The sequence below is a fragment of the Pseudoalteromonas sp. T1lg24 genome (assembly GCF_002964745.1).
In the GTDB taxonomy this organism is placed as follows: Bacteria; Pseudomonadota; Gammaproteobacteria; order Enterobacterales; family Alteromonadaceae; genus Pseudoalteromonas; species Pseudoalteromonas spongiae.
Window position 1 is genome coordinate 230,424 of the sequence record NZ_PQCB01000006.1, and the last position, 57,671, is coordinate 288,094.

Genomic DNA, 57,671 nt, shown 5'->3' on the forward strand with positions numbered 1-57,671 from the left:
CTCTCTGACGCACATAGTCGCCATAGAATTTGAGCTAGCATGAAAGTCACTTAAACTCCTAAAATCAACATTAGTCAGTAAATCACCATTCATTACAAAAAACGGTTTATCTATTTTCTCTTTTGGTAATAAACCCAGCGCCCCTGCTGTGCCAAGAGGTTCCGCTTCATGCACATAATCAATTGTAACGCCCCAATGTCTACCGTCTTGGAAGTATTCTTTAATTTGTTCAGCAAGATAATGTGTTGAAACTATAAACTTATGAAACCCTGCCTCAATAAAACTCTGCAAAATTATTTCTAGCATTGGTTTGCCGCCCACCTTAAGCATAGGTTTAGGGCACTCATCGGTAAGTGGTCGTAATCGAGTACCAAATCCACCTGCCATTAAGAAAACATAATTATCGTAGCGTTCAGAGGTGTAAAACTCTGAAACAGTGTGCAAACCAACTATCTCATGATCGCTATTCACAACAGGAACATGAATAACACTCCGCTCTTCCATTACTGTAAGTACTTCTTTTCGTGAGGTTCCCTGAGGAACTATCACCGGGTCAGAACACATAACAAGTGTGACTGGGCTTGCGAAATCAACATGACGTAACAGTCCACGACGGACATCGCCATCAGTCACTGTACCTATCAACTTCTCAGTATCGTCAGTGATTAAAACAATTCTTTTGCCTGTCGAGTCCAAAACTTTAATTGCGTTCTCAAAACTCGCAGATGATTTAATTATTACACTTTGCCATTCTGTCATGCTGCCACCCTTAAATTGGATTAATGCTTGGCTTTGCCCCCATAAGAACAACATTCTCAGGGATATCTTTAGCCACAACACTACTTGCCGCAATTACACTTCCTGTTCCGACACTAAATGTCTGTAATACAATTGCACCAGCGCCTATATAACAGCACTCAGCAAGTTTCGCGCCACCACATAAAATAGCCCCTGGGGACACTGTCACATGATTACTAACTTGAACATCATGCTCAATAGTTGCACGAGTATTGATAATTACATTATCGGCAATATTTGCATCCGCTTGAATTATTGCGCCAGCTAAGACCTGGCATCCTTCTCCTAAACTCACTGAGTCAGCAATAATCGCACTAGGGTGTACCACTGTTATAAATCGAAACCCTAAACTTTTTCCAATATTAAACATTCGCTTACGAATATTTTTCTGATTTGGCAAATGACCAATTCCATTTGCAAGTAGTACCTCCTGCGAATCAAGTTGAGTCAAAAAACTGTCATTACCAACTAACGGGACTCCTGCACACGATCGTGTTGTTTGATTACTATACTCTCGCGCAATAACACCATCGATGGAAATCTCCATTTTTCTAAGTGCATCGATCACTACTTTTGCATGACCTCCGGCCCCAAGAACAAAAACCTTCTTAGTCAATCGGATCTCCTGCTTGATATGTTTTTAGCGCAGGAGTATTAAGTAAGTCCCATATTTTTGTTGGACTGGCTGCATCAATTCCCGTTCGCTGTGTAGTTAAATTGGCAAGAGAAAACAGCTCCCCTTGTTTAATCACCATACTTGCAACCAGCGTTTGTCGCGCAATTAATTTTGTTTGTAACTCGCACGACTGAGCAGATTTAACTCCCGAACCAAGTATCAATTCAGTGCGTCGAATTTGCTTTACAAAGTCATAAAATTCATGTGGTTCTAATGAGGCTTTGTGGTCAGGCCCTGGTAAGTCATGGCTAAGTGTTATGTGCTTTTCGATTATTGTCGCACCTTTGGCCACCGCTAAAGATGAAACGAGTAAGTCTTGGCTATGATCAGAATAACCAACAGCTAACTTAAATGCGTTAGCTATGGTCTCTAGCGCATTTAAACAGATCGCCTTATCAGGCGCTGGATATTGTGAAGTACAATGTAAAATTGTCACGCGTTCAGACAACGCAGCTTGACCTGCTACAGAGTGATACGCAATAAAAACCTCATCCGTGTTCACAGGTTGGCTTTGGTGTAAAAAGCTGTGTGCCAAATTCGCTAACGCAAGTTCAATATCGGCTAAATTACTCATTCCCGTAGATAGGATGATATTTTTAGCAAATTGTCCGGTCTGCCACAAAAGCGGCAAATTCGTAATTTCTCCCGAAGCGACTTTATACGTCTTTACTTTATGTTTATTAAGTAGTTGCAAGCTCTGTTGGTCAAATGCTGTAGATAAAAAATCAATCCCTTGTTCTTTGCAATAACCTATAATCGGAGAATACCATTGCTCAGGCATTGCCATATTTTGTAGCATACTTAATTGATCAGGTGCACTATCGCCGTGATGTTGATAATCCGCTTTTTTCAAGTTTCTAGCTGCAAGCTTCTCGGGCACAAACGATTGAAATTTAACCGCGTTAGCACCAGCTTTCACGGCAACGTCAATAAGTGAAATCGCTTTATCATAATCACCATTATGATTTACGCCAATTTCCGCAATCACATATACAGGTTGTTTCATCTATTATCTATCCACAAAAGGTCTTTTAGCCAAACGAGCCCAATCTAACGAAATAAGTATTTGATATATTTTTTCAGATACATCGCAACCTGAATAGGCAATATAACCTGTTTGATCTTTCGTACCAAAATCACCTGAACAAATATCTATCAGCGCATTTGCGATATTATGTTCACACAAAGGTACATCAATAACCGAGTCTGAACGAGGGCGACCATCTTGCCGTGAACCGACATTAATCGTTTGAACACCGCTTGCTGGCGCTTCAATTATCCCACTTGAAGAATTACCAATAACACAAAGCGTATGGGGCAACAGAGACGTATATCTTTGCATACCTAAACTTGGGATCATCTTCACGTGTTTCAAACCGGCAATTGATTGCCACTGTTCAATTATTTTGATGCCCTCTTTATCACCATTAGGGAATGTGACAACAAACTGCAAGTCATCAAAACGTTTAATCACGTTTAAAAGCTCAGTAAGGTTATTCTCATGCCTATAGTCTGGATGAGTCACAGGATGGTACGTGACGAGGCATACCGGTTTATCCAATACTAAACTTAATTCCGAGAATAAAGACTCTATTTCTTGTTTTTCGCCAGTGAGTACGTTTTCAACCCCCATAGCTCCGACATTGAAGATCGTTTTATCATCCTCTCCTAGTTGCCGTAAGCGATTAGCAAATGCGTCAGTACAAGGGAAATGAATTGTTGCTAATTTACTCACTGCATGCCGTATACTGTCATCTATCGCTCCTTGAGTAACCTCTCCACCATGAATGTGAACGATGGGAATATCAAGCAACAACGCAACCTGTGCAACAACTAATATCTCATACCTGTCACCCAATAGAATTAAGGCATCAGGCCTGTGCATTATTATTTGATTGGTAAATAAACGCATTAATTCTGAAGATGCTAAGCACAAGTCTTCTGCTTTACTTTCACCTAAGTCTATTGGCAACAAATAAATTTTTTCATAGCTATCAGATTGAATTTCTTCTACTGTGTATCCATGCGCTTTTGATAAGTGCGTGCCTGTCACATATAGTGACAAATTAACTTCACAGGAATTTTCAAGCTTACTTAATAACGGCCTTAATATGCCATAATCAGCGCGTGTTCCAGTCAATACCGCAAAATTTTTCATATAACTTTTAATTTGTAATTATAAGAACTTGGGATGTTTACAATTCGAGATTGATAAAACACTGATGTACTCAAATCCCCGCGAATACATTCAGAATACATGGGTAAAGTATGCATCAATCGCCACGCTGGTCGTGTCATAACCTGTTTACTATTGGTGAATTCAAGTAACTCGTTTCGATGCTTTTCCGATTGGCAAACTAACGCATTTAACCAATAATTTGATTGTGCATATTTAGGCTCACAAACAAATTGATATTCACTATCACTAAAAAATCGATGGTAAAACTTGGCCAGCGCTCGTTTTTGTTCAACAATTTGTGAGAGCTTTTCCAACTGAGCACAACCAAGCGCTGCATTTAGATTAGGCATGCGGTAATTAAACGCGAGCTGGTCATGTTCAAATTCCCAAGAATGCGGTTTTTTTGCGGTAGTCGTAAGATGTTTTATTGCATTCGCTGCAGCTAAATGCTTTGATAGGATTATTCCACCTGCACCACATGTAATAATCTTATTCCCATTAAAGCTAATTATTCCATGATCACCTAGCGTGCCTGTATGTTTTCCATTATAAAGAGAACCCAAACTTTCGGCTGCATCTTCAACAACCTTTATTCCCCACTTTTGGCTTATGATTTGGATCTCATCCATTTTTGCAGGGTGCCCAAATGTATGCATTGGTACCATTGCTTTAATCGCCTTACCAGACGCTCTATGAACACAAACTCCTTGTTCTGACAGTTGACACTGTTCCTCTAAAAAATTAGCCAAAGCCTGAGGGCACAAACTTAAGCTTTCATGGTTAATATCAACAAAAACAGGCTCCGCGCCAAGTTGTTTAATCGCATTACATGTAGCTACAAACGTAAACGCTTGAGTAATTACTAAGTCACCAAAGCCAACCCCTATATAATGCAAAGCGGCGTGCAGTGCAGCGGTACCATTAACTACAGCAACTGCGTTATTATGCTTTACATAGTCAGCTACACCTTGTTCAAACTGTTCAACATATTGCCCTACACTTGACACAAAAGTAGAACGTACAGTGTTTAAAACATACTCTTCTTCGGTACTACCAAAAGTAGGCTCGTGAAGCGATATAAAGTCATTACTTTCATATATATCTCTTACACAATTTACAACGTCATTAGGTATCATAGTTTCACATTTTATTATTAAGACTTTTACCGGTCTCAAGGTGGTCAAAATCTGGCAGCAATGTTTGAAACAGCTTAACTAACTCTAATTTAGTCCACCGACCCAGACTTATATAGCTCTGTATCTCTATCAAAAATAGTTTGAGCATATCTTCATCGAAAAAACCTTCAGACACTAGTTCTTTTACAATGCCTAGTCCATTAAACTTTTCTAGATTAACTTGCTCTTGGTCTGTGAAAAACTCTTCGATACCTTTTTCACCAGTCGTATCACTTTTAGTTAACAATAAAGGCCATTTGCCAGGATTTTCTGTGAAGTTAAAATCTCTCGCTTGCTGCTCGTCTTTGAATACGACAGGGCTAAAACCTTTTTCTTCTAAGAATTTTATAGCTATGTCAGAAAATGTATTTAAGTGTTTATGCTCTTCAAGCTTTGGGAAAAATACTTGCCCATTATCGGCGAGCAAGCAAGAAAGTAAGCATATCTCACCAGCCTCCTTTTCACTCACAAAATAACGTTGTACATCAGTTGGTGCAGCCAAAGGTTGGGTAAGACTGAGACGTTGATTAAAACTATGCAACAAAGAGCCATCTGAGAACGCAACATTGGCGAATCGCGCTGTTGATATACTAATCTCATTTGAATATTTAGCTAAAAACAGTTCCATTATTCGCTTCGATGCACCCATCATATTAGCTGGATTTGCAGCTTTATCTGTTGAAACACAAAAGTACTTTTTAGCTCCCTTAGCCTTTGCAAGCTCAATTGATTTAATTGTATTTAATATATTGACTCGGATCATTCTCATTAATGTAAATGGATCTTTTTCACTGCGCACATGCTTTAGTGCTGATAAATTTAATACGTAATCAAAGCCCGTTTGAGCATTACAGTAAGCGTCAAATTCATCACTACCAATATCTAAACAAAACGTATCAAATTCACCTGATATATACCCTTGATTAGAGCGTAAATCTCTTACTAGCTCAGCCAGGTTATTTTCACTTATATCAATAACATGAAGCTTTTTTGGCTGTCGTTCAAACAACTCTTTAACAACAGCTTTTCCTATCGTCCCTGCACCACCTAATACTAAAAATGAACTTGCCGCCACTTGATCAGACAAAGTTGATCTGTGCTTTGCTATATCAGCCGTAAGTAAATCGAGCTCTCGCCCTAATATATGCTCTAAACGCACAGTCACTCTCCCCGTTTATATTCGTCTTTGGTATAGTCGCACTTTTCTAAATAATTCAACCTAAAGTCGAATTTAACTTTATTCAGGAATTCCTGCCAAATATTCATACATTCAGAAAACTTAGCCAATGTATATTGCTCATCTTGGTAGTAATACAATAAAGTAACCAACGGACAATGGAAGTAAAGCAACGTACCTTTTAACATATGGAACAAATGACGATGCTTTGACTTTTTATATGCATATACAAGGCGCTGTTGTGCTTTTAACACTTCATGTGCCTCTTCACGATTAGTGTATGGACGTTCACCTATTTCAATAAGATAGTCACACAATGACTCATATTCATCAAAATCTATTTTTTCTTCTAAATTATTAAGTTCTAGAGTCCGAAAATGACCAACTTTGATCTCATCAATTACGCTTTCTTTATCTAGTTCTCGAGATTCCAAATAAACATTTTCTTCTGTTAAGGGAATTGCTCCATTAATCTTCGCGCCTTCACCAACATTATAAAAGTTAGTATTTGGCAATGCTCTTACTAGCTTATCAAACATGCTTTTTGACATCGCCATTAAAGATGTAGCCTTTACTTTTTGGGTAAGGTTGGCTTCAAACTCAATATTTGCACCCTGTAGAGTTTTAAAACGCGCTTTAAAATTATCATCATTATAAATGCTCAGTTTTGAGTGAGTCTCTCCAGATTCTAAATATCCGTTATCAACACCAAATAAATAAATATCTTTGAATCCTAAACATGCGGCGAAAGAACTTGCAGTATTAGAAACCATTGGTCCACAGCATGGTAAATTCACAATTGAGCGACCATACTTTAATGTACTTTCGCGTTGTAGAAGCGCCGATGAAGCTTCAGGCCCTTTTAATCCTAGCCCAACCCATTTATAGAGCGGTAATAGATCAGGGTATATAACATCTACAGCTAGTAAGTTTACGTCTGAATATCCGTCTTCGGGAGCAATGTCGAGCTGGATATCGTATGTTATTTTCGGACGCTCAACCAACACATGAAAATCAGCTTTAATTCCCGCTTTGCACAAACTTTGAAAAGCTGTACCCGCAGCTAAAATAATCGCTTGGTTTTGATACTTTTTAAGAACTGGAATTGCTTTGTCTAACGAGGGGCCATTACCAACCACAAATACAGGTACATCTTGAATTGCATCACGTGTAATAGCCGAAGACATTAAAAAGTTAGCTTTTTGATTAACATTATGCAGAGCATGAGATAATCCTGTAATAGCGTCATTATAGAAGCCAAACCCTTGATGTACTTGATAATAATTATCAAAAAATGACTTTATCATTTTGTTTACATCATCAGATGGATAATGCTGATAACAAAAACTATTTATTATAGAAAAAGCACCGATATCTTCACCTATGGCAAAGACCTGACTAAAAAAGTCCTCGTAACTAACTCCAAGATGCAAAAACAAGCAACCATTTTGCTTATCAATTTGTTCAATTATGCTAAACCAATTAATGCAAAATAAACTTGCATAAAATAGTTCTAAGTCGGGTTCACAAATAAATAAATAGTCAAATTGATGCTTTTCTAAAAGCAGTGGAATATGGTAACCAAGACCAATGCCAAAAATTAAACACGTAGGAAAGTTTTCGGGTAACTCTGTTAAACAAGGTAACTTATTGTCTTCTTGGAAGTGCAAAGAACGAACTAACTTGTGCATGTAGCGCACATGAATTCGCTCATCGTTACTTTCCCACTCTTGTGTATCGAAATAATTTGTTCTGCTAAAATTGGCACTCTTTGTGTATTTATCAACTTGAGCTTTTACTTGCTCGATTGGGTTGTTTCCGTATAAAGGCACATCCTTACCTTGCATAAAGAAATTACCATGCCCTGACTCAGTAACATGAATACAAAAATCATCTCGAAGCTTGATTTGGGTAATTTCTTTATAGATTTGAGGATAATACTTTTTGAATGCTGTTAGGTTGTTTTCAAACCTTTGATTTGCTTCTAAAGCGAATTTTTGCTCTCTAAGTTGGTGAGCACGAGCAGTATCTAATTGTTTTTCTGCTTCTTCTAGTAATTGCTCAAGATTATCCATAATTCTAACCTTTTTCTGCTTTAACTATTTTAGCCTTTAAATATTAGCACAGTAAAAGCAAATATCGCACCAGAATTACGACTTATATAAATTGATTACCTTTTTCTTTTTATCAAGTGCAAGTACATCACTACGCACTTGCTTTTGTTGCTTTTCAAGTTCACGAAGTATGGCGCTGAAGCGACTAGCAATTTCGGCAAAGGCTGCACTATTGTCTTCTGACAAGTTAATTTCTCTAACTAACAAATCAAATTGCTTCACCAACAACGTTAACGCTTCGACATTATCACTAGAACACGCTTCCAATTCTGATAATAGTTGCTCAGCTTTGGCTATATTATCCGACACTTGCCTGGCTCTGTTGGTTGGAAGCTAATGTTTTCTCACGCACAGAAACAGGTATTTCATCCCATGCAGACTTTATTTCTTTTAGAAGCGCCATGACTTCATCAATTGGTGCCACATCATTATTAACACTTGCATCTAACAAACGGTCTAACATGTATGAATACAATGCATACAGGTTTTCACATACTTCACCGCCCACTTCAAAGTCTAGACAACTTCTCAATGAGTCAACAATCGCAGAAGCCTTAGAGATGTGTTCAGCTTTAGCAGATAACGCCTTTTTATCTATTGCAACTTTCGCGTGCACCATTTTTTCCAATGCTCCAGCCATTAGCATCTGAATTATTTGATAGCGGTCAGCACCTGCAACTTGAGCTTTGATTGCGCCTTTCTGATAATTTTGAATTTTAGCGTTATACATACGACACCTTTTGCTTAAAAATTATGATTTAGGTTTAGTAAAGCCTGGTAGGCTTGCTAACTGAGCTGACAAATAACTTTGTGTTGACTGCATTTCTGCAAGCAAAATATCTAGAGACGAGTACTGCTTACGCAATCTCGCTTCCAATTGCTCCATACGATACTGATGGTTTTCGACATCTGTCTCTAACTTATCAGTCTGTGCGTTCAGATCATCTTCTCGTTGTTTTATAATGCCATCAGAATCCAAATAATTCGCTAACATCTCTTCAAACTTTTTTGCCACGCCATTTGGACCAGCAAACGCCATGCCAACATCGTCAAAATTTTCGTCTAACGCTTCATTAACGCTTCTCACTAACGTAGATTTCTCTAAATATCCCTTTTTATCAACACCTAAACCAATATCAAAGATGCTGCCAAAAGGGCCTGCATCAGTCAACTCTGTCGAAAGCGTATTGATTAACTGCGATTGAAGTGAGCGCATAGTACCATCACCAGCTAAACCTTGCTCTGGCCTGGTTTGAAACCCAATAGTCCCTACAAGATTGTTGTAGTCTGCAACAAACTTATCAATCAACTCGTTCACCGCTGTTTTATCATAGTCGATTGTTAACTTTGCGGACTCTCCTGCTTCAGTCAAAGCCAATGCTTTAATTGTCATGTCTTGAACTGCGTCTTTAAAAGTGTTGCTGCTATTTGTAATTTCTAAACCATCAACTTTAATAATGGCATCTGTTGCTTTATCTTCCGTAGCAATGGCCATGCCACCGGTACCACCGCCATTCGCAACTGTCGATACTTTATCTAATTCGGCTGTATTATTAGTTATAGCTAGGTCGTTTCCTGCGCCAGTTTCGTTAGAAGTGAGAACAAGCTTAGATTCACTGCCTGTGTTTACAATATTTGCCGTAACGCCAAAATTTGTACTTGCATCATTGATTGCGGTGCGTAAATCTTCAAGTGTCGCTCCTGCATCCAACGTTACATCGAAACTTTTAGAACCAGCAGTAAAAGTCAATTGACCACCACTTGCAGTAACTACATCAGTTGACGATGAGTAAGACGACCCTGCATCAGAAACAGCTCTCGAACCTTGCGCCAACTGCGTTACTTCAACATTAAAGTTACCTGCCGTAGAGCCTGACGTAGTGGTAACGGATATTGCATCTCCAGAAGCTGGCTGTTTGATACTAGCTGTCCGATTATTAAAATTATCGATATCAGCCAATTTCTCTAGCGTTTCTTGAAACTGTTTAAGCGCCGACTTAATAGCCCCTACACCAGACAGCTCTACTTGAATAGCTTCATCTCTGGCAATAAACGCTTCCATTTTTGGAACATTTTCAGCGTTAATCGATGCATTGACAATTGCCTCAAGATCGAGCCCTGATGCAACACCTAATGATGTAATAGACGCCATGTAAAACCTCCAAAATATAACTTCTTACTATACAACTGAATCAAAAATCAGAGCACTACTGTTTAACTTATCGGCAAATTCATCTAAAGCTTTAGCCATTTCGCTAAACTCTCTGGGCGGTATCTCCCGGATAATTTCACTGCTATCTTTATCGACAACCTTGATAATGGGTGGATCACCCAATTCATCAAACTCAAAAACTAAATTCGTTGACTGAATTGGAATGAATTGATTTATTTTCTCTAAGTTTTTTCGTATGTCTTCAAAAAAAGATGCGCGCTCAGCTTCAGTGCTCGGTCTTGGTTCAACTACTTCCTCAACTTGTTGCGTTTTAGATACAGTTTCCGTGCCAACATCTTCTTTTACATTACTATTTGGTACTAACTCCGAAATCACAGAGTTTTCAGCCATTGAGCTAATATTCTGCATATCCCCCTCCGATTCATATGTACCTAATTCAATTATACACTAACCAGCGGAAGTAGCCTCTCGATGCTACTTCCGCCAATCATTTTGCATTACCCTAATAGCGACAATGCTACTTGAGGACGCTGATTTGCTTGACTTAGAATTGAAGTACTTGCTTGTTGTAAGATTTGATTACGTGTCAATGCTGCAGTTTCTGTTGCAAAGTCAGTATCACGAATACGTGAACGAGCTGCACTTAAGTTTTCTGAAACATTTGATTGGTTACGAATTGATGATTGGAATCGGTTTTGTACCGCACCAAGCTCTGAACGCTTTTTATCAACTACTGCAATTAGCGCATCCATACCAGCCATAACTTGCTGCGCATTCGCTTGTGTTGATACTGAAATACCTGTTTCAGTAAATACTGTCGCAAATGTACCTGACGCATCGTAATCAGAGTCGATTGATGACAATACTGATTGTTGAGATGTACCAATTAAAGCACCATCCGACGACGCACCGTGTAGAGTTTTACCTGTTACAGTTGACGCAGCTCCTGCGATACCTGAAAGTGTGAAACCGCCGTTTGCCGTTAAGCTATTACCCGCAGCTGTTCCGCCTACACTCTTCATACTAAAGCCGATAGTTTGTACAGCATCTGCACCCACCTGGAAACTCGCTTCATATGAACCGTCAAGTAAGTTAGTACCACCAAACGTTGTATCAGACGCAACACGATTTACTTCATCCATCAATTGACGGATTTCTTCTTGCAGCGCTAGACGGTCTTCATCAGTATTTGAACCGTTTGATGCTTGTTGCGAAAGTGTACGTACACGCTGGAACATCGACGTAATTTCTTCCATCGCACCTTCGGCAGTTTGCGATAGTGAAATACCATCGTTTGCATTTCGAATACCTTGACCCAAACCATTAATTTGACCAGTTAAACGGTTTGAAATTTGTAGACCAGCCGCATCATCTTTCGCACCATTAATACGCAAACCAGACGATAATCGCTGGAAAGATGTATCTAGACCAGATTCAGACTTACTTAACTGTCTTTGAGCATTTAATGAGCTCACATTTGTATTTACATATAAAGCCATAATTGCCTCCGCTTTATTAACTTAAGCGTTCAATAATTAAGTACCCCTACTCAATAATTGAACCCAATTTAGAATCCTAATTTAGGTGTTCTAACTGGAGTATCGACTTCTGAACAAAAAGCTTTAGCTTTTTTTAAAATATTTTTTCAGGCATAAAAAAACCTCCATAAAGGAGGTTTTTTTATATGGCTTATTATTAGCCTTGTAATAAGCTCAATGCAGCCTGCGGACGCTGATTCGCCTGACCTAAAATAGTCTGGCTTGCCTGTTGAAGGATTTGCGCACGAGTCAATGATGCCGTTTCTTTCGCAAAATCTGCATCTTTAATACGTGATTTAGCGGCACTTAGGTTTTCAGCAATATTTGATTGGTTTCGAATTGTCGATTGGAAACGGTTTTGCACCGCACCAAGCTCAGAGCGCTTTTTGTCGACAACAGCGATCAGCGAATCCATGCCCGCCATTACCATTTGTGCGCCAACCTGAGTCGATACAGAGATACCTGTCTCGGTATAAACGCTGGCGAATGTATCTGTCGCTGTGTAATCAGAGTCAAGCGATGAAGGTACTGCTTGTTGAACTGAATCAATTAATGCGCCATCGGAAGCTGCGCCATGTAACGGTTTACCTGTAACAGCAGATGCAATACTTGCAATACCTGATAGCGTAAAGCCCCCATTCGCCGTCAGAGAATTGGCACCATTATCGGTTGTACCAACCTCTTTCATACTAAAACCAATTACCTGCACTGCATCAGCGCCTACTTGGAAACTAGCTTCATATGAACCGTCAAGCAAATTCTGACCACCAAACGTTGTATCTGAAGCTACACGGTTAACCTCATCCATTAATTGACGAATTTCTTCTTGCAGAGCAAGACGATCTTCATCTGTATTTGAGCCATTAGCCGCCTGTTGAGAAAGTGTCCTTACTCGCTGAAACATAGTGGTAAGTTCTTCCATCGCGCCTTCAGCGGTTTGAGCTAGTGAAATGCCATCATTTGCATTTCGATTACCTTGCTCTAAACCCATTATTTGTGATTGTAATCGATCTGAAATCTGTAGACCTGCCGCATCGTCTGCAGCACTGTTAATACGTAGGCCTGAAGACAAACGTTTAAATGCGGTGTCCAAATCCCCCCCAGAGCGTTCTAGTTGTCTCTGGGCATTTAGTGAGCTTACATTTGTATTTACATATAAAGCCATAACCTTACTCTCTCTATCTCTTTTTATATTGGTTAGATATAAATAACCCGATAAACACAGTGCAACGCACTTCTTGCAACATTGCCTCTAGGGTTTAGGAAAATATTTGCCTTTAGGTATGCTAAGCGGCAAAAGTATTCCGAATTTTCCTACATATCTTGTTCGAATAAATTTAATTCAATATCTATGCCATAAAAGATAAAAACAAAAAAAGGTTCCATTGTTGGAACCTTTTAAAAAGAGAATACGAAAGTAAGGGTGAAATATAGCGACGTCAAAAAACTTGTTTTATAATTGGTACTATATTTGCTTAATCAATTTAGTACGAGAGACCTTAGGGTTTCTTATACTTACTTGTTTGGATGTTTTATAGCAGTTGCCTCCGCTTTAAATATCCGTTTCTAATGCCCTTATCTACTACCCCATTTGATAAGGGCATTTCTCTTAAATTACCCTAGTAGACTCAATGCCGCCTGTGGACGCTGGTTAGCTTGGCTCAAGATTGTTTGACTTGCTTGCTGTAAAATCTGGTTACGCGTTAATGCCGCTGTTTCTTGCGCAAAGTCTGCATCTTTAATACGAGATTTAGCTGCACTTAAATTTTCACCAATATTCGACTGGTTACGAATAGTTGATTGGAATCGGTTTTGTACCGCACCAAGCTCTGAACGCTTTTTATCAACTACTGCTATTAGCGCATCCATACCAGCCATAACTTGCTGCGCATTCGCTTGTGTTGATACTGAAATACCTGTTTCAGTAAATACTGTCGCAAATGTACCTGACGCATCGTAATCAGAGTCGATTGATGACAATACTGATTGTTGAGATGTACCAATTAAAGCACCATCCGACGACGCACCGTGTAGAGTTTTACCTGTTACAGTTGACGCAGCTCCTGCGATACCTGAAAGTGTGAAACCGCCGTTTGCCGTTAAGCTATTACCCGCAGCTGTTCCGCCTACACTCTTCATACTAAAGCCGATAGTTTGTACAGCATCTGCACCCACCTGGAAACTCGCTTCATATGAACCGTCAAGTAAGTTAGTACCACCAAACGTTGTATCAGACGCAACACGATTTACTTCATCCATCAATTGACGGATTTCTTCTTGCAGCGCTAGACGGTCTTCATCAGTATTTGAACCGTTTGATGCTTGTTGTGAAAGTGTACGTACACGCTGGAACATAGTTGTAATTTCTTCCATCGCACCTTCAGCAGTTTGCGCCAAAGAGATACCGTCATTTGCATTTCGGTTACCTTGGCTTAAACCTTGAATTTGTGACTCTAAACGGTCTGAAATTTGTAAACCTGCTGCATCGTCAGCTGCGCTGTTGATACGAAGGCCTGATGATAAACGCTGAAAAGATGTGTCTAGTGCGTTACCAGAGTTACTTAACTGACGTTGTGCATTTAATGAACTAACATTTGTATTTACATAAAGTGCCATGACTCATTCTCCCGAAGTAAAATTTACTTACTTTCAATTTCTCTTTTAAAGAGAGTTACTTTTTAATTTGTATCTCTCTAAGTTACTTTCGTTATCGGGAGGAATAAAAATTCCTTTAGTTTATTTTTTAATTTTTTTAAATTAAAACAAATACTTGAAGTGAATTTAAAAAGCGGGTTATTAACTATATCGACTGTGACTTAATAAACTTTAGCGGTATACGTAGTATTTGTATCAAAATAGTTAAAAACACATTAAAAAAGCGAGGAAAAACCTCGCTTCAAATCAGGAAAAATTATTTTCCTATCGAATATAATCAAATAATGATAGCTGCGTTAAGCGGCCAAATGTTGCCTGTGAAGCCTGCAACGCTGTCTCTTCTTTTGTTAATTCAGAAATTGCCGCTGCCATATCTAATTCAATTAAATTTGCTTTAGACTCTTTGTGATTAATATTGATATCAGTTGTCGAATCAAGCAACCTCTCTGCAACTTTCAAGCGGCCTCCCAAGTTTGCCTGGGTGATCGATATTTGGTTTTGCGCATTAGTTAACCCAGTGATCCCATCTGCTAAAAATTCCCTGTAGGCATCATTGGACAATCCGGGGGTGGTTAAACCGGTAATTAACTCTTCTAAAGTATTCAACATGTTTTTCTTTTCCGGCGGTGCTAAAGAAAAATCTGCCGTACCCGGTGCTGCACCAGAAAGATCTATTTCCATACCCTGGAAATTTATTGCCTCGCCATTATAGTTACCTGATGCTACTGGCGTACCGCCAAGTGTTATTGCATAAGTGTCAGGCGCACCAGCAGTTACGGTCACTTGTAAATCATTATTTGCAGGAACAAGAGGATCATAATTAGCTTTGTGATATGCATCGAACTGAGCTTGCTCTTTGACAATAACAGATCCAGCTGTGATACCGCCACCTACCGTGGGAGTATTTGTATTAACGTTTAGTCGTGCGTCCACTTTTTCAAACGCATCAATACCATTATCACTAGATCGCAAGGTTATACCAACCGCCAATTGCATCTCATGATTTCCTTGGTCACCTTGATAATCATAAGAGCCTGTTGCACCGTTGTAGGAATACGTTTGCACATTATCCTGAAAACCTGAAAAGATAAACTTTCCATCTTCAGATTTTGAATTCATTAAATCATACAGTGTTGCTTGAATAGACTTCATTTCTTCAGCAATCGTTGCTCTGTCTTGCTCTGTAAGCGCGCCATTACCGGCCTGAACCGTCAATTGATAACCTCGCTGTAAAGAGGTTTTAATATTTTGTAATACACTTTCTTCAGTTTTTAGTTTGCTCGTCAGATAACTATTGTTCTTTTGAAACTGTTCATTTATATTAATGCGTTCACTAAAGAGTAACGCTTGAGCAGATGCGGCGGGATCGTCAGACGGTGTTAGAATACGCGTTTGGGTCGAAACCTTTTCTTGTGCAATCGCAACCTTCTGCTGATTATCTAAAATTTTATCAAGGTTGTTTTGATACATAATGTTATTTGATAAACGCATTAGATTTACCTCGCTGCATTCAATATGGTGTCGAAAACCGTTCTGGCGGTCGATAAAATTTGTGCAGCTGCAGAATACGACTGCTGAAATCTCAACAAGTTTGCAGCTTCTTCATCCAAATTAACGCCTGAAATAGACTCGTACCAGGCATTTGATTGATTAGCTAACGCTTCAAAGGCTACTTGATTCGTTTTAGCAGACGAAGTTCTGATACCAACATCAGTAATTAAGTTACCGTAAGCCTCATTCAATGTCGTTAGATTGTCGCCACCAGCCGATGTTTCAATATTTGCTCTGACTAGTTCTTTATCTTGCAGTCCTGCCAACATTAAACCATTTCGATTGTCATCAAAACCGTTTGTGTTAAATTCCACCGTGAATGAATCACCAGTATTTGGCGCGCCTTCTAAACTAAAATCAAAACCATAGGTATTGTAAGGGGCCCCAGCTTGATTTAACACATTGTCATATGGTGGCGTTAGTACCACAGTTGTTGTAACAGCTGGAGTGCCATCCGTTATATCAAACTCATTTGGGTTGGCTGTTTTTGTAATAGTAATAGGGCCATTGGTTAAAGACGGAGGCGGACCTGCTGTAAAACCTGCAGCCGTTGTATCCGTGACTGTACCACCTGAAATACTGCCTGTACCTTGGTTATTAATATTACTATTTGTTCGGATCGGCGATGCTAACGCCAAATCTTCTGGTCTGTTCGTCGCTAATTGAATATTTGTTGACGCCTCTGAATTAAGTTTTAACTCAAACTTATCTCCCACAGCAGCACCAGCAGTAAGGTTTATTTCTAAACCATATAAAAAGCCACCAGCACTACCCGCATTAGCTACGCCGCCAGCTACTGTTGCTACAATTGGCGTACCAACGGGGTCGCCATATTTATCAAGTGCAGAAACTGTTATTTGGTTTGCCGCAGTGTATTCAATTAGAAAATCAGAAGCAGGAATTTCGCTACCGTGTCCTGCTTCAACAGTACCGGTAACTTGTGCCGTACCTGTATTTGCTGCATATGCGTATGCACCTGCACTAGGAATCGTGAACAAATCACCGCCTAATTCACCATCCGCATCCAGTCCTAATCTATTTTGTTGGTTAAATGCATCTGCCATTGCCAAACTTAATTGACCTAGTTTGTTTTGTGATGGAATCAAAATATCTTCGCGATATGCCAATAGCCCACCTATTTTACCTTTCAACAAACTTGTATCTACTTCAAGCGGTATTGCCTTACCTGAGTCCACATCTAATTTTAAATCTTTAAAATTGGGGTCTGGATCGCCGGAGAGTGAAAATAAATTAAACGCGCCATCTTCCATTACAACAGCTTCACCTGTGCCCATAAACACCAGCTTTTCACCATTTGGACCATCTAGCGTTTCAATATCTATGTACTCAGCCAACTCTTTAATGGCCAAGTCACGTTGGTTAATAGTACTGTTTAGAGCACTGCCATCAGGGCCTGAAGAACCCGATGCAATAGCAAGATTAAGTTCGCTGATTTTATTGATCAGTCCATTTGCTTCATCGGTATAGATTTCAAGTTGATCATTCACAATGGTTTTTTGGTCAAACACTATGCCAGAAAGCCGACCCAATTGATCGATATACCCTTGTGCATCATTAAAAAATAAATTGCGGCTCACCGATGATGATGGCTGATTCAATGTCTCTTGTAGTGAGCTAAAAAGTGAATTAATGCTAGTAGACAAACTATTAGATTCTTCAGCAAACAAACTGTCAACGCGGGCGGACTCATCAACAAACTGGTTAAAGAAAGCAAGATTAGACACATCGCGATTTAATTGTTGTTGCGCAAAGTCATTCACTAAGCGGAAAGTTTGCCCAAGTCCAACTTGGTTATCGAACAGTGTTCTATGTTCTGTGCGCTCTCGAACATAACCTTCGGTATTGACGTTGGTAATGTTTTTACTGGTAGTTTGCAGTAACTCTGAGCTTGCACGTACACCTGAGTTTGCAATATTAAGTAGATTAAAAGACATTAGTTAGTGCCTCCTAAACTTGTTATCGAACTTTTCATCATATCGTTTACATTTATTCCTGAAGCGACAGCGTTGAGTGCTTGCGTAAATTCACTGCGCTTTAGCACATCTTTAATTTTGTCTGCATAATTAGGGTCAGTGGCATACCCTGCTTTTTGTAATTCATCGAGATACTGAGATGGGTCTGACGTTGTTTTCAGTGCTGATTGATAGCGTGGGTTTTGCTGTAAAAAGTTAACAAAATCATCAAAACTTTCAGCAATGCTGTTATACGCTCTAAAATTAGATTGTTTTTTAACAGCGACGCCTTGTTCAAATTCAAGCGAAGCTTTAGCAGCTTTATCACCTTGCCATGCGCGGTCAGCTTTAATATTGAAAAAATTATTTGAGCTTTGCCCATCACTCTTAGTAATCACATGTTTCCCCCAGCCTGTTTCAAGCGCTGATTGCGCCAACATGACAGCAGGACTTAACCCTATTTTTTCAGCTGCGCTTTTAGCGTGCTGCCAAAGTTCTGAAACAAACGACTGCTCATTTTCAAAGGCAGTATCCTCACCTGTTGTATTTATCTGTTCTGGTGAGTCTGAATTTGCGGTATTCAATGAAGGCTTTTGCATTGGCGCAATTTGGCTTGATGAAAACAAACTTGCAGGGGTGTATTTTCCTGGCGTTGGTGAAAGTTGCTGGACGATAATATCGGCAAGTCCTAATGCACCACTTTGTGAAAGCTCCATAGAAAGCTGCTGATCGTGCATATCACGATAAAATTTAACGCTGCTTTCATTAAACGGGCTATCTTCGTCCTCAAATGCTTCGTTGGCTTTACGCATACTTTTAAACAGCATTTGTGTAAAAATAGATTCAAACTGAGCTGCAACTTGCTTAAGCGCCTTTTTATCAGGATCGCCTTGCAGCGCTTCTTGACGTAAAGAATCTAAGTTACTCAAGTCAAAGAAACTTTGTTGATGATTTATGTTGTTACCATCCATAAGTCAGCTCTCATTCAATAAATTGGCTACGAAACACACTGATAAATCAATGCAAAAATCAAGCCAAGGAAACCAAATTAAAGCGCTAAACAAAAAAGCCCTGCAATGCAGGGCTTTAGTAACAATCTGTATACTTAAATCACGATTAGCTGGCCACTTATTGCGCCCGCCTCTTTCAGCGCTTCAAGTATTGCCATTAAATCACCTGGCGCCGCGCCGACTTCGTTAATCGCTCGTACGAGGTCATCTAAACTCGCACCTGGGTCAAACACAAAAGCACGAGTATCATCGCGTGCTACATCAATAATGCTTTGCTCGGTAACAACCGTTTGCCCGCCAGCAAGTGCGTTGGGTTGATTAACATTTTGCTGCTCGGCAATGGTGACAGTCAATCCACCATGGGTGATTGCAGCGGGTTCTAAAGTAACATTTTTACCAATCACGATAGTGCCTGTACGCGAATTAACGATAATTTTTGCGCTGTTATCAGCTGGTTCGAATTCAAGATTTTCTAAAGTAGCGAGGTAAGCTACGCGTTGCGCTGGGTCGCGTGGTGCTAACACTTTAACCGACGCTGCATCCATTGCTGTGGCAGTATTTGGGCCTACTAAATCGTTAATCGTATCAGATAAGGCTTTTGCAGTAGAAAAATCAGGACGGTGCAGATTAAATGTAATGTGATCACCTTGGTTGAACGGCGATGCGACCGCACGTTCGACAATCGCGCCGTTTGGAACACGGCCCACAGTTGGTGTATTTACTAATACCTTGCTGCCATCAGCACCCTCGGCGCCTAATCCGCTAACCACCATGCTGCCTTGTGCAATTGCATACACATTGCCATCAACGCCCTTTAGAAAGGTTTGAATTAATGTACCACCGCGCAAGCTTAATGCGCTACCAATTGACGATACGGTAACATCGATTGTTTGACCCGGTTTCACGAAAGGCGGTAAATCGGCATGTACAGCTACTGCTGCGACATTCTTAATCTTAGGCTTTAAGTTTGCTGGTAACGTGATACCAAAACTGCTGAGCATGGCTTTAAAACTTTGCTCGGTAAAGCTACTTTTTTCACCTGTGCCAGGCAAACCAACAACTAAACCATAACCAACAAGCTGGTTACTACGTACCCCTTCAACAACGGTCACATCTTTAATACGTTCTGCTGTTGTTGGGAAACTAAAAAGGCTAAGAAGCGCGATAAAACCAATAGCAAAATTACGCATGCGACCTCCTAAAAAGGGTTTAATGGGCTTAAGAAGAACTGGGCTAACCACCCTGCTTCTTGTGCATCTGCCAGTGCCCCTTTACCAGAGTACTGAATACGTGCGTTTGCAATACGGGTAGACATCACCATATTGTCAGCACTAACATCCTTCGGACGAACGATGCCTTCTAAACGAATAAATTCTTCACCGGTATTAAGCGTAAGCCACTTTTCACCGCGAATAACTAAATTACCGTTTGGTAATACACGCATCACATTAACTGAAATATTACCGTTTAGACTATTTGACTGATCTGACTTCGCATCGCCTTTATATGAGCCCTCTGAACCAACACCGTATTGCAACGCATCACCATTGATCGTAACTGCATTACCGCCAAATCCAGTAACCGGTGATAGTGCAAAGTCCGTTTCTCGGTCAGTTTCCGTTTTTGCAGTTTTTGATGCCTGAGTTGATTCACTCAGCACTACGGTAATGATGTCACCTTGGCGCAGCGCTTTTTGGTCTGAATAAAGGTCATTTGAGTAATGTATATTATAAAGTGACCCTGTGTTTACCTGCGACACATCGGTATCTTCAGGATACAGCGGCGCATAATACGGATCATCACGTTCGACGAAGCGGTTTGCTGTTGTCACACAACCGCTTAAAAGTACGCTGCCGACCAATGTTAATAGTAACTTACTCATGCTAACCACCTATTAAAGCTGCTGATTAATGTAACTCAACATTTCATCAACCGAAGAGATCACTTTTGAATTCATCTCATAAACGCGCTGCGTCTCAATAAGATTTACCAACTCTTCGGTTACATTCACATTTGATGTTTCAAGAGAGCCCTGCACAATCACACCTAATCCATCCACGCTCGGGTTACCTTGCACAGGCGCACCACTTACTGCGGTTTCTGTGTAGAGATTTTGTCCCATGGGCTCAAGACCTGATGGATTAATAAAATCAGAAATGGTGAGCTGACCAATTACTGCGTTGTCTGCTTGCCCAGCGATACGTACTGACACTTCACCATCTTGCGATACAATAATTTGCTGTGCATCATCAGGGACGTTCATTTCTGGTTGTAACGGATAACCCGCGCCCGATGTTACAATGCGACCTTCTTCATCCGTAGTAAATTGGCCATTTCGCGTATAGGCAAGACTACCGTCCGGCATCGCAACTTCAAAAAAGCCCTGACCTTGAATCATCCAGTCCATCGAGTTATCAGTTGTTAGCATATTTCCCTGTGAGAAATTCTTTTGCGTGGCAACCACTTTAGAGCCCGCCCCTAACATTAAACCCGATGGCAGTTGCGTATCTTGCGATGAGCGACCACCCGGTTGATTAATATTTTGATAAAGCAAATCTTCGAAAATCGCACGGCTTTTTTTGTACCCTATGGTGCTCGCGTTTGCTAAGTTATTTGATATTACAGACGTATCGGTTTGCTGCGCATCGATACCTGTTTTACTGATCCACAATGCAGGATGCATACTAACCTCCAAAAACCATTAATAAATTCGCATAAGAGAACTTTGGCTTTCGTCAATTTTCTCTGCGGTTTTCATCATTTTGACTTGCAACTCAAACTGACGTTGGTGTGAAATCATTCCCACCATCTCATCAACTGGGTTCACATTAGACATTTCTAATGCACCGCTAGTTACTGTCATATTTGGGTCGGTATCCAGTTCCGCCCCATCTTTATTTCTAAACAAGCCATCCAACCCTTTTTCTAAAGGTTGAACACCATACGCACTGACCAACTTTAAGCGGTCGATATCTTCAATAAAATTTGCTGGTGCGCCTTGCGGTCTAACTTGGATCATGCCGTCTTTGGCAATTTGTACTTTTTCGATCGGCACAGGCAAAATAACTGGCCCCGCTTCACCGATTACAGGTAAGCCATTGGCTGTAAATAGCTGCCCTGTTTCACTCATGCGTAAATTGCCTGAACGTGTGTAAGCCTCGTCACCATTTGCATCTTGCACAGCGAGCCAGCCGTTTTCACCAACTGCAATATCAAGTTCACGACCGGTCATAGATAAAGCACCCGCACTCAAACGTAAACCCGGTCTTTCTTCCATCGCAAACACGCGTGTTGGCAAGCCTTCACCAAAAGCCTGCATAGAACGAGCTTGCTCTAAATCAGCTTTAAACGCAGTGGTTTTTGCATTAGCCAAGTTATTGGCTTTAACTGCAATGCCCAGCATATTTTGTTTAGCGCCCGATGCAGCGACATAAAGTAATTTATCCATCGACTCGACCTAAAAATGATCACTAATAGTTAGGTAGAGCAAAAATGATGCCAATCGCAATGATTGAAAATTGACGCTATTAATAAATAACAAATAGAATAAAAAAGGGCTGAAAAATCAGCCCTATAAAGAAGTGAATTATGCTAACTAAATTAGCGGATCTGTAAGATATTTTGTTGCAGTGTTGAGTTAACTTCTAAAGCTCGTGAGTTCGCTTGAAAGTTTCGCTGCGCGGAAATTAAATCCACAAGTTCGTTGGTTAAGTTTACGTTAGATTGCTCAAGCGCACTTGAATTAATCGTACCTAATGTACCCGATCCCGGCTCACCTGCTATTGGTTCACCTGACGTTAAACTTTCTTTCCACGCTGTATTACCTACCTGAGATAAACCTTGTGAATTAGCAAACCTTACCATAGAGACTTGGCTAATATAGGTTGAATCGCCGTTACTGTATGACGCCACTATCTTACCATCGGTACCAATATCAATACCCGTTAAACGCCCTACTGTCGCACCATCTTGTTCAAGCGCTTTTACCTCAAAACGGCTCGCATACTGAGTAGGTTGTTTCTGTGCAGTACCAGCTTCATCACGCCAATTGATATTTACGTCATTTGGAAAAGTTGCACCGTTTGATAAAATGCCAGAGAGGTTACTCGCAGTTAATGAAACTGGGTCGAATGTAGTATTTGGCGCAGTAACTGGTGCTGATGGCAAACCACTTGAATCAAACGTAAATGTTGCCAGTGGCCCTGCCGGTGGGTTAGTGCCTGTGCTATCAAATTCCTGACCAGCAAGTGTCGCATGCACATTCCACTCGTTATTCGTGCCCGTTTTCACAAAGTAAAACTGCATAATATGCGGCTCACCAAGTGAATCATATACTGTTGTAGACGTTGATGCGTTGAACGTAGCAGAATCTGTTGGATTAAATGGCGCTACTGTAGGCTGTGTTGCACCTGCATCTAAGTTAAATGAGGTATACACATTATTGGTTGCGCGTGGGGCACCTGATGCATCAGGAATTTGAATAGGCGTTGCCGTACTCAAACTTACCGATGTGGTATCACCGTTTGCAGGGTCTACAGGGAAACCACGTAAAAAGTTCCCTTGTGCATCTACAACGAAATTATCTTTGTTAAGTTTGAATGCACCAGCACGCGTATAAGTATAATCTTGCGATGATAAGGAATCGGTCATCGCAAAGTAACCTTCGCCGGTAATCGCTAAATCAAGCGCGTTCTGAGTAAACTGTAATGAACCCTGGTTAAACTGTTGTGCAACAACCGTTGTTTGCACACCGTCACCATTTTTTGTTTTGCCCGAACTAAATACCGACGCAGCATATACATCTGCAAATTCAGCCCGTGACTCTTTAAAACCTGTTGTGTTTACGTTCGCAATGTTGTTTGCGGTTACATCGAGATCTTTTTGTGCCGCAGCCAATCCCGTTAATGCAATATTAAAACTCATAATTCACCTCTTAAACTCGCAGTCCTGATTGTTAGAAAACTGCTTACTCGGAGTTATTTATTCAACTTTAATGCCAAGATTAACCTTGAGCGATTTCGACAACATCACTTAAATTAATCGAACCAGCGCCCGTGTTAAGTACCAAGCCATGTGTGCCTTTTAAACTAACACTTGAAATGTTCAAAAACGCACCTGTGGGAAAGCTCATATACTCACCATCTGCGACTCGTCCTTCCGCTGTCATCGCGTAATTGCCAGGTGGCAACGGATTACCGCTTTCATCTTTGCCATCCCATTCAAACTTTGCAGCGCCTGCTGTCTTCGAACCAATATCCAGCGTGCGAACAACCTCACCCGCTGCATTTTTGATTTTTACGGTGACATCATGAGCCGAGGTATCCAGCGCCACACTACCTGTAGATGTTTTGCCATCTCTCAGTTCAAGCACTGTTGATGGTACCAAAGCATCTTTACCAACCAGAGTTGATGCTTGTAGTGCAGAATTCGAAGTCATCGTTGAAGCAAAGCTTTCAAAGTTTGCATTCAATTGACTAATACCATCAGCCATCGAAAAGCTTGTCATTTGCGCAATCATCTGATCGTTATCCGCAGGTTTTGTCGGATCTTGATACGATAACTGCTGCGTTAACAATGCAAAGAAATCTTCTTGTTTTAGCTGATCGTTATCATTTTGTTCAGGAACACCTGTAGGTGTTTTCCATTTAACTGAATCAATAAAACTATCGTTACTCACGTTTGTTGTCATGATCAGCTCCTATTAGTTTTGACCCATGCGCAGAGTACGAGACAGCATTTGCTTCGCTGCATCAGCTACTTGAACATTGGTTTGGTAATTACGTGATGCCGAAATCATATTTGCCATTTCTTCCACAACATTTACATTCGGCTTATAGATAAAGCCATCTTTATCAGCCAGCGGATGCTCTGGATTGAATTCACGCTTAAGCGGTTTGTCACTTTCAACAATACCAAGCACCTTTACTCCAACCGCTTCACCTTGTTGCGCGTTAACCGCTTTACTCAATTCTGCAGAAAAAACTGGGTGACGCGCACGGTAAGTTTCATCCGCACTTGAACTCACTGAGTTAGCATTAGACAAATTACTTGCAGTCGTATTTAAACGCACAGATTGTGCACTCATGCCAGTACCAGAAATATTAAATACATTATATAGACTCATAATTATGCCCCTTGCCCACCTAGTGCTTTTTTCAAGCCTTTAAACTTACCGCCTAAAAAGTTAATACTCGCTTGGTACTCCATTGCGTTTTGAACATACTTACTACGTTCTTCCTGCATATCCACAGTATTACCGTCACCGGTATCAGGCTGAGTGGGTACTCGATACAAGGTGTTACTTTCTAAACTATTAATAGATAGATCGAAGTGTTTTTCGTGAGTGGTCGACAAGCGCTTAGATTGGCTCGATTTAGCCTGTTCAAGGGCTTTTGAAAAATCGATGTCTCGCGCTTTGTAGTTTGGCGTATCTGCGTTAGCAATATTGGTTGCTAGCACTTCTGCTCTTTGCGAACGAGCAAGAGTAGCTTGCGGATGAATGCCGAGTGCTCTGTCAAAACTGATAGCCATAACTTCTCCAAAAAAGTGACTTTGAAGAAGTTATGCAAATAGTAAGCCAGAGCTACTGACTAATTATTTTTTTTGATAAATGATACCTGGATTACAGCGGATCATTTCAAAATCCTCGCTTAACCCGGTCATAGATTCTGACGCGCCTAGAAATAAATACCCTTTAGGGCTAAGGGCTTGGTGAAATTGTTTAATAATTTTTGCTTTAACTTCCGGTGAGAAATAAATCAACACATTACGACAAAAAATAATTTCAAATTTCCCCATAAGTGCATACGAATCTAATAAGTTTAAGTGGCGAAAACTCACCATCCGCTTTATATCATCGTTCACTTTTGCCATACCGTGATCTGAATCCGTAAAAAACTTACGACGTCTTTCAGGTGAAAGGCCACGTGCCAGCGCAAGCGAATCGTATTCAGCATTTTTACAGATATCTAACATGGTGTTAGATATATCTGTACCAACAATATTAACGCCCGCTAGTGCCCCTGGCTTTGACTGCTTAAATTCAGCGGCACTCATAGCGATTGAGTACGGTTCTTGTCCTGAGGAACTTGCGGCAGACCAAATTTTAATAGGTCTACGCAGCTCCGAAAGTTCAGGGAAAAGTTTATTCTTAAGCAATTCGAATGGATATGTATCACGAAACCACAGGGTTTCATTAGTTGTCATTGCATCAACAACTGCAGCCCTTAACTGACGTTCACGCGGGCTAAGCGTTTTAGTCACTAATTCTGATAAAGAGTCGACATCAAACCTTGCCATTAAAGGTGCAAGACGGCTCTTTACTAGGTACTGTTTATTGTCACCTAGCACAATGCCACATTGCTGCTCTAAAAAGCTTTTAAATTGCTGATATTCTTTATCATCTAAGTTTTTGTTCAAGTTTATTACTCGCTGGTCTAATCTTCATGAACCCACTTTTTAACCGCAGTAGCTAACTCGTCTGGGTTAAATTTCGCAATAAAATCATCAGCTCCGACTTTTTCAACCATCGCTTGATTAAATACACCACTGAGTGATGTATGTAATATAACATGAAGCGGTGCTGTTCTGGGATCAGCCTTTAGTTCGGCTGTTAGCGTATATCCATCCATTTCTGGCATTTCTACGTCTGAAATAAGTAGGGCTACTCGTTCAGTGACCACACTTTGACAATCTTTCTCGGCAATTTCTTTCAGGCGAACTAGCGCCTCGCGTCCATTTTTTGCCACCTCAGTTTGCACGCCTAATGGCTCAAGCGCCCGTTTCACTTGGTTTCGCGCAACTGTCGAATCATCGGCAATAAATACTATACGCTCACCAAGATCTTTTTGCATTTCACCATCTGAAACCAAATCAGCGCTCACCTCTGTGTTTACTGGGCAAATTTCATTCAGTATCTTTTCTACATCTAGTATTTCAACGAGTTCCTTTTCGATTTCAGTTACTGCAGTTAAATACGAATAACGGCCCGAACCTGACGGAGGTGGCATAATTGATTCCCAGTTGATATTAACGATACGCTCAACCGAGTCGACTAAAAAGCCCTGCACTGAACGGTTATATTCAGTGATGATAATAAAACAATCTTTTGTATCTTGAATCCCAGGGCCACCAATAGCTAAAGAAAGATCGATAACCGAAATTGTTTGCCCACGTATGTGCGCCACACCTTTAACGAAATGATTAGATTTTGGCATTGCCGTTAAGTTAGGACATTGTAAAACCTCACGTACTTTAAATACGTTAATTCCGAACCGCTGCCTGCCTTTTAACTTAAACAGCAACAACTCTAGCCTGTTTTGACCTACGAGTTGCGTTCGCTGATTAACCGAATCTAAAATGCCTGCCATTTCAATCTCCTAACTTGAAGCAATGAAAAGGAATACTTCTTGCTTCTTTGTTATTGTACTACCGTATAACCTTGATGTGCCATAATTTTGACACTCGCTAGTTATACCTTGTTTTACCCATAAAGCATAGTCGAAACATTATGAGTTTGTTTAAAAAAAATCTTTATTTCTTTATTTTAATACAAATTGCTGCGCTTGCTATGACTTCACTCAAAGCAAAGGTTTACAGTAAGTTAGAATTGCAGCAAATCGCAATAGATTATGTTGCCGATAACAAACAACCCAACCCTAACCAACACCCTAATTCGCAGTTGTCGATTACGGCGTTACCGCTCGATACTCGTATCAAAACGCGAACATGTCAGCGCGATTTGCAAGTAAGTGCCGCAAATCCTATCAATACTAATCGGCAATCTACTATAAAAATTAAGTGTTTAGATCAAAATAATTGGCAAGTTTTTGTGCACGTAAAGCAATTAGAGCTCGTTGAAGTGATTACGGCAGCAAAAGGGATCAGTAAAGGGCAACGAATTACCGCACAACATTTAACCAGCAAGCAAGTTGCAAAACACTTAACGCGTTCGAATCAATTTAAATCGAGTACTAACTTAATAGGTAGCCGCAGTAAACGAAATGTTCGTGCGGGACAAACTATCAACTACAATTATATTTGTACTATTTGTAAAGGCGATAAAATTACTATTTTGGCAAGCTTTAAAGGCATGACAATTAAAACGCAAGGTGAAGCGCTTGAAGATGGCCGCATAGGCGACAACATTAGTATTCGCAATGTAAAATCTAAAAAGAAAATTCAGGCAAGAGTTTTAAACACTGAGCTGGTAAAAGTCACAATTTAGCGCTGTACTCTAGTAGAAATTTCAGGTTAAATAAGAGGTTACAAATTTAATAAAAATAGTGCATTTTTTATTAAAGGTTGTACCCGAGATGCCGATACATAAGATGTGAAATCTTAGTAGAGAGAACTGTCATGGTTAATCAAATAAATCAAGGCTCAAACAGCCAAGCAAACGTCAGGCTTGAAAGCTCTAAGCAGCAAGCGTCTGAAACTGCTAATAAACAAGTGCAAGTGAATACTGCTACTGCAAAGGCAACTAGCGATTCAGTAAGCATTACACCGCAAGCTCAACAGCTTAAAAAGCTAAATGAAAAAGCGGAGCAATCATCAGGTATTGATGAGAAAAAAGTAAACGAGCTGAAAAAAGCGATCGCTAACGGCGAATACAAAATTGATGCAGAGAAGCTTGCTGAAAATATCAATAAGCTTGAATTTAAACTTTTCGGTCGATAGTTTATGAATCTAGAACAGATATTAGCGCAACAACTTGATGAGTTGAATACTATGGCTGACATCCTAAAGCAGGAATTAGAAGCTATCGTTGCGCGCGATCATGAATCTTTAATATCTGTTGTTGAAAGCAAAGTTGCATCGTTGCAGTCAATTCAGCAACGTGATCAACACATTGCCAAATTAATTGATCAAGACGGTTTTGATAAAGCTGAATATCAGCCAACAATCAACCAAATTAATCAGGTATTAGCTGACTGCAAAAAGCAAAATGACGTGAATCAAGTAGCAGCAAATCAAAGCCAGATTGCTTCACAAAAATTAAAGAATATCTTATTTGGTAAAAGTCATACCGGATACGACAAAACGGGCAAATCTTTCTCTCTACCTAACCCGATTGCTCGCGGGCTAAAAGCGTAATCTGAATTTACTAATAAAAAGTAACCTGCTAGTAGTAGGTTACTTTTTTTACGTTTCTTGGCTTTGTTTGACCAATATATAAGTCATGTACCAATTTCATATCTAGCTCAACTTCTGTTGCATACGTATCACCCACAGCGTAGCTTTTGGTCACTTTCGCACCACGTACAACACCTTGTACACGAACTTTCAAAGTATCATTACTAGCGATTAGGCCTTTAACGCTCGTTTGCGCGTCAACTTTTTGTCCGTAGACTTGTTCCGCGAGCTCACGATAAGCCTCAAGCTTTGATGCCTTCATTGCCATAATCGATTTTTGCTCTGTTGTTGTACCGGGTTGCAAACTGATCGGTGCATACCCTACCGCATACAGCACTGGGTAGTTATCTGGTGTTTGGTATTCATATTCAATATGTTTATCAAACAGTTGGCTACAGCCACCTAATAAATATAAGCTCGTTACCAGAGTTGATGTTTTGAAAATTGATTTCAACATGTTGCCACCATTCAAATGCATATTACATTTGAATTAGCAATTTTCGCGCCACTGTATAGTTTGGTACAGAAATTGAATATATAGACTAAGGTTTAAATTGAGAGCTGCGCTATGCGACATCTAGTATTACTTCTTTTTATTGTGAGCTTTTCGTCTCATGCAATTTGGTATGAATCAACCGGCCAAGCCAAAATACGCAATGGTAATGTTGAACAAGCTCGAATGATGGCAACCGAAAACGCTATTCAGCAAGCTCTACTTTTTTCAGGTGCGCAAGTTACTAGCCTACAGCAAGTGGTAAATGGCATTTGGCAAACACCAAGTACCCAAGTTTACTCTCATGGAGCAATCGATCAGATTGAAGTAATTGATGAAATTCAATCAGACAACACGCTCTCAATTACACTTAGACTAGATATTTTAGATAATAGCGAGACTTGCCAAAATTCATCGATTAAAAAGAATGTGGCTCTAACAAGAACAGGTTTCAAAACTCCGAGCCATGCAACTTATGGTCAAATTTTTGAATTACCAAAAGCATACAGCGAAAAGCTCGCAAAGCATTTGTATCAGTTTACCCATTTATTCAACACAAAAGCCGATATTAACCGTAAGCTTAATACCAAAAACCTGTTCACCGCGCATTTTGATGCCAACTCAAGCGCCCTTATTCAACAAATTGCCGACCAAAATAACAGTCAGTTTGTCTGGATATCGCAAATAGAAGACTTATCTCTTGGTGAGCAACAGAGTTCATCGTTAGCATTTTGGCAAAATAAAGCTTATGAGCGTTTTTTCTCGATAAACACAGCGCTATACAATGGCTTAACCGGCGAACTGCTGAAACAAACACACTACGATACATTTGCCACCTGGCAAACTAAAAAAACAGCCCGTATCGATGTGAACAGTGAAAAATTTTGGACCATGCCTTATGGACAAGCAATATCAGATATCAACTTAAAGCTTGGCCAAGATTTAGCAAGCTATCTTGCCTGTATTCCAGCGCAAGCACGTATTTTAAGCGTCGATCACGATACCGTGATCATTAGCCTTGGCGCTGAGAATAATCTAGTGAAAGGGCAAAAGCTGCAAGTAGCACTGCGCAAAGGATTTAATCAAAAGCAGCTTATTATTAATACTGATTACCAGTTGAGAGTCACACAGGTAAATCAAAACACCGCCATTGCCCAAGTGATAGGCGACAAACTCCTGGCAAATGTACAAATTGGTGATTTGGTTACGTTAGCAAGCTTCTAAGGGGCTAGAACCAAGAGAAGCTCAGCATTTAGTTTTAATAACCTGTTCTATCGCAAAATAACTCGGGTTAAACACGTAACCTTCAAGAAATACGTTAATCACGCGGCTACATAGCAATAAAAGATAGCTCGATTTAAAAGACTGTTTAATGACGTTCAAATAACAAAAAAGACGGGTTAAAACTTTATAGACTTTAATGGCGTTCCCGGCAGGAGTCGAACCTGCGACCCTTCGCTTAGGAGGCGAATGCTCTATCCAACTGAGCTACGAGAACGTTTTTTGATAGTACCAAAAACGACCACAGATTAAAATATCATTATAATCAAACAATTAATGAAAATGTTACGATAAAAACTTACGTTAGTGCTATACAAAAGAAACACCTAAGTATCGAACCAGTTTAGCGATATAAAAAAACCTAAACGTAGCCACAATTAAATTAGATTAGTGGCGCAAATATTGCTAATAACTAATAAACGTTGCCATAGCGCTTTATTCATAATGCGATGCATTGTTAGTTAAGCCTGACGTCCGTTTTACCTAAATTTATTATCACAAACAGAACGAATAAGTCTATTAATTCAAACTCTGTTTGGTAAAGGGTTTATTATGAGTTTAAAAGTAAAGTTACCACTAATTTCTGCATTGTGCGCACTTGCAAGTTGCCAATCAGTTTATACTGATAATGCAGTACGACTGTGTTTAGATGACGTTGGCATTTATCACAGATGTGGCTCATTACCACAAAAAAAAGCTGCTCCCATTCAAACCCCAAAACACCACAAGAGTTAAGAATAGATAAGCAAGAAACACCTTATTCAGCGCCACCAACAAGTTACGTGAATTTTAAATTGCTAAGTGAATATGTCGAACAGATGGTTATTTCGATGCAACTTAATTTAAAACAAGAAGAGTTACTATCGCCGATAGCAGTAGCTTCTTTTGTACAATTAGACTCAAGCCTTAATAACACTAACCCTCTTGGCAATCAATTAGCCGAAGCATTTATATCTGAATTGCAAAAAGTCGGCTACCCAATGATTGACCACAAGATCACTGGCGAAATTAGCATGACTTCGAATGGGGACTTTGTGTTTTCACGTGATGGGAGCGATATCAAAAAGCAGCAAAAAATAGGGTATGTGCTATCTGGTACGATGATAGCTCATCCTCATGGTACAATCATCAATGCAAGAATTGTTGGCCTTAAAACAAATGTAATTGTTGCTTCAGCACAACAACTAATTCCAGATAGAGTATTGAATAGTATCATTTAATAAAAGAGTTGCTACGGCAACTCTTTTACGTTTCAAAATCAATATCAAATTCCACATTGTATTTGGTTGCACCAGACAAACGGCTTTGCGCTACCACTTCACCGCCAACATAAATATGAATATCCCCTGAGTTACCACTATTAATAATGGTAACCGTGCCATGAGAAAATACGACCTCTTCATTGAGGTCATTTTTAATAATCCCTTTTGGTGAATAATCAAAACCGCTATGAGGCGATTCTTTTTTATTAATGGTTATTCTTACAAGGGTGTTTTTTTCAGCGACTAGAATGTAATAGCCTGGTTGCCCAAGGGCAGCTGTACATAATTTGCCTGTATGATTTGTTAATTGTTTTGTTGCTACATCTAACTCACATGTACCATAAACGGGCATTAATTTATTAAAGCGCGGAGGATTCATCTCAAGCACTTTCATGCCAGCATGAAGTTTCGCACTAAAAAGCAAAACGCAAATAATGAATAAATTTAACTTTCTCATTCTAATCTCGTACATCTATATCAAAACTTACATACGTGAGTTAATAGCAACCTCACTACTTTGTTTTAGTTAGTTTAAAGAAATCGCTTCTCTAAATACTCAATTTCAGTCGCTTCAAAACGCTTTATCAATCCCTTTTTATCTGTGATTTCATGTAGCTTTTTAGCTAGGCGGTTTACATCTGGATGATTGTAATATTTACCTATCACGAGTCGATATAATTTGCTCTGAGCGTGATATACAACTTCCGCTTGCTGCTCTAACTCACGTGGTAAAGATAAACTTTTCAAATAAATAAACGCAGAACTCTGTTGACTAAATGCACCATACTGAACTGTGTATACAGTAACATTTTCGCTTGCAAAATGAATAGGTGCCCTGATTTGCTCACGTAATGCAGGCTCTTTTATAATCGAAGCAACCTCAACAATATTCTCATTTTTGGAAGGGTTAGGCTGGTCTTTATGAGCTTCAGATAGCAAAGTGTGCTCTGTTCCTGAATTAACAACACTTGCCTGCTTCACAATAATTAACCGCTTATTATCGACTGGCTTATTATCATTATTCACTCGTCTGTTTGCCGGAGGGTGAACAAAAATCTGCCCATTATATTCATCTGAGCTGACTGCCGGATCATGATTTTCAGTCGTAATTACTACTTGTTCTGACTTTTTAATTTTTTGAGAGTCAGACGGCAAATGCAAATAAAATGGCGCCATTTCAACATACCCACCTTGAGTTGGTGTAGTAAACTCATATTGATTTGGTGAACTTATTAAACCTCTTTTATCTAAATCATCTCTTTTAAGCCTAACGAGATAGTGCCCAGGATTGAGTTGAGGAAACTCAAAGTAACCATCCTTATCAGTCTTAGTTAAACCGATAAATTTATTTAGCTCATCAAAAAGTTCAACGGTAACTTTATCAATACCACTGTCAACTTCAGATAAGAATACAAACCCCGATAAATCCGTTTTAATGGTAAATGGAATATCCCCAACAAGATATGAGCCAGGATGAGTATATACTTGGTAACGTGACGCAGGACTGACACTATCGACCCAGCGAGGTGTAAATGTCACCACGCTATTTGTCGGTACATCATTTAATAATATGCGACCATTAGCTGCAGTCTGCTTTTCTAACCAATTTTTAAATGGGCCTACTTTGGCACCTTTTATTGCATAATCATTTTCATCGAGTATGCCATTTGAGTTTCTATCTAAATATGCATTTAAGTCTAAGTTTGCAGCCCCCAACTTACCTAAACGAGATACGTCAAATCCGCGATTATAGGGGTCATAACTAAATGAGAATCGTACACCAACCGATAGATTCCAATACTGATTACTATCATAACTAGCCGTGGTAGTTAACATTGCATAGCGCATTGGCCACGCTAAACTGCCATCAAATTGCCATTCACTATCAGCATCTGGTCTATACGTTATCTGGCCTTTTGTATTTAAATTATTACTGAAACGCTTGTTAATACTTGTAGTTATTGCGTTTATTTTTGAATCGTCATCTATTGTGTATGTAATGCCATTCACGACTCGGTACGAACCTATAGATAATGCCGCACGGAAATTACCAGAAAGCTGAGGGTCCAATTGTTCATCTGCAAACCACGAATAATCAAGGCTATTAGATAGATTTAGTGAGCCAATATTCTTATGCAAAATCAGGCCTGCGTACGAATCGCTACTCTGCCCTTTGCGATCATTCGAGTAATATAAATCATATGAAAATAAACCAGTTGAATCACTGAATGAAATATCGAGTTCTTGCTCAACGGGTTGTTTCACACCTTCCACATGGTGTTCAGTGACCTGATAATTAACCTGATAACGTTGTGTATGACTCAACATACCATTTAACTGTACTTTAGCGCCTACTCCACCCGAAAGTTCATGATATACCTCAGTGTTTAACAACGCATTTTTTAAACTTCCAGCTAATTTAAAACCAATAAAATCTCTATTAGATTTACGCGTAAATTCTCCGCCTAACTGCCAAAAATCACTTATCCCGTAGTCAGCCGAGAAACGAAAACTATCAGGCTTAAACCCATCTTCAAACACTGAGTTTCGACCAAATACTTCACTCCCATCATCTAAAATAAAGCCATCAAACCCAACTTCGCCTGCGGATAGCCAGTTACTTCTTAGCTCGATCGATTCGTATCTAATTTCTTCTTCACCAAATGGTCCAAACAACTTAATTTCAAATAGGTTTAAACCATATCGTGTATCTACATTTTCAAAACTATAACGACCATTTTCTGGTACGGTTTGCTCCGCAACAAAGAAGCCGTCTCGATAAAGCTCCACACTCCAACCGGGTGTCGCAAACCCTTGCACATTAGTCTTACCAAATTTACTACTATAGTTACGTGGTCGTTTATTAAAACTGGCCCCCACACCGGATACATTGTTATCAATCAAGCCGCCTGCTGGGGTTGAAATGTCACCTAAACTATAGGAGTTTATTCCACCAAACAAAGGTTCTTTAGGAGAAAGTGGAAAGCGTGTTAAAACGAGACTACCAATCACATCCTGTTGATTAGATTTACTTAATGACAAAAAAGCGGAGTGATAAAGAAAATCGGAGTTTGTTTGTATTACTGCATTATACGTAGACTCTTCATCACTTCTGCCGCCATAATTCAGGCCAACTGTACCCGTTGGTGGGCTGTACAAATGATACTGGTCACGAAATATCTCTGTGGCTGTAAAAAAAGGCGCTTCATTATCAGTAGGTTTATTTCGCAGCACTTTGCGTTCTAGATCTGCTCGAAGTATTCGCTTTTGCAATGGGAACAAATAGTCTTGTGCCGGTTCAACGAATAGCTCCAAATTCGAAAAGTTTAATACCAACTGACCTTCTACCATTTGAGATAGTAAAGCCATGCTAATATATAACCCAAATTCGTCTTCACTCCAGAAATAAAGCCCTTGCTCTAAATCAAAAGACGCTTTTGAATTGCCAAGCTCGAGTAAGTATTGTGTTTCTTCGTAAGTCACACTAAACGAGCGTTGCTCACGACTAACCGCGACATTGAGTTCTAGAGCTTGAAATATATCATATGCAGGTAGTAATAGTTGATTATCAACTTGGTATGCTTCAATTCCCTCTAACAATAATTGATTATCGAGTTTTACGTTCAGCAATACATAATTTTCGTCATTAAAATCAACTTGTTGAATTTGCCCAAATACCGGAAACGCAAAGAGACTTCCCAATAAAATTAGGAAGCGCACTACTAATTTAACCATATTTTTTCCGCTACAATTTTACATTATAATTTATAGCGGCTTTGCCGAACTCTTTATCTTCCTGATAAGTAACAATAAACTGATTACTTGAAATGTCTTTGAGAGGCAGTTTGAAATCTCTAAATGTCACAGCTTGCGATAAAGTAACATTTTTTAAACGCGCAACCTCTTCACCACTTGAATCAGTTACGGTTAAACTACCAACCCAAGCACGCGATCCCTCGCGCGATACCCGAATTGATGCGACTTTGCTTTGTTTATCAATATGAGCCGACTCTATTTTAACGCTACCTTTTGGATCTCCAATGCGCACATACACTGGAATATTAAAGTTAACCGTTGCAGCCAGTGCATTCTGCTGACCTAAAATAGCTTCTTGAACACATTGCATTCGGATATAACTAAGATAATCACCTTCTTGAAGATTAGGTCTGCGACGAAAAACTAAACGCGCTGTTTGGCTTCTGTCTTTTGGAATTGACACGCTGCGCGGCGAAAAACGCAGTAAATGAGATGCTGGAGCAATCGCTTGTTGCTTTTCAACCTCAATTACCCCATCTCCATTTTGTTGATTGTAATGTACAAAACCCAACTTACAATCAGCTTTAGCATTACCCATATTAGTCATTTCTAGCGATTGAGTTCGCTGTTTTTCGGTGAATAGAAAGCGCGTTTGGTTAAACTGAACTTGAGCAGCTCCCATGTTCGCGTTGACCTGCATAGATAATACGCATAGTAATATACTGGAAATTGAAGTTAATTTTTTCATACTGCTTCCTAATAAATAACATCAATAATAAATGTAGAAATAAGTGGTGCGGATGTATTAAGGGTCGATAAATCATTAATGGTTAAAACACCACCAACATAAAGCGTCGCTTGACCATTGGCTGAAAGATTAACCTGCGTACCGGCTCCACCATTTGGAATAACCGTTGCGCTAACAGAGCCAGAAGCTGATTCAGATAACCCTAATGGATAAAAGATACCTTTGGGTTCAAAACCCCAGGCGCTACCTAAACGATCATTGCTACCAATTAAAGACACCGTAATGGCTTCACCTTTCACACCACTCAATTCATATTGACCAGGTGTTAGATCGTTAGATATTGGGCAAATTGTATTATTTGAACTTGCTGTTCCAATAATATTAGAAGGTGTAGTATCTGTAATGCTTGTAGGAGAAAGTAACATCTCACAGTCGCCTCGTTTTTTCATGATTGAGCGACCAAAATTTACCACCTGATTTTCGAAAACTAATACCGGAGAGATTGTTTCAAATTGCACTGATGCGGTGTACGTTTCTGCATTTGATTTATACGCAGTTAAAAACATAGTGCAAATCATATAACTTTTTAATATGAATAGACTAACTCTACTTTTTTTCATTGCTACTTCAAAACGACATGAAAAATTTTCTACCTATAAAGCAAAAACTGAGCCACTATTCGTTATTAATATTTCACACATAAAAAAACCCGCTATGCGGGCTTTAGAATTCACATTTGTATTGTTTTTTAGTAAACAACATCAATTGTAAAAGTGCTCGTCAACGGAGCTGAAGTATCAAGTGCGTCGTTATTAATTGTTAATGTTCCCGCAACTACTAAATAACCATTACCAGCAGCAGAAAGTGCATTAGTTACGCCTGCAGCTGAATTGTCTACAGGTACAGCGGTTGCCGCACCAGAGGCTGTTTCTGTAACACCTAGTGGAATGTATTTACCTTTAGGAGTAAAACCCCAATCACTGCCTAGACGGTCATTTTCACCAATTAGCTTAACAGTAACGGCAGCACCGCCTACACCACTTAATTCATAAGTACCTTGTAAAATATCATCGGCACCGTCACATATACCTGCAGAAGGCGCAGCCAATGCACCAGACACAACAATCTTTGCAGTATCTGCAACATCATCTAGGATAGGCTCAGCAACACAGTCACCACGCTTTTTCATTATTTTTTTACCAAAATCAACAACTTGAGTTTCAAAAACTTGAACTGGAGCTACTGTTTGGAATTGTACTGTTGCAGTGGTAGGTTCAGCGTTTACTGCCGCAGAGAAAGAGGCTGCAATCGCGAGTGGAAGTACTACTTTCATCATAGTATTCATGATTTACTTTCCTTTTACATTATAATCATTTGAAGCAATGAGAGGTATAAACCACACAAGTTCCTATGTAGTAACCTCTAATCACGTTTTGTATCGGCAACTATTGCTGCTTCTTTAGCAAAAAATTATAAAAATTATAAATTTAGGCTTTTTTTAGATTACGCTCGCTTATCTCACTACCAACATTTACAATGCAAGCGTAAAACAAACTAAATACCAAACCACTAACCTTCATTTCGTATGCGCCGTATTTCAAAAAAAAGCACAACAATCCAAATCAGCAGTCTTTTGCTATCAATTAGCTTAACGGGATGTCAAATTATTGGCGACGTAAATCAGTCACATATGGATACGTTGCTTCAATGGAACAAAGCCGCTACGCAAAGGAACAGTATTTTACAGCGAGCAAAACTACAACTAACTACTCAATTACGCTTTAAAGATACTGAATATGGAACAAAATATTGGTTTGATAAGTTTACTGTTGGTGGCACTGACAACAAATACACTATCAACTTAATCAACCCATCATTTAGTGAAAAAGTGATTTGCAGCTGGTATTGCGAACTGCTTAGCGAAGTTCAAATAAACGACTATGACAAAAATACCTATCTCTACCAATTTAGCAAAGCTCAGCAAACCAATATCGCAGATATGTACGCCAAGCTTTCGACGCTAAGCCTTGATTTAGAAAAGAGCGAAATACCGGTTGATATTATTAACGCGAGAATAACGTTAATAAACGACAGTGAAATAAAATTTGATGACTTTGATTCTGCTTACGCATTTTTAACCGCAGCCTTAATGGAAGAGAGCTTTACGCCTAACAACACAACGTCTCTCGTCCCTGAAGACCAACAAAAGATTAAATCAGCAGCGTCATTAAATCAGCAAGTGTGTACGTTAAAAGATAACTTTTTTGGGCATGTTATCGCAAAGAATCAGCAAGGTATTGCTGTTAAATTGATAGGACAAGCAACGGGCAAAACTGGTTTAGGCTTAAAGACATTACCTTCTGGGTATTTAAAACATCACCAAGAAGGGTTTTCATATATTGCATTAAACAAAGTGCAAGTATTTAAACACAGTGATGTTTATACCTGCACTATCAAATACTAACGTACAATATTGGCGTTATTGTATTGATACACCATCGCGCTGACCATGCGGCCTTAAGTCTTCGGTAATATAGTCTGGAATAAAGCCCTGCGCTGTCGCAACAACAGCTTTCGACTCTAACCCGACAATTCTTGCATTTACCAAATGGCCTGCACCATGTTTTACAAGTGTCCCCGTTAGCACATACTTAATTGGTAAACTCGGCGCTAACTCCATATAGTCACGGCTTAAGATAAAGTCACCTTTTTCAGTCACTCGAAAGAAATCGGTTAGTTTAAAATCAATTACTGGAATACCAAATTTGTGCATTTCATGGATAAAACTCTCGGCAATCTGATTACCTAAAAGGCTAGCATCTGTATAGTTACCATCCAAAAACACGAAGCTAGAGACACCAATCGCTGTGTCTGCGTTTACATATTTAAGGTTTTCCATCAATTGGTGGCTCACACCACGAACATAATGATTAATATTGCGATTGCTCGCCTGATCGTAAACATAGTTGCTTTTACTACTATCAAGTAAACGTGCACTTTGAAAGCTACCATCAGCGTTGAACATTTTGTCATTTTCTTCCGACGCAACTTGAGCCGATACTCGCGTTGAGCCTGCTTCAGAATCATAGTCACTGGTATCTATTGAAGATGACTGACAAGCTGATAAACACAGCGCTAATAACGATAAACTGAAAGCTCTCATTTTAAACCTCTCATTTAATATTCACTGCGGTAAAGCAAGCCATCTCGTTGCATTACTTTTTCATGACTCCACGCAACTTGCTTTGGCATATATCGCGTAGCAGCGGCCAGAACATTTTTGGTGCGAGTATCTATAATTTTAACATTAACAACATAGTTTTCTTGTTGTGTAGCAATTGTGCCAGATACAAAGTAATCAATTACGTGTTGTGTTTGTAACTGTGATTTATCGCGACTTAAAAAGCGTTCTTCACTACTGGTTAACGCAATTTCTTGAACGGTTTTAACCTCGACTAGCGTGAAGCCGGCTTGTGTTAGCAAGGTCGCGACGCTCTCTTGCATTTGCAATGCGATTTCAGGCACGCCTTGTGTCTCGTTTTCCAAAGAGAGCGATTTAACTGGCAAAAATGTGCCTACGGCAAAGACTGCATCTTGCTCTACCTTCATCGGTTTACTAATAAGCTGCCTAACAAGAGAGGCGGCATAATAGTGCAGCCTACTGTTATTATAGCTTGGCTGTTGATTATCTTGCTCATCAACTTGCTCAACCGATGACGAGCAACCAACAAGCAACACCATCATTAAAACTGTAAATACACGCATCTCACAATCGCTTCATATTGAGTCTATAATGTTCCAGTATATTCAAAGCAAAAAAAATGCCACTTTGAAGTGGCATTCTCAAAAAGCATTGAAAAACTACAGTAAAGACTGAATGTGCGCCTTTAACTCATCTTTAAGGTCATCACGACGCAGAGCATATTCAATATTAGCTTTCATATAGCCAAGCTTTGAGCCGCAGTCGTGGCTTTTACCTTTCATGTAGTAGGCATCGACTGGCTGCTCTTTCATTTGCATTGCAATGGCATCGGTAAGTTGAATCTCATTTCCAGCGCCCAATGGCGTTTTCTTAAGGAGCGGCCAAATGGATTTATCTAAAACGTAACGCCCTACCACAGCAAGATTAGAAGGTGCTTCATCGCGCTTTGGCTTTTCAACAATATTTTTGATTGCTGTACTGCCACCAGGCAGTAGTTCATTGCCGTTAATATTTACAATACCAAATTTATCCACGTCTTCATCAGCAACCTTTTCAACCATTATTTGACTGTGGCCAGTTTCATTGAAACGGGTAATCATGTCAGCAAGGTTATCTTTATGTAAGTCGCAGCTCGCGTTATCTAAAATTACATCAGGTAACACCACGGCAAAGGGCGCATCGCCAACGATTGGCCTAGCACACTCTACCGCATGACCTAACCCTTTTGCTTCACCTTGGCGTACGTGAATAATCGTCACATCTTTTGGACAAATCGCCTGAACTTCTTCAAGTAATTGACGTTTAACACGGCGTTCTAACGTCGCTTCTAACTCAAAACTCGTATCAAAGTGGTTTTCAATCGAGTTTTTACTCGAGTGCGTTACCAATACGATTTCTTTGATGCCAGCTGCGGCAACTTCTTCAACAATGTATTGAATTAATGGTCTGTCGACGATCGGAAGCATTTCTTTTGGAATAGCTTTGGTTGCTGGCAACATACGCGTGCCTAAGCCTGCTACAGGAATGACTGCTTTCATTATTATTCTCTTCCTTAATTGTAGTTATACGGCAAATGGGTATTTAATCGCCTCGTGATATTGATAGCCTTCCACCGTAAAATCATCGGTGGTCACCCATGTTTCAATATCTTCTAGCGTTTTAATATTTGGGTTAATGGTTAAGCGTGGAGACTCGAACGGCTCGCGTTTTAGCTGCACATCACGCATTAACTCAAGTTGGTTTTCATAAATATGGGCATTTACAATTTTATGGTATGCCATACCCGCTTTTAATCCACAGATTTGTGCCATTAATGCTAATAAAACAAAACACTGAATCTGGTTGAAGTTAAGACCAAGCGGCACATCACAGCTGCGCTGATAAGATGTTAGATAAAGCGTATCACCCAACAGTGAGAATGTATGTGTGTGCATACATGGGCGTAAACAGCCCATATCAAACTCACCTGGATTGTAAAAAGTTAAGATTTCGGCGCGATCATCAACGCCATTTTTAAGGTTATCAACAATCTTTTTCAGCTGATCAAGCGTTGTACCATCGGGCTTTTGCCAAGCACGCCCCTGAACACCATAAACACGGCCCATATCATCTTCACCTTTACGGTGCGGATTGTTTAGCCACGCGCTATTTTCATTAGCATTGGCGTTCCAGGTATTACAACCAATTGCTCTAAATTGTGCAGCGTTATCGTAGCCACGTAAATAACCCAATAACTCGGCAATCGCGGCTTTATAAAAGCTTTTACGTGTCGTAATTAATGGGAATTTGTTGTTGGCAACATCGTACTCTAAATCAGCATTAACGACGGTTAAACAACGAATTCCCGTACGTTTATTTTCCACCCAATGGCCTTCATCAACAATACGCTGACATAACTCTAAATACTGTTTCATGCGTTACACTCTTTTTGTTGGCGTTTTGCAGCCCAGAACATTAAACCAAGGCCAGCTAAAATCATTGGAAGCGACAAAATTTGCCCCTGCGAAATAATACCGCCATAAAGGCCTATATGTGCATCGGGTTCACGGAAATACTCAACAATAAATCTAAAGAAGCCGTAGCCAAATAAGAATAAGCCACCAATAACGCCTTCAGGGCGCGGCTTTCTATTAACAAACTGGATGATCGCAAAAAGCACTAAACCTTCTAAAATAGCTTCGTAAAGTTGCGACGGGTGGCGCGCGACAGGGCCACCTGTTGGAAATACCATCGCCCACGGCACATCAGAGGCGCGGCCCCATAACTCACCATTAATAAAGTTACCGATGCGGCCGAAAAACAAACCAAGCGGTACAAGTGGCGCAACAAAGTCACCTACTCCCAACAAGGTTTTATTTTGTTTTTTGGCAAACCAGGCAATCGCCGTTACCACACCTATAACACCACCATGGAACGACATGCCGCCTTCCCAAATTTTAAATAAGTACAGTGGGTTTTCTAAGAAGTAGCTAAATTGATAGAAGAATACATAACCAAAACGGCCGCCTAAAATAACGCCAAGCATACCGTAAAATAATAAGTCACTCGTTTGCTCTTTAGTCCAACCACTATTTGGTTTGCTTGCCGCGCGAGATGCTAAAAATGAAGCCGTTACAAACGCAATCAAATACATCATGCCGTACCAGTGTACTTTTATTGGACCTATCTCAATAAACACTGGATCAATATTTGGAAAATCCACTTATTTCCACCTTTCCTTTTTAACTACTTAACATTCTAATTGCGACAATCACTAACAGTGCCGCAAAAATACGTTTTATTATTTTTACTGGTAAATACTGCGCCGCTTTTGCGCCAAACTGTGCAAAAAACGCCGACGTTAACACAATTCCGATTAATGCGGGTAAATAAACGAAACCAATAAAGCCTTCGCTTACATCATGGTATTGCAAACCTAAGCTAATATAACCGACTACGCCAAAAGTAGCGATTAAAATGCCACTCAATGCCGCACAACCGATGGCTTTTCGCATATCGAGTTTAAAATGCGTTAAAAATGGCACTAATAACGCACCGCCGCCGATGCCCACCATGCCAGACACCGCACCAATAACACTGGTTCCCAAAGTTAAAATACTGCCGTGAGGCAATGCTGATTGTGCTTTTGGTTGATGCGGTAAAATCATTCTTAGTGCGATAAAAATAACGCAGCTGGCAAAAATCAACTGTAGCGTATCGTTACTGATACCTGTGGCAATCACGCCACTTAATAATGCACCAACTGATACACCAACTAATACCCAAGGGGCTATTTTCCATGGAATATTTTGATTTTTATGATGAGCGTAAGCAGAGCTTGATGAGGTAAATATAATCGATGCCAGCGATGTAGCGATAGCAACGACCATAGCTTGATCGGCAGGCACTAAATTTAGCGCTAATAGAAGGTAGCTCAACACCGGTACAATAATTAATCCACCACCAATACCAAGCAGTCCAGCCAAAAACCCAACCAAGCAGCCAAGCGCCATACAACTAAAAAAAACTATCGAAATATCAGACATGAACAACCTAAGTTTTAGTGGACTGCGCTAGTATACAGAATTTGGCTTAATTTGTGATGAATTATAAATTCCCTTAATAACCGATGCACTTGTTTTGCATTTTTTGCCGCCAGACAGGTTACTAACAGTTGTTCCATATCGCTGGCGTTTAAGCGTCGTAATACGTATTTCACTTTATTAATCGCGCTTGGACTCATACTTAAATCACGATAACCCATAGCCACTAACAACAGCGCGCCTTCAGGGTCGGCAGCCAGCTCACCACACAAACTAAACGGTAGCTGATAATCGATACATTGAATCGCAATGTCGTTAAGTACGCGCAGTATTGCAGGGTGATAACTATCAAATAAATTAGCAACGCGTGCGTTAGTTCTATCAACCGCCAGCATATATTGCGTTAAGTCATTACTTCCCACCGAGCAAAAATCAACGCACTTAGCCCACTCAGGTAATAAATAAACACTGGAAGGTACCTCAAGCATAATACCTACTTGTGGCATTTCTAACTTTCCTTGCTCAGGAAGCCACTCATCTTGCAACTCAAAAAAGGCTTGTTGAATAAGGCGCTTTGATGACTCCACCTCATTTACGTCAGCCACCATAGGCAACATAATTTTTAAATTACCGAGCCCCATATTGGCTTTCAGCATGGCTTTTACTTGCTCTAAAAACAGTTCAGGGTGATCTAAACTAATACGAATACCACGCCATCCTAAAAATGGGTTTTCTTCCGAGAAACTAAAATAGCTTAAGCATTTATCACCACCAATATCCAAGGTACGCATGGTCACCGGCGACGGGTGATAGGCAGCTAGTATCTCACGATACCAGGCTTCTTGTTCTACCAAACTTGGAAATGCATTTTGTTGCATAAACCAGGCTTCGGTACGGTATAAACCGATGCCATCCAAATATTTGGCATTTATCAGATCATTTGAAACTTCAAGCCCAGTATTGGCATATAAGCTTATTTCTTCCCCATCAAGCGTTACCGCCTCAAGCTGATACTCGGCATCAAATGCATCGTGTAAACGTGCATCTTCTCGCTTTAACTTAGCATATTCGTTTATAAGCGCTTTGGTCGGCGAAATATAAACACGGCCAGCATACGCATCTAAAATTAAAAACTTATCTGCCACATGGGAAATCGGTAAGCCAGATAACCCCCAAATTGCGGGAATCCCCATTGCACGCGTCAAAATAGAGGCATGTGAGTTTGCCGCACCACTGATGCTCACTACCCCTGCTAACATCTCTCTTGGAATTTCCGCAAGCATAGTAGGCGTTATGGTATCGGCGACCAAAATAATTGGCGCATCAAAATGATGCTTTTTATATTCACTGTTAAGCAAATGATGTAATACGCGAATACCAATATCTTGAATATCAATGGCGCGCTCACGAATGTAGGTATCTTGCATTGCCATAAATTGAGTAACCAAGCCTTCAATCACTAACTTTAATGCACTTTTAGCACACCAGCCCTCATAAATTTTAGCTTCAACTTGGTCGCCTAAACTCTTTGCTTCAAGCAGTTGTTCATAAACGGTAAACACCGCCAACGTTTCTTGACCAAGATCGCTATCAAGTTGCGCAGCCATGCGGCGAAACTCTTTACGCGTGGTAATGACCGCGTGATGGAAAAGTCGAATTTGTTCGCTATGAGCGTCGCATTTCATCAACTCTAATTGACTAAAATCGATACTTGGCGCCATCACATAGGCTTTACCAAGTGCGATGCCTGGGGCTGAGCTTAATCCTTTTAAACAGGTAGTCTTTTGCTCAGATTCACTAAATTCGAGTAAATGCTGGATTTCCGCATTCGCTAACTGCGCTGCCAATTGAGCTGATAAGGTAACTAAAAAAGACTCTTCATCTTGACTGAAAACTCTTGCGAGTTGTTGCTGCACCACAATAACACCGAGGATCTTGCCTTGATGCACAATCGGTACTGCTAAAAACGCGTTATAGTTTTCTTCGTCAACTTCAGGTGCAAGTTTGAATCTTGGGTGGGATTTTGCAAAAGCAAGGTTGATGGCTTCTTCGCGCTGGGCAACTAACCCAACTAAACCTTCGGTGAAACCAATTCTGAATTCACCAACCGCTTTAGGGTTAAGACCATCTGTTGCCATCAAAACAAATGCGTCTTGTGCATAATCAGCAAAATAGACCGAGCAGCACTGTGTTTTCATAGTGCTTTTAACACTTGAAACAAAACACTCAAGCGCCGCTTTCAAATTACTTTGCTGCGACACTTTTTGTGCGATTTCTCGTAATGCTGTTAGCACAGTTACCTCATTAATTAGCGCCTGTTCCGCCAGCCTTGGTCTTTTTTATGAAATGGCATTGCATGAGGTGCAAACTCTTTCATAACGCGGCGGTAAACGTCTCGTTTAAACGAAACAACTTGGCGTACTGGATACCAGTAACTGACCCAGCGCCAATCATCAAATTCAGGATGATTGGTTTTAGACAAATCAACGTCTTCATCGGGACAGCGTAATTTAAGTAAAAACCATTTTTGCTTTTGACCAATACACACTGGACTTGAATCTCGGCGAATTAAACGCTTTGGTAACTTATAACGTAACCAGTGTTTAGAGCTTGCAATGATTTCAACGTCTTCGGGTTTTAATCCAACTTCCTCATTCAGTTCTCGGTACATGGTTTGCTCGGCAGTTTCACCTTGGTCAACTCCACCTTGTGGAAATTGCCACGAGTGTTGACCATAACGTCTAGCCCAAAATACCTGTCCCTGATTATTACAAATAACTATTCCAACGTTGGCACGGAACCCTTCGGCATCTATCACCCGCATGTGCCTCTTTTAATTCTTAATATAGCTCGATTGTTCCATAATCCGTATCTAACAGCAAATGAAAAACCAGCATATACTCAGGTTACCCACAAGTTGTGAATAAAACTAAAAATAAACGCACATTTCTCAAACAAATCCACAATCACCTCTTCAAAAAGCACACTTCTCCACAGATTCTGTGGATAACATTGTTTATATTTGTGTATTTAGTGCATAAATACAGCAGAGCAGTTAGTAAAACCACAACACCATAAAAAATATTTCTTTATATATCAGTTAATTAACCGAGTTAAACACAATAAAATAGGCACATTCAAAAAGCAGTGCATTTTATAACCAAATAAAACAATCCTTTAAGGTTATCCGTAATCGGTAAATTTGCTAAACTGCGATTTTAATTTATCGCGCTTACTGTATGAATAAACCCTTACCACCTGCTAGCACCTCTGAACTTATGACGCGCGTTAACGATATCGCTGGTTTAACGTTAGGAGAAGTAGCAGCAAGCTATGCATTCAACACCCCGGAAAACTTATTAAGAGAAAAAGGCTGGATAGGCCAGCTTATTGAATATGTGTTGGGCGCGACCGCAGCGTCAAAGCCTGAACCTGACTTTGAGCATTTAGGTATAGAACTTAAAACATTACCCATTTCATACAGTGGCAAACCGTTAGAAACAACTTATGTGTCAATTACACCGCTTACCAATTTACACGGTGTAACGTGGCAAAACTCAGTTGTGAAGAAAAAGCTTTCCCATGTTTTGTGGTTACCGATTTTATCTGAGCGCGATCTCGCACCAACCGATCGTATTATCGGAAATGGTTTTTTATGGAAGCCCAGTCAGCAAGAAGAAGCCTTACTAAAAAAAGATTGGGAAGAACTCACTGAAATGATTGCCCTTGGCAATATTGAGCAAGTAAACGGGCATTTTGGCCAAGTACTGCAACTGCGCCCAAAAGCAGCCAATAGCAAAGCACTTACCCAAGCTATTGGACCTAATGGCAAAGAAATTATGACCTTGCCACGGGGGTATTATTTAAAAACAGAATTTACCCGGCAAATATTAGCCGAACAGTTTGGTGCTGGGTAAAAGAAAGCGTTTAGAGTTCAAGATTGAGAGAGAAAATCTGAAATCTGAAATCTGAAATCTGAAACCTGAAACCTGAAACCTACAAAATAAAAAAACCGCTGCAAAACAGCGGTTTTTTTTCAGCTACAAATTAAGTGTCAATTACTGACCTTTAATTTCGCTACGACCATTGTAAATCGCTTTTTCAGCTAGCTTTTCTTCGATACGAAGAAGTTGGTTGTACTTAGCAACACGGTCAGAACGACATAGTGAGCCAGTCTTAATTTGGCCTGCCGCAGTACCTACAGCTAAATCAGCAATAGTTGCATCTTCAGTTTCACCTGAACGGTGTGAGATAACCGCTGTAAAGCCAGCTTCGTGCGCCATTTGAATTGCTTCAAGTGTTTCAGTAAGTGAACCAATTTGGTTGAACTTGATTAAGATTGAGTTACCAATCTTTTCATCAATACCACGCTTTAAGATCTTCGTATTAGTTACGAATAAATCGTCACCAACTAGCTGTACTTTGTCGCCGATCTTATCTGTTAGTACTTTCCAACCTGCCCAGTCGCTTTCGTCTAAGCCGTCTTCAATTGACACAATTGGGTAACGTGCAGAAAGATCCGCTAGGAAGTCAGCAAAACCTTCTGAATCGAATACTTTACCTTCACCTTTCAGGTCGTACTTGCCGTCTGTGTAGAATTCAGATGAAGCACAGTCTAGCGCAAGCGTTACATCTTCATTCATTTTATAGCCAGCAGCTTCAACCGCTTCAACAATTACAGCAAGCGCTTCTTCGTTAGATGATAAGTTAGGTGCAAAACCACCTTCATCACCAACAGCTGTGTTTAGGCCACGTGCACTAAGTACTTTCTTCAGGCTGTGGAAGATTTCTGCACCCATGCGAAGTGCTTCTTTAAAGTTAGGTGCACCTACTGGCTGAACCATAAACTCTTGAATGTCTACGTTGTTATCCGCGTGCTCACCACCGTTGATGATGTTCATCATAGGTACTGGCATTGAGAACTTGCCCGGTGTACCGTTTAGTTCTGCAATGTGTTCGAATAACTCTTGGCCTTTGTCTTGTGCTGCTGCTTTAGCGTTTGCTAGAGAAACAGCTAGAATCGCGTTCGCGCCCAGTTTTTCTTTGTTTTCTGTGCCATCAAGATCAATCATGATGCCATCAATGTCTTTTTGCTGGTGAGAGTTTTTGCCGATTAAAGCGTCAGCGATTGGACCATTGATGAAATTCACCGCATTTAAAACACCTTTACCTAAGTAACGGCTCTTGTCACCATCACGAAGTTCTAGTGCTTCGCGGGTACCCGTTGATGCGCCTGATGGTGCACATGCACGACCCCAAATGCCGTTTGCTAAATGTACTTCAGCTTCAACAGTTGGGTTACCACGTGAATCCATTACTTCACGACCAATGACTTTTACGATTTCAGACATCTTATATCCTCTTTCCCATAAAGGTTGTTGTGCTAAGCCTGCGAAGGGTTCAAAATCACAGGCAGTTAAAATAAAAAAGCCGCGACACAGGTCACGGCTTAGTAATTAATTTTCGTCTTTTTGTTGCGCGTATGCTGCACCCACGAAGCCTTCAAATAAACGATGGCCATCGCGAGGTCCTGAGGTAAACTCAGGGTGGAACTGAGCTGCTACAAACCAAGGGTGGTTTGGATGCTCAATCATTTCAACTAGCTTTTTATCTTCTGATAAGCCAGAGAACACCAAGCCTGCTTTCTCAAGTTGCTCAACATAGTGGTTATTCACTTCATATCTGTGGCGGTGACGTTCGAAAATTTCTGCTGCGCCGTATACTTCACGCGCTTTAGTGCCTTCAACTAAGTGACACTTTTGCGAACCTAAACGCATTGTCCCGCCAAGGTCAGACTCTTCAGAACGTTGTTCAACGTTACCCTCTTTATCTAACCACTCAGTAATTAAGCCAATTACTTTATGTTCAGCGTCCGCATCGAATTCAGATGAGTTTGCGCCTTCAAGACCAGCAACATTTCGTGCAAATTCAATTAAAGCAACCTGCATACCTAAACAAATACCTAGGTATGGTACTTTGTTTTCACGTGCGTATTGTGCAGTTAAAATCTTACCTTCAACACCACGGCCACCAAAGCCACCTGGTACTAAGATACCGTCAAGACCTGCAAGCATCTCAACGCCTTTTGTTTCAACGTCTTGTGAGTCTACATACTTAATATTAACCGTTACACGGTTCTTAAGACCTGCATGCTTAAGTGCTTCGTTAACTGATTTGTAGGCATCTGGCAATTCAATGTATTTACCAACCATACCAATCGTTACTTCACCGTTTGGATTAGACTCTTGATATAAAACTTGTTCCCACTCAGCAAGATCCGCTTCAGGTCTTTCAATGTGGAAACGACGACATACTAAATCATCAAGACCTTGCGATTTAAGCAGCGCAGGAATTTTATAAATGCTGTCGACATCTTTTAATGAGATAACGGCTTTTTCTTCTACGTTAGTGAATAACGCAATCTTCGCACGCTCATTCGCAGGAATTTGGCGATCTGAACGACAAATAAGAATATCAGGCTGAATACCAATCGAACGTAACTCTTTTACTGAGTGTTGTGTTGGTTTTGTTTTCACTTCGCCCGCAGCACCAAGGAAAGGCACTAGTGTTAAGTGCATATATAGTGCAGCTTCACGGCCAAGCTCAGTACCAAGTTGACGTAATGCTTCAAGGAAAGGTTGTGATTCAATATCACCTACCGTGCCGCCAACTTCAACGATAGCAACATCATAACCTTCTGCACCATCCAGTACACGGCGTTTGATATCGTTTGTAATATGTGGAATAACTTGAATAGTTGCGCCAAGGAATTCACCACGACGCTCACGACGTAATACGTCTTCAAATACACGACCCTGCGTAAAGTTGTTACGCTTGGTCATTTTGGTGCGAATAAAACGCTCATAGTGACCTAAGTCTAGGTCAGTTTCAGCACCGTCTTCAGTAACAAATACTTCACCGTGCTGAATAGGGCTCATAGTGCCAGGATCAACATTAATGTAAGGATCAAGCTTTAGAATCGTTACGTTTAGACCGCGCGCTTCTAAAATTGCAGCCAATGATGCTGCAGCAATACCTTTACCCAAGGAGGAAACGACCCCGCCTGTAACGAAGATAAATTTTGTATTCATGTGAACCCTAAGATGTCAGGAATTAATAGACAATATTGCCGTTAAAGGCAATCAACAAGACGGGAAAACATTATACTAAAAGTTGCCATTTTGCTCAAATGAAATTTACGCTTTCTCAAGCTTTTTAACACGCTGCCAAACCGCTTCCATTTCTTCAAGGCTTGCTTCTTTCATTGGTTTTGATTTCGTAATGGTTAATTCAACCGAATTAAAACGCCTTACAAACTTATTATTAGCGTTACGCAGTACCTGCTCAGCGTTAAACCCTAAATGGCGAATTACATTTACTAAAGCAAAAAGTAAATCCCCCAACTCTTCAGCTAACTTTTCATCTGGCCCGTGTGATTCTAACTCTTCGCGTACTTCTTGAAACTCTTCTTCTACTTTATCAAGCGCGCCTTTGACTGATGGCCAATCAAAGCCAACACTGGCAACTCGTTTTTGAATTTTTTGCGCGCGAGTCAACGCTGGTAATCCATGTGGGATATCATCGAGGGTATTCGTTTTTGACTTTTGTTTACGCTCAGCCGCTTTTTGTTCTTCCCAATTTTCTTTTAACTGCGCTTCAGAAAACACCTCTTGATTGGTAAATACATGAGGGTGGCGGCGCACTAATTTATCGCAAATGGCCGCAACAATATCGTCAAAGTTAAATAACTGCTGCTCTTTGCCAAGTTGGGCATAAAAGATAATTTGAAACAATAAATCACCCAACTCATCTTTAAGTTCAAGTAAATCCTCTCGCTCAATGCAATCAGCTACTTCATAGGCCTCTTCAAGAGTGTGCGGCACAATTGAGGCGAAATTTTGCTGCAAGTCCCAAGGGCAACCACCATCGGGGTCACGCAGTTTACTCATTATATTAAGCAGAATTTCAATATTATGACTTTGACTCATTAGGTTCTTACCGCCGAAAAAACGCCATCAACTTGCGATAGCTTAACTAACAATTTATTCATCTGCTCAATATTGTTGATTTCAATCTTCATTTCAAAAATCGCGGTTTGACGCGCATTATTGGTTTGCAGATTCATATTCAGCACATTGGTTTTCTCATTAGCAAGCACTGACGAGATATCACGCATCAACCCTTGGCGATCGTTTGCTTCAATGCGAATCGTTACCGCATAGTGTTCACACACTTCATCAGCCCAGCTCACATCAATAAAACGCTCTGGAAATTGGCTTCGTAAATGTTCTAACTGCTCACAGTCACTTCGATGCACTGCAATGCCGCGCCCTTGAGTTATAAACCCTTGTACGCTATCGCCCGGCACTGGTTCACAACACTTAGCAACATGGCTTAATAGACTGCCTACACCATCAACAACAATACCGTTTTTATCGCCCTTGCGCGGTTTTGTTGATTTACGGAACTTAGGGAGCTCATCATCTTGCGGTAGATGTTTATTTTGTAAAAAGTTAATCAGCTGGTTTATGCGCACATCGGCCGCGCCAACCGCAACTTGTAAATCTTCTATCGAATTCAAGTTAAAACGCGTTAATGCTGCTTTTAAATCTTTGGTTTGCAAGCTCAGCTTAGCAAGTTCCGCATCCAAAATTTCTTTACCAGCGGCAAGGTTTTTATCGCGGTCTTGTTGCTTGAACCAGTGATGAATTTTAGAACGTGCACGTGACGATTTTACATACCCTAAAGACGGGTTTAACCAATCACGACTTGGATTAGGTTCTTTCTGCGTAAGAATTTCAACTTGGTCGCCAGTGTGAAGCTCATGAGTAAACGGCACAATTTTGCCGAACACTTTTGCACCGATACAGCGGTGTCCAACATTCGAGTGAATGTAATAAGCAAAATCAAGCGGTGTCGCGCCCTTTGGTAAGTCGAGAATATCGCCGCGCGGCGTAAATACGTATACACGGTCTTCCACAACTTGGTTTTTAAGCTCTTCAGCAAACTCTTCGTCGTCGACAACTTCTTCTTGCCACTGTAGTAACTTTCTTAACCAACTGATTTTTTGTTCGTAACCTGAGTTTTTACCCGGCAATGAACCTTCTTTATAAAGCCAGTGTGCGGCAACCCCAAGCTCTGCATCTTGGTGCATCGCTTGGGTGCGAATTTGAATTTCAACAGTTTTGCCTTCGGGTCCAAATACAACCGTGTGAATAGATTGGTAACCATTAGCTTTTGGTGTAGCAATGTAATCATCAAACTCTTTATTGAGATGACGCCAGTTCGTATGCACAATACCTAGCGCTGCATAGCAATCTTGTAATTCGTTAACCACTACGCGCATAGCGCGAATATCAAAGAGCTGATCAAACTCGTAATTTTTGTTTTGCATCTTTTTATAGATGCTGTAAATGTGTTTCGGTCGACCGTAAACTTCGGCTTCAATACCTGATTCAGCAAGCTTAGCTTTTACTAATGCCACCATATTGCTCATGTAACTTTCACGCGCAATGCGCTTATCATCGAGTAATTTAGCGATTTCCTTGTATTTTTCTGGATGAAGGTAACGCAGTGAAAGATCTTCAAGCTCCCACTTTAATTGACCAATACCCAAACGGTTCGCCAGTGGTGCAAAGATGTTGTCCGTTTCTTTGGCGGCAATTACCCGCTCTTCTTCAGAGGCGTTTTTTAGTTCGCGTAACAAACACACTTGCTGCGCGAGTTTTATTACCACAGCGCGCACATCTTCCACCATTGCCAATAGCATACGGCGAATATTATCAATTTGCGTACTGCCTTTGCCCTGGAAACTTAGCGCACCGAGCGCCGCCATTTGTTCAACACCTTTTAGAAGCTCTACAACAGATCTTGAAAAATGTTTGCTTAAGTGTTCTTTAGCGAGCTTGCCGTTTAAATAAAGCGGCGTTAGAAATGCGGTTAACAGGGTTTCGGCATCCATATTAAGCTCTGCAAGAATTTCGACAATTTCTTTGCTAGCAGGCAAACTGCTTTCAAATTCGTCGTCTAATTTTTTTTGCTCGCAATATGCTAGGCAATAATCATAAGCACGCTCAAGCTGCTGTTGCTTATCGTCGCTTAAGGCCAACATCTCTAGCCACGCTTGAAAGCCCTCTAGATTAGCAAGTAAGTGCGATTGCCTAATGGATACCATGTCTATTAATTCTCCTTTTCAAACAACGCCATCGTTTCAATATGGGACGTATTAGGAAACATATTCATCAATGAAATTTTACTCACCTTAAAGCCAGCGTTAATTAAAAGCTTGCTGTCACGCGCCATGGTTACTGGGTCACATGCAACGTAAAGTATACGAGAAAAACGCTTTAATTTAAGTTGAGTTAGAATATCAAACGCCCCCATACGCGATGGGTCTAGCAATAGTACCGAATACTCACGATTAAACCAGTCTTGCGACTTAATATTTTCAGATAAATCTTGGCAATAGAAATCGATATTGGTTAGTTGGTTATGTGCTGCGTTGCGTTTGGCAAGCTCAATTGCCGAAGCGACCCCTTCCACCCCAACAACACTATTCGATTGTGTTGCAAGTGGTAAGGTAAAATTACCCACACCGCAGAATAAATCGAGTACATTGTCTTGTTTAGTGAGATTCAGCCACGTAAGTGCCTGTTTAATCATAGCTTGATTAACCTCGGCATTGACTTGAATAAAGTTATCAAAACCAAAAAACAAGGTTAATTGATAATCATCCAACTGGTAGTAAGGTAATTCATCGCCTGTAAAAGTACCTTTTTCACTATTTAGCACCAACTGCCAATCATTTTCATGGCAAATACGCTGGAGCTTTGCAATATCGCTATCTTCTAGCGGCTTAGTGTGGCGCACAATTAAATAGTTACCGCTTTGCACCGAACACAATTGCAAATGTGAAATCGCATCACCCGCCTTCAACTCTGGGAGCAAGTTACGTATTTCGGTAAAAACCGATTGCCAAGGTTTAACGAGCACGTCGCAGCGTTCGATATTAATGATTTTCTTTGATTGCTTTTGTCTGTAGCCAACCAAAAAGTTATCTTTTTGCTTATCGTAAATCACCGCAATACGGCCACTACGACGATAATGAGTCGGGTTGCTTGCTAACGCATCACACCAAGGTAAATTATTTACCTCGGCGAATTTTTCAAACAATTTAGTTACTGCGGCCTGTTTTTCAATTACTTGCTGAGAAACTTCTAAATGCTGCAATTGGCAACCGCCACATTGACCGTAATGTTGGCAAAATGGCGCAACGCGATGCTCGCTTGGCGTAATCACTTTTACGGTTTGGTATTTTTCGAACTTACTTTTATTCGCCAATTGTTTAGCTAAAACAGTTTCGCCTGTTATTGCCCCTTCAACAAATGCCACTTTTTTATTGCTACGCGTTACACCTAGCCCTTCATGGTTCATTGAGTCGATGTTTAATGTTTGTTTCTCTACTGAAAGTTGCTTTTTTTGCGGTTTAAAAAACCTTGCCACTGTGATTACCCTATAAATTGTTTGCCTAATATCGCTTTAGTCTTTAACCTTAACTCAGTGTCATAATAATTTATTATAACAATCGCACCCGATGAGTAGATTTGGCTTAAGAGACTGGATAATACTATTAACTTTAGTACCCACCTTAACGGTAGGTATTATCCTAGGCAGTTATTTTACCTTAACTCGCTATCAAGAACTTAACGATTTTCTCACAGAACAAGGGCAAACCATTTCCACGCCGCTGGCAAAAGCCATAGAGCATGCGCTAAACAGCAACAATATTGTTGAATTAAAGTCGGTTATTAGTGATACACACAATCAACACGCTCCACTCATAAAATCAATTGTATTATTCAATGCCGATCATGAACTTATTCTCACCAGTAACTATTACCCAGAGATAGAAGAGTTTAAATTTGAAAACGGCAACGCATTGCCAAAACAGCTTTACATTAAACAATTTGATAAAAGCATTCTGTTTTCGCTTCCAATTTTCGATAAAAACGCACTGTCACAAGACAGCTTATTAATTTCCCAACATTTACCAGTAAAAGCCTATGTAAACGTAGAAATTAGTAACGACCGCGCAGTGATTGCGCGCCAAAGTGCTTTGCTGTTTAGTATTGTGATTATTGGTTTAGCCGTAGCCATCGCGTTAGTAATTGCGTTTCGTTTTTCTAATCGCTTAAGTGATCCAATCAAAAAGCTGGTGTTTGCGGTTGATCAGCTAAAAAGTGATGAATTAGAAACCGGACTCGATGAGCGTATGGCAGGCGAGTTTGAAATTTTAAGACGCGGCCTTAACGATATTTCGGCCAATATGGTTACGCAAAAAGATGAAATGCAGCGCCATATCGACCAAGCTATTAGCGACTACCGCGAAACGCTTGAACAATACGAAACACAAAATATTAAGCTAAATTTTGCCAAACGCGAGGCGCAAAGAGCAAACCAAGTTAAATCTGATTTCTTAGCGAAAATGAGTCATGAGCTCAGAACGCCGCTTAATGGTGTTATTGGCTTTACCCGCCAGTTATCTAAAACACCACTCAATAAGCACCAAAAAGATTACCTCGATACCATTGAATTTTCGGCAAAAAGCCTGCTCACAATTATTAGTGATATTCTAGATTTCTCTAAGCTTGAAGCGGGTGCAATGGAACTTGAGCATATTCATTTTCAATTGCGCGACACCATTAACGAGGCACTCACTTTATTAGCACCGAACGCCCACGAAAAGCACATTGAATTATCGCTATATGTTGCTGATGGGATTTCCGATCATGTAATAGGCGACCCTACCCGCTTTAAACAAATTTTAATCAACCTTATTAGTAACGCGATTAAGTTTACTGACAATGGTAGCGTTACTATTGACGTAACCGGCCGTATGTTAAGCGACCATAAGCAAGCACTGCTTATTTCTGTCAAAGACACCGGCATTGGCATCGATAGCAATAAACAAGATTCGCTGTTTTTGGCGTTTGGTCAGGCCGATTCCAGCATTACTCGTAAGTTTGGTGGTACCGGTCTTGGTTTGATTATTACCAAACACTTAGTTGAAGCAATGGGCGGTAAAATTTCCTTAAATTCAGCGCTAGGCAAAGGCAGTTGCTTTACCTTTAATGCTGAACTTGAAATTCCAAAACACCAATATGCGGTAGATTTACCACTTGGTCCGTTAGAGCAAAAACGCGTGTTATTCTTTGAACCGTTTGAACACAGCTTTGAAGCCGGCAAAGAATTATTAGAAAGCTGGCAGTTAAATGTGACTGCATGTGCAACATTTGGCGAATTGGAAGAAGCGCAAAATCAGGCGTTTAATTTTGATATTGGCCTGCTTGCTGTGAACATTGACCCCAACGACCTACACGCATGCCGCGAACTAATTAAGCGTGCACGGGAAAAATGTGATTACCTATACGTATTAGTTAATACCATATCGCATAGCTATCGCGAGGTGGTGATTAATGCCGGCGCCGATGCGTGTTTGTCAAAGCCAATGAACCATCGCAAGCTGTGCCATACACTTGCCGCCCCATACAGACTTGATCACCCAACTATTAGCACTCCGGCAACAGATAAAGAAACATTGCCATTAAAAGCACTTGTGGTGGATGATAACGACGCTAACTTGCGCTTAATGTGTGCACTACTGCGCGACAAAATTGAAAGTTTTGATACCGCACATAATGGAGCACAAGCGGTTAGCCTTGCAAAAAGCCGTAAGTACGATGTGATACTGCTTG

The 57,671-nt window shown here is 40.3% G+C and carries 54 protein-coding genes, 1 tRNA gene and 2 pseudogenes (2 of these 57 cut by a window edge); 9 read left to right on the forward strand and 48 right to left on the reverse strand.

Annotated elements, in window-relative coordinates:
* From C2M30_RS04075 to C2M30_RS04205, 28 genes and pseudogenes are all read right to left on the reverse strand, one after another.
* Positions 1-759, reverse strand: partial view of a nucleotidyltransferase family protein gene (locus C2M30_RS04075; protein ID WP_105171145.1) — the 5' portion only. The gene continues 300 nt to the left of window position 1, outside the view; 759 of the gene's 1,059 nt are visible here — the first part of the coding sequence; the start codon lies at positions 757-759; its stop codon lies beyond the left edge, outside the window.
* Positions 760-769: 10 nt separating this feature from the next.
* Positions 770-1,414: an acetyltransferase gene (locus C2M30_RS04080; protein ID WP_158683312.1), complete on the reverse strand. Its 645-nt coding sequence runs from the start codon at positions 1,412-1,414 to the stop codon at positions 770-772.
* Positions 1,407-2,480 carry an N-acetylneuraminate synthase family protein gene (locus C2M30_RS04085; protein WP_105170756.1) on the reverse strand — a complete coding sequence of 358 codons (1,074 nt, stop codon included), beginning with the start codon at positions 2,478-2,480 and terminating at the stop codon, positions 1,407-1,409. The genes C2M30_RS04080 and C2M30_RS04085 overlap by 8 nt, the downstream gene beginning before the upstream one ends.
* A gap of 3 nt (positions 2,481-2,483) precedes the next feature.
* The gene (gene neuC, locus C2M30_RS04090) at positions 2,484-3,632 is read right to left on the reverse strand and encodes a UDP-N-acetylglucosamine 2-epimerase (protein ID WP_105170757.1); all 1,149 of its coding nucleotides are present in this window, start codon (positions 3,630-3,632) and stop codon (positions 2,484-2,486) included.
* On the reverse strand, positions 3,629-4,789 hold the full coding sequence (locus C2M30_RS04095) for a LegC family aminotransferase (RefSeq protein ID WP_105170758.1): 1,161 nt from the start codon (positions 4,787-4,789) through the stop codon (positions 3,629-3,631). Before C2M30_RS04095 ends, neuC begins: the two co-directional genes overlap by 4 nt.
* Before the next feature lie 4 nt (positions 4,790-4,793).
* Positions 4,794-5,987 (reverse strand): UDP-N-acetylglucosamine 4,6-dehydratase, encoded by a 1,194-nt coding sequence (locus C2M30_RS04100; protein ID WP_105171146.1) that lies wholly within the window; start codon positions 5,985-5,987, stop codon positions 4,794-4,796.
* A 2-nt stretch (positions 5,988-5,989) separates the two neighbouring features.
* On the reverse strand, positions 5,990-8,080 hold the full coding sequence (locus tag C2M30_RS04105) for a motility associated factor glycosyltransferase family protein (protein ID WP_105170759.1): 2,091 nt from the start codon (positions 8,078-8,080) through the stop codon (positions 5,990-5,992).
* 75 nt (positions 8,081-8,155) lie between these two features.
* Positions 8,156-8,428 carry a hypothetical protein gene (locus C2M30_RS04110; protein WP_105170760.1) on the reverse strand — a complete coding sequence of 91 codons (273 nt, stop codon included), beginning with the start codon at positions 8,426-8,428 and terminating at the stop codon, positions 8,156-8,158.
* A complete protein-coding gene (gene fliS, locus C2M30_RS04115; RefSeq protein ID WP_100912917.1) occupies positions 8,418-8,849 on the reverse strand; it encodes a flagellar export chaperone FliS in 432 nt (143 codons plus the stop codon). The genes C2M30_RS04110 and fliS overlap by 11 nt, the downstream gene beginning before the upstream one ends.
* A gap of 21 nt (positions 8,850-8,870) precedes the next feature.
* Positions 8,871-10,271: a flagellar filament capping protein FliD gene (gene fliD / locus C2M30_RS04120; RefSeq protein WP_100912916.1), complete on the reverse strand. Its 1,401-nt coding sequence runs from the start codon at positions 10,269-10,271 to the stop codon at positions 8,871-8,873.
* Positions 10,272-10,298: 27 nt separating this feature from the next.
* A complete protein-coding gene (locus C2M30_RS04125) occupies positions 10,299-10,700 on the reverse strand; it encodes a flagellar protein FlaG (protein ID WP_105170761.1) in 402 nt (133 codons plus the stop codon).
* A gap of 89 nt (positions 10,701-10,789) precedes the next feature.
* Positions 10,790-11,791, reverse strand: a complete 1,002-nt coding sequence (locus tag C2M30_RS04130) for a flagellin N-terminal helical domain-containing protein (RefSeq protein WP_100912914.1) — start codon at positions 11,789-11,791, stop codon at positions 10,790-10,792.
* A 196-nt stretch (positions 11,792-11,987) separates the two neighbouring features.
* Positions 11,988-12,266, reverse strand: a pseudogene (locus tag C2M30_RS22100) (flagellin); the annotation flags it as partial.
* Positions 12,267-12,412: 146 nt separating this feature from the next.
* Positions 12,413-12,995, reverse strand: a pseudogene (locus tag C2M30_RS22105) (flagellin N-terminal helical domain-containing protein); the annotation flags it as partial.
* A gap of 449 nt (positions 12,996-13,444) precedes the next feature.
* Positions 13,445-14,446 carry a flagellin N-terminal helical domain-containing protein gene (locus C2M30_RS04140; protein WP_100912912.1) on the reverse strand — a complete coding sequence of 334 codons (1,002 nt, stop codon included), beginning with the start codon at positions 14,444-14,446 and terminating at the stop codon, positions 13,445-13,447.
* Positions 14,447-14,749: 303 nt separating this feature from the next.
* The gene (gene flgL / locus C2M30_RS04145) at positions 14,750-15,976 is read right to left on the reverse strand and encodes a flagellar hook-associated protein FlgL (RefSeq protein WP_105170763.1); all 1,227 of its coding nucleotides are present in this window, start codon (positions 15,974-15,976) and stop codon (positions 14,750-14,752) included.
* A 5-nt stretch (positions 15,977-15,981) separates the two neighbouring features.
* A complete protein-coding gene (locus C2M30_RS04150) occupies positions 15,982-17,991 on the reverse strand; it encodes a FlgK family flagellar hook-associated protein (protein WP_105170764.1) in 2,010 nt (669 codons plus the stop codon).
* Positions 17,991-18,980 (reverse strand): flagellar assembly peptidoglycan hydrolase FlgJ, encoded by a 990-nt coding sequence (flgJ, locus tag C2M30_RS04155; RefSeq protein ID WP_105170765.1) that lies wholly within the window; start codon positions 18,978-18,980, stop codon positions 17,991-17,993. The genes C2M30_RS04150 and flgJ overlap by 1 nt, the downstream gene beginning before the upstream one ends.
* Positions 18,981-19,114: 134 nt before the next feature.
* A complete protein-coding gene (locus C2M30_RS04160; RefSeq protein ID WP_010560733.1) occupies positions 19,115-20,209 on the reverse strand; it encodes a flagellar basal body P-ring protein FlgI in 1,095 nt (364 codons plus the stop codon).
* Between the two features lie 8 nt (positions 20,210-20,217).
* Positions 20,218-20,901, reverse strand: coding sequence for a flagellar basal body L-ring protein FlgH (flgH, locus tag C2M30_RS04165; RefSeq protein ID WP_105170766.1), 684 nt, complete (start codon positions 20,899-20,901; stop codon positions 20,218-20,220).
* 12 nt (positions 20,902-20,913) lie between these two features.
* Positions 20,914-21,702 carry a flagellar basal-body rod protein FlgG gene (gene flgG / locus C2M30_RS04170; protein ID WP_105170767.1) on the reverse strand — a complete coding sequence of 263 codons (789 nt, stop codon included), beginning with the start codon at positions 21,700-21,702 and terminating at the stop codon, positions 20,914-20,916.
* Positions 21,703-21,720: 18 nt separating this feature from the next.
* Complete coding sequence (locus tag C2M30_RS04175; RefSeq protein ID WP_105170768.1) at positions 21,721-22,467, reverse strand: flagellar basal body rod protein FlgF; 747 nt, start codon at positions 22,465-22,467, stop codon at positions 21,721-21,723.
* A gap of 152 nt (positions 22,468-22,619) precedes the next feature.
* Positions 22,620-23,942, reverse strand: a complete 1,323-nt coding sequence (gene flgE, locus C2M30_RS04180; RefSeq protein WP_105170769.1) for a flagellar hook protein FlgE — start codon at positions 23,940-23,942, stop codon at positions 22,620-22,622.
* A 79-nt stretch (positions 23,943-24,021) separates the two neighbouring features.
* Positions 24,022-24,708 (reverse strand): flagellar hook assembly protein FlgD, encoded by a 687-nt coding sequence (locus C2M30_RS04185; RefSeq protein WP_010560738.1) that lies wholly within the window; start codon positions 24,706-24,708, stop codon positions 24,022-24,024.
* A gap of 12 nt (positions 24,709-24,720) precedes the next feature.
* A complete protein-coding gene (gene flgC, locus C2M30_RS04190; protein WP_010560739.1) occupies positions 24,721-25,143 on the reverse strand; it encodes a flagellar basal body rod protein FlgC in 423 nt (140 codons plus the stop codon).
* Positions 25,144-25,145: 2 nt separating this feature from the next.
* Positions 25,146-25,550, reverse strand: a complete 405-nt coding sequence (flgB, locus tag C2M30_RS04195; protein ID WP_010560740.1) for a flagellar basal body rod protein FlgB — start codon at positions 25,548-25,550, stop codon at positions 25,146-25,148.
* Positions 25,551-25,613: 63 nt separating this feature from the next.
* Positions 25,614-26,438, reverse strand: coding sequence for a CheR family methyltransferase (locus C2M30_RS04200; RefSeq protein WP_010560741.1), 825 nt, complete (start codon positions 26,436-26,438; stop codon positions 25,614-25,616).
* A 17-nt stretch (positions 26,439-26,455) separates the two neighbouring features.
* A complete protein-coding gene (locus C2M30_RS04205; RefSeq protein ID WP_105170770.1) occupies positions 26,456-27,388 on the reverse strand; it encodes a chemotaxis protein CheV in 933 nt (310 codons plus the stop codon).
* Positions 27,389-27,528: 140 nt separating this feature from the next.
* Between C2M30_RS04205 and flgA the strand changes: the two genes are divergently transcribed.
* From flgA to flgN, 3 genes are all read left to right on the forward strand, one after another.
* Entirely contained in the window at positions 27,529-28,245 is a 717-nt protein-coding gene (flgA, locus tag C2M30_RS04210) for a flagellar basal body P-ring formation chaperone FlgA (protein WP_105170771.1), read from the forward strand.
* 131 nt (positions 28,246-28,376) lie between these two features.
* Positions 28,377-28,697, forward strand: a complete 321-nt coding sequence (gene flgM, locus C2M30_RS04215; RefSeq protein ID WP_010560744.1) for a flagellar biosynthesis anti-sigma factor FlgM — start codon at positions 28,377-28,379, stop codon at positions 28,695-28,697.
* A gap of 3 nt (positions 28,698-28,700) precedes the next feature.
* The gene (gene flgN, locus C2M30_RS04220) at positions 28,701-29,114 is read left to right on the forward strand and encodes a flagellar protein FlgN (RefSeq protein WP_105170772.1); all 414 of its coding nucleotides are present in this window, start codon (positions 28,701-28,703) and stop codon (positions 29,112-29,114) included.
* Positions 29,115-29,142: 28 nt separating this feature from the next.
* Here the strand turns inward: flgN and C2M30_RS04225 are convergent, their stop codons facing one another.
* Positions 29,143-29,610 (reverse strand): LPP20 family lipoprotein, encoded by a 468-nt coding sequence (locus tag C2M30_RS04225; protein ID WP_100914496.1) that lies wholly within the window; start codon positions 29,608-29,610, stop codon positions 29,143-29,145.
* Positions 29,611-29,721: 111 nt separating this feature from the next.
* Between C2M30_RS04225 and C2M30_RS04230 the strand changes: the two genes are divergently transcribed.
* On the forward strand, positions 29,722-30,870 hold the full coding sequence (locus tag C2M30_RS04230) for a flagellar assembly protein T N-terminal domain-containing protein (RefSeq protein ID WP_105170773.1): 1,149 nt from the start codon (positions 29,722-29,724) through the stop codon (positions 30,868-30,870).
* A 197-nt stretch (positions 30,871-31,067) separates the two neighbouring features.
* Here the strand turns inward: C2M30_RS04230 and C2M30_RS04235 are convergent.
* Positions 31,068-31,144: transfer RNA gene (locus C2M30_RS04235), tRNA-Arg, on the reverse strand.
* A gap of 335 nt (positions 31,145-31,479) precedes the next feature.
* Between C2M30_RS04235 and C2M30_RS21470 the strand changes: the two genes are divergently transcribed.
* Positions 31,480-31,662 carry a hypothetical protein gene (locus C2M30_RS21470; RefSeq protein ID WP_158683313.1) on the forward strand — a complete coding sequence of 61 codons (183 nt, stop codon included), beginning with the start codon at positions 31,480-31,482 and terminating at the stop codon, positions 31,660-31,662.
* An 83-nt stretch (positions 31,663-31,745) separates the two neighbouring features.
* Positions 31,746-32,147, forward strand: coding sequence for a FlgO family outer membrane protein (locus C2M30_RS04240; RefSeq protein ID WP_267894190.1), 402 nt, complete (start codon positions 31,746-31,748; stop codon positions 32,145-32,147).
* 25 nt (positions 32,148-32,172) lie between these two features.
* Here the strand turns inward: C2M30_RS04240 and C2M30_RS04245 are convergent, their stop codons facing one another.
* The 5 genes from C2M30_RS04245 to C2M30_RS04265 form a co-directional block, all read right to left on the reverse strand.
* On the reverse strand, positions 32,173-32,646 hold the full coding sequence (locus tag C2M30_RS04245; RefSeq protein WP_105170775.1) for a hypothetical protein: 474 nt from the start codon (positions 32,644-32,646) through the stop codon (positions 32,173-32,175).
* Between the two features lie 74 nt (positions 32,647-32,720).
* The gene (locus C2M30_RS04250) at positions 32,721-35,924 is read right to left on the reverse strand and encodes an SdrD B-like domain-containing protein (protein ID WP_105170776.1); all 3,204 of its coding nucleotides are present in this window, start codon (positions 35,922-35,924) and stop codon (positions 32,721-32,723) included.
* Positions 35,925-35,934: 10 nt separating this feature from the next.
* Positions 35,935-36,693 (reverse strand): hypothetical protein, encoded by a 759-nt coding sequence (locus C2M30_RS04255; RefSeq protein WP_158683315.1) that lies wholly within the window; start codon positions 36,691-36,693, stop codon positions 35,935-35,937.
* 8 nt (positions 36,694-36,701) lie between these two features.
* Positions 36,702-37,259, reverse strand: coding sequence for a hypothetical protein (locus C2M30_RS04260; RefSeq protein ID WP_105170778.1), 558 nt, complete (start codon positions 37,257-37,259; stop codon positions 36,702-36,704).
* A 182-nt stretch (positions 37,260-37,441) separates the two neighbouring features.
* Positions 37,442-38,038, reverse strand: coding sequence for a hypothetical protein (locus C2M30_RS04265; protein ID WP_105170779.1), 597 nt, complete (start codon positions 38,036-38,038; stop codon positions 37,442-37,444).
* 345 nt (positions 38,039-38,383) lie between these two features.
* Here C2M30_RS04265 and C2M30_RS04270 point away from each other — a divergent pair, with 345 nt between their 5' ends.
* Positions 38,384-39,157, forward strand: a complete 774-nt coding sequence (locus C2M30_RS04270) for a hypothetical protein (RefSeq protein ID WP_158683316.1) — start codon at positions 38,384-38,386, stop codon at positions 39,155-39,157.
* A 15-nt stretch (positions 39,158-39,172) separates the two neighbouring features.
* Here the strand turns inward: C2M30_RS04270 and C2M30_RS04275 are convergent, their stop codons facing one another.
* The 8 genes from C2M30_RS04275 to rppH form a co-directional block, all read right to left on the reverse strand.
* On the reverse strand, positions 39,173-39,856 hold the full coding sequence (locus C2M30_RS04275; protein WP_105170781.1) for a FlgO family outer membrane protein: 684 nt from the start codon (positions 39,854-39,856) through the stop codon (positions 39,173-39,175).
* Between the two features lie 14 nt (positions 39,857-39,870).
* Positions 39,871-40,458 carry a FlgO family outer membrane protein gene (locus C2M30_RS04280; protein ID WP_105170782.1) on the reverse strand — a complete coding sequence of 196 codons (588 nt, stop codon included), beginning with the start codon at positions 40,456-40,458 and terminating at the stop codon, positions 39,871-39,873.
* 96 nt (positions 40,459-40,554) lie between these two features.
* A complete protein-coding gene (galU, locus tag C2M30_RS04285; protein WP_105170783.1) occupies positions 40,555-41,433 on the reverse strand; it encodes a UTP--glucose-1-phosphate uridylyltransferase GalU in 879 nt (292 codons plus the stop codon).
* Positions 41,434-41,457: 24 nt separating this feature from the next.
* Positions 41,458-42,309, reverse strand: a complete 852-nt coding sequence (locus tag C2M30_RS04290; RefSeq protein WP_105170784.1) for a thymidylate synthase — start codon at positions 42,307-42,309, stop codon at positions 41,458-41,460.
* Positions 42,306-43,097 (reverse strand): prolipoprotein diacylglyceryl transferase, encoded by a 792-nt coding sequence (lgt, locus tag C2M30_RS04295; RefSeq protein WP_100912897.1) that lies wholly within the window; start codon positions 43,095-43,097, stop codon positions 42,306-42,308. The genes C2M30_RS04290 and lgt overlap by 4 nt, the downstream gene beginning before the upstream one ends.
* Positions 43,098-43,116: 19 nt before the next feature.
* Positions 43,117-43,920: a sulfite exporter TauE/SafE family protein gene (locus C2M30_RS04300; RefSeq protein WP_010560754.1), complete on the reverse strand. Its 804-nt coding sequence runs from the start codon at positions 43,918-43,920 to the stop codon at positions 43,117-43,119.
* Positions 43,921-43,934: 14 nt separating this feature from the next.
* Positions 43,935-46,211, reverse strand: coding sequence for a phosphoenolpyruvate--protein phosphotransferase (gene ptsP / locus C2M30_RS04305; RefSeq protein WP_105170785.1), 2,277 nt, complete (start codon positions 46,209-46,211; stop codon positions 43,935-43,937).
* A gap of 14 nt (positions 46,212-46,225) precedes the next feature.
* Entirely contained in the window at positions 46,226-46,735 is a 510-nt protein-coding gene (gene rppH / locus C2M30_RS04310) for an RNA pyrophosphohydrolase (protein ID WP_010560756.1), read from the reverse strand.
* Positions 46,736-47,156: 421 nt separating this feature from the next.
* Between rppH and mutH the strand changes: the two genes are divergently transcribed.
* Positions 47,157-47,834, forward strand: coding sequence for a DNA mismatch repair endonuclease MutH (mutH, locus tag C2M30_RS04315; RefSeq protein WP_105170786.1), 678 nt, complete (start codon positions 47,157-47,159; stop codon positions 47,832-47,834).
* Between the two features lie 141 nt (positions 47,835-47,975).
* Here the strand turns inward: mutH and eno are convergent, their stop codons facing one another.
* From eno to rlmD, 5 genes are all read right to left on the reverse strand, one after another.
* Entirely contained in the window at positions 47,976-49,268 is a 1,293-nt protein-coding gene (gene eno / locus C2M30_RS04320) for a phosphopyruvate hydratase (RefSeq protein WP_010560758.1), read from the reverse strand.
* Positions 49,269-49,373: 105 nt separating this feature from the next.
* Positions 49,374-51,008, reverse strand: a complete 1,635-nt coding sequence (locus C2M30_RS04325; RefSeq protein ID WP_105170787.1) for a CTP synthase — start codon at positions 51,006-51,008, stop codon at positions 49,374-49,376.
* Between the two features lie 105 nt (positions 51,009-51,113).
* A complete protein-coding gene (gene mazG / locus C2M30_RS04330; protein WP_105170788.1) occupies positions 51,114-51,905 on the reverse strand; it encodes a nucleoside triphosphate pyrophosphohydrolase in 792 nt (263 codons plus the stop codon).
* Positions 51,905-54,091 carry a GTP diphosphokinase gene (gene relA, locus C2M30_RS04335; protein WP_105170789.1) on the reverse strand — a complete coding sequence of 729 codons (2,187 nt, stop codon included), beginning with the start codon at positions 54,089-54,091 and terminating at the stop codon, positions 51,905-51,907. The genes mazG and relA overlap by 1 nt, the downstream gene beginning before the upstream one ends.
* 5 nt (positions 54,092-54,096) lie before the next feature.
* Positions 54,097-55,419 (reverse strand): 23S rRNA (uracil(1939)-C(5))-methyltransferase RlmD, encoded by a 1,323-nt coding sequence (rlmD, locus tag C2M30_RS04340; protein ID WP_105170790.1) that lies wholly within the window; start codon positions 55,417-55,419, stop codon positions 54,097-54,099.
* 91 nt (positions 55,420-55,510) lie between these two features.
* Here rlmD and barA point away from each other — a divergent pair, with 91 nt between their 5' ends.
* Positions 55,511-57,671 carry the 5' portion of a two-component sensor histidine kinase BarA gene (gene barA / locus C2M30_RS04345; RefSeq protein ID WP_105170791.1) on the forward strand. It continues 611 nt past the right edge of the window, so 2,161 of the gene's 2,772 nt are visible here — the first part of the coding sequence; the start codon lies at positions 55,511-55,513; its stop codon lies beyond the right edge, outside the window.

Excerpts from the sequence above, each read along its gene's own strand:
- C2M30_RS04085 (WP_105170756.1), bottom strand. The coding sequence starts at position 2,480 with ATGAAACAACCTGTATATGTGATTGCGGAAATTGGCGTAAATCATAAT.
- C2M30_RS04140 (WP_100912912.1), bottom strand. The coding sequence starts at position 14,446 with ATGGCACTTTATGTAAATACAAATGTTAGTTCATTAAATGCACAACGT.
- C2M30_RS04205 (WP_105170770.1), bottom strand. The coding sequence starts at position 27,388 with ATGGCAGGCATTTTAGATTCGGTTAATCAGCGAACGCAACTCGTAGGT.
- C2M30_RS04225 (WP_100914496.1), bottom strand. The coding sequence starts at position 29,610 with ATGTTGAAATCAATTTTCAAAACATCAACTCTGGTAACGAGCTTATAT.
- flgE (WP_105170769.1), bottom strand. The coding sequence starts at position 23,942 with ATGAGTTTTAATATTGCATTAACGGGATTGGCTGCGGCACAAAAAGAT.
- flgM (WP_010560744.1), top strand. The coding sequence starts at position 28,377 with ATGGTTAATCAAATAAATCAAGGCTCAAACAGCCAAGCAAACGTCAGG.
- C2M30_RS04245 (WP_105170775.1), bottom strand. The coding sequence starts at position 32,646 with ATGAGAAAGTTAAATTTATTCATTATTTGCGTTTTGCTTTTTAGTGCG.
- fliS (WP_100912917.1), bottom strand. The coding sequence starts at position 8,849 with ATGTATAACGCTAAAATTCAAAATTATCAGAAAGGCGCAATCAAAGCT.
- C2M30_RS04130 (WP_100912914.1), bottom strand. The coding sequence starts at position 11,791 with ATGGCTTTATATGTAAATACAAATGTGAGCTCATTAAATGCTCAAAGA.
- C2M30_RS04240 (WP_267894190.1), top strand. The coding sequence starts at position 31,746 with ATGGTTATTTCGATGCAACTTAATTTAAAACAAGAAGAGTTACTATCG.
- C2M30_RS04265 (WP_105170779.1), bottom strand. The coding sequence starts at position 38,038 with ATGAATACTATGATGAAAGTAGTACTTCCACTCGCGATTGCAGCCTCT.
- C2M30_RS04300 (WP_010560754.1), bottom strand. The coding sequence starts at position 43,920 with ATGTCTGATATTTCGATAGTTTTTTTTAGTTGTATGGCGCTTGGCTGC.
- mutH (WP_105170786.1), top strand. The coding sequence starts at position 47,157 with ATGAATAAACCCTTACCACCTGCTAGCACCTCTGAACTTATGACGCGC.
- C2M30_RS04275 (WP_105170781.1), bottom strand. The coding sequence starts at position 39,856 with ATGAGAGCTTTCAGTTTATCGTTATTAGCGCTGTGTTTATCAGCTTGT.
- eno (WP_010560758.1), bottom strand. The coding sequence starts at position 49,268 with ATGTCTGAAATCGTAAAAGTCATTGGTCGTGAAGTAATGGATTCACGT.
- flgC (WP_010560739.1), bottom strand. The coding sequence starts at position 25,143 with ATGAGTCTATATAATGTATTTAATATTTCTGGTACTGGCATGAGTGCA.
- flgG (WP_105170767.1), bottom strand. The coding sequence starts at position 21,702 with ATGCATCCTGCATTGTGGATCAGTAAAACAGGTATCGATGCGCAGCAA.
- flgB (WP_010560740.1), bottom strand. The coding sequence starts at position 25,550 with ATGGCTATCAGTTTTGACAGAGCACTCGGCATTCATCCGCAAGCTACT.
- C2M30_RS04260 (WP_105170778.1), bottom strand. The coding sequence starts at position 37,259 with ATGTTTTTAACTGCGTATAAATCAAATGCAGAAACGTACACCGCATCA.
- flgN (WP_105170772.1), top strand. The coding sequence starts at position 28,701 with ATGAATCTAGAACAGATATTAGCGCAACAACTTGATGAGTTGAATACT.
- flgJ (WP_105170765.1), bottom strand. The coding sequence starts at position 18,980 with ATGGATGGTAACAACATAAATCATCAACAAAGTTTCTTTGACTTGAGT.
- galU (WP_105170783.1), bottom strand. The coding sequence starts at position 41,433 with ATGAAAGCAGTCATTCCTGTAGCAGGCTTAGGCACGCGTATGTTGCCA.
- C2M30_RS04160 (WP_010560733.1), bottom strand. The coding sequence starts at position 20,209 with ATGCGTAATTTTGCTATTGGTTTTATCGCGCTTCTTAGCCTTTTTAGT.
- C2M30_RS21470 (WP_158683313.1), top strand. The coding sequence starts at position 31,480 with ATGAGTTTAAAAGTAAAGTTACCACTAATTTCTGCATTGTGCGCACTT.
- C2M30_RS04125 (WP_105170761.1), bottom strand. The coding sequence starts at position 10,700 with ATGCAGAATATTAGCTCAATGGCTGAAAACTCTGTGATTTCGGAGTTA.
- flgH (WP_105170766.1), bottom strand. The coding sequence starts at position 20,901 with ATGAGTAAGTTACTATTAACATTGGTCGGCAGCGTACTTTTAAGCGGT.
- fliD (WP_100912916.1), bottom strand. The coding sequence starts at position 10,271 with ATGGCGTCTATTACATCATTAGGTGTTGCATCAGGGCTCGATCTTGAG.
- C2M30_RS04095 (WP_105170758.1), bottom strand. The coding sequence starts at position 4,789 with ATGATACCTAATGACGTTGTAAATTGTGTAAGAGATATATATGAAAGT.
- C2M30_RS04105 (WP_105170759.1), bottom strand. The coding sequence starts at position 8,080 with ATGGATAATCTTGAGCAATTACTAGAAGAAGCAGAAAAACAATTAGAT.
- C2M30_RS04290 (WP_105170784.1), bottom strand. The coding sequence starts at position 42,309 with ATGAAACAGTATTTAGAGTTATGTCAGCGTATTGTTGATGAAGGCCAT.
- C2M30_RS04255 (WP_158683315.1), bottom strand. The coding sequence starts at position 36,693 with ATGAAAAAATTAACTTCAATTTCCAGTATATTACTATGCGTATTATCT.
- C2M30_RS04250 (WP_105170776.1), bottom strand. The coding sequence starts at position 35,924 with ATGGTTAAATTAGTAGTGCGCTTCCTAATTTTATTGGGAAGTCTCTTT.
- relA (WP_105170789.1), bottom strand. The coding sequence starts at position 54,091 with ATGGTATCCATTAGGCAATCGCACTTACTTGCTAATCTAGAGGGCTTT.
- C2M30_RS04175 (WP_105170768.1), bottom strand. The coding sequence starts at position 22,467 with ATGGATAAATTACTTTATGTCGCTGCATCGGGCGCTAAACAAAATATG.
- C2M30_RS04325 (WP_105170787.1), bottom strand. The coding sequence starts at position 51,008 with ATGAATACAAAATTTATCTTCGTTACAGGCGGGGTCGTTTCCTCCTTG.
- C2M30_RS04270 (WP_158683316.1), top strand. The coding sequence starts at position 38,384 with ATGGATACGTTGCTTCAATGGAACAAAGCCGCTACGCAAAGGAACAGT.
- C2M30_RS04280 (WP_105170782.1), bottom strand. The coding sequence starts at position 40,458 with ATGCGTGTATTTACAGTTTTAATGATGGTGTTGCTTGTTGGTTGCTCG.
- mazG (WP_105170788.1), bottom strand. The coding sequence starts at position 51,905 with ATGAGTCAAAGTCATAATATTGAAATTCTGCTTAATATAATGAGTAAA.
- flgL (WP_105170763.1), bottom strand. The coding sequence starts at position 15,976 with ATGCGTTTATCAAATAACATTATGTATCAAAACAACCTTGATAAAATT.
- flgA (WP_105170771.1), top strand. The coding sequence starts at position 27,529 with ATGAGTTTGTTTAAAAAAAATCTTTATTTCTTTATTTTAATACAAATT.
- C2M30_RS04185 (WP_010560738.1), bottom strand. The coding sequence starts at position 24,708 with ATGACAACAAACGTGAGTAACGATAGTTTTATTGATTCAGTTAAATGG.
- C2M30_RS04230 (WP_105170773.1), top strand. The coding sequence starts at position 29,722 with ATGCGACATCTAGTATTACTTCTTTTTATTGTGAGCTTTTCGTCTCAT.
- neuC (WP_105170757.1), bottom strand. The coding sequence starts at position 3,632 with ATGAAAAATTTTGCGGTATTGACTGGAACACGCGCTGATTATGGCATA.
- C2M30_RS04150 (WP_105170764.1), bottom strand. The coding sequence starts at position 17,991 with ATGTCTTTTAATCTACTTAATATTGCAAACTCAGGTGTACGTGCAAGC.